The sequence below is a fragment of the Siccibacter turicensis LMG 23730 genome (assembly GCF_000463155.2).
In the GTDB taxonomy this organism is placed as follows: domain Bacteria; phylum Pseudomonadota; class Gammaproteobacteria; order Enterobacterales; family Enterobacteriaceae; genus Siccibacter; species Siccibacter turicensis.
In genome coordinates this window covers 1-56841 of record NZ_AWFZ01000006.1, presented here as the reverse complement: position 1 = coordinate 56841, position 56841 = coordinate 1, and the positions used below count along the sequence as shown (strand labels likewise).

Genomic DNA, 56841 nt, shown 5'->3' with positions numbered 1-56841 from the left:
CCCGCGCCAGATGAAAGCGTTGAACCGGGTGTTCGGATCGCTGTTTATGCTGGTCGGCGCGCTGCTGGCGACCGCACGTTCTCACTGATTACGGGTCGATTTTCTGAGCAACTCTCTATAGAGTGTCGGCTTCGCCACTGCGTGCTAAACCGGAGGAGCCATGCGGGAAAAACTACGAACCCCTGAAGGGAAGAAATTCCTTATCTGCCTGCTGATTGTTTTTATTATTGCGGCGAGCGTTATCTCTAAGGTGACGTTTGGCGGGGTGGAGGATCAGTACAATCTGCCGATGGCGTCATGGCCGCTGTCGCTGTTTATCATGCAGGGCGCCTGGACCTTCATCTACACCATCATGTTTACCATTCTCGGGGCGCTGCCGTTCGGCTTCTATTTCCTTGCCCCGAAAGATGGCCGCGGCTAGCCAATACAACAGCGCCCGCAGCATTGTGCGGGCGCGAACGGTTCTGGGGGCGAAACGCGCTTAGCGCGAGACAATAAGATGAATGCCGAATCCGGCAAACAGCACGCCCGCTACGCCATCAATCCACTTCGCAAGACGCTGATAGCCGCGACGCATTTTCGGCAGCGCAAACAGGCTCGCCACCAGGCTAAACCAGGCTAGCGTTTCCAGCGCGATCAGCACGAAAATACCCCAGCGCTCGGCGCTACCAACGTTATCGCCGACGAAAAGTGAAAACACGCTTCCAAAATAGATAATGGCTTTTGGGTTCGCCAGGTTGGTCAGCAGCCCTTTAATAAAGCTGCGGCCGCCGTGGGCCAGCTCAACCGCTGGGGTAGCGGTAGTCGGTTCGCCCTTTTTCAGCGCGCCACGCAGCATCTGGTAGCCCATCCAGCACAGGTATAACCCGCCGCCGACCATAATAATGGTGTGCAGCCACGCCATTTTCTCCAGAATCAGATGCAGGCCCAGCAGCGCCACGCCCGCCCAGATCATCACCCCGCCGGTAATGCCCAGCACGCCCATCATCGCCTCTTTACGCGAACGGCTCACCGCGGTCTGCGAGACGAAAAAGAAATCAGGGCCGGGGCTCAGCAGCGCCACGAGGTGCACCATCGCGACCGTCAGAAAAAGCATCAACATAACCGTTACTCACGCATAAAGGATTCAGGGGAGATTATCCTGCCACGTTGCGGCAGGGGTAGCGACTACTCGTCTTCGCCGTCGGCATGGCTGCGGATGCAGGCCAGGAACTCGCGTCCGAAGCGCTCCAGCTTGCGGGTACCCACGCCGTTGATGCCCAGCATTTCACCCGGCGAGAGCGGCATCTGTTCGGCCATCTCGATCAGGGTCGCGTCGTTAAACACCACGTACGGCGGAATATTCTCTTCATCGGCAATGGCTTTACGCAGCTTGCGCAGCCTGGCGAACAGCTTGCGGTCGTAGTTGCCGCCGTACGATTTCTGCGCCACGCGCGGCTTAAGCGCCACGACGCGCGGTACCGCCAGCATCAGCGGCGCTTCACCGCGCAGGAACGGACGTGCGGCTTCGGTAAGCTGCAGGGCAGAGTGCGCCGCGATGTTTTGGGTGACGACACCGAGATGAATCAGTTGGCGGATCACGCTCACCCAGTGTTCGGTGGTCTGATCGCGCCCGACGCCGTAGATGTTGAGCTTGTCGTGGCCCAGATCGCGGATGCGCTGATTGTTAGCGCCGCGCAGCACTTCCACCACATAGCCCATGCCGAACCGCTGCCCGACACGATAGATGCAGGAGAGCGCTTTTTGCGCATCCACCAGCCCGTCGTAGCGGCGCGGGGGATCGAGGCAGACGTCGCAGTTGCCGCACGGGGCCTGACGCCCTTCGCCAAAGTAGTTGAGCAGCACCAGACGACGGCAGGTTTGCGCTTCGGCAAACGCGCCCATCGCATTGAGCTTATGACGCTCAATATCCTGAAGCGGGCCGGGCTGCTTCTCTTCCAGGCATTTACGCAACCAGGCCATATCCGCCGGATCGTAAAACAGCATGGCTTCCGCCGGCAGGCCGTCGCGCCCGGCGCGTCCGGTTTCCTGATAGTAGGATTCAATATTACGCGGGATATCAAAGTGCGCGACAAACCGCACGTTAGGCTTGTTGATGCCCATCCCAAATGCCACGGTGGCGACCACGATTTGCAGATCGTCGCGCTGGAATTTTTCCTGCACCTCGGCACGCACCTGATGCTCCAGCCCGGCATGATACGCACCGGCGCTAATGCCTTTGCTTTGCAGGCGGGCGGCGGTGTCTTCCACCTTCGCGCGGCTGTTGCAGTAGATGATTCCCGACTTGCCGCGCTGCTCCTGGACGTAGCGCATCAGCTGATCGAGCGGCTTGAACTTCTCCATCAGCATGTAGCGAATGTTCGGACGATCAAAGCTGCTTATCTGAATCAGCGGGTCGTGCAGACCCAGCAGACGCACGATATCAAGCCGCGTGGTGTCGTCGGCGGTCGCGGTCAGGGCGATAAACGGGACGTTCGGCAGACGCTGGCGCAGCTGGCCAAGCGCGGCATACTCCGGGCGGAAATCGTGGCCCCACTGGGAAATACAGTGCGCTTCATCCACGGCAACCATCGCCAGCGGCCAGTGGCTGAGCTGGTCGATGAAGTTGTCCATCATTAACCGCTCAGGGGCGATATAGAGCAAGCGCACCTGGCCGGTACGGCAGCCGGTCAGCACTTCAAGCTGCTGGTCGCGGCTTTGGGTGGAGTTGAGGCAGGCCGCCGCCACGCCGTTGGCGAGCAGCTGATCCACCTGGTCTTTCATCAGCGAGATAAGCGGCGAAACGACAACCGTCAGACCCTCTTTGACCAGCGCCGGAATTTGATAGCACAGCGACTTGCCGCCGCCGGTGGGCATCACCACCAGACAGTCGCGCCCGTCGAGCACCGTATTGATGATGGTTTCCTGGCCTGGGCGAAACTGCTGGTAGCCGAAGGTTTCCTGCAAAACCTGTCGAGCCAGCGATTCCTGATTCATAACTTCCGCCTGCGCCACGCGTACCCCATTTACCTTAAAAATAAAACAGGCGCTATTTTCAGCGCCTGCGTCAGAAACTGCAATGCTTTAGAACAGATCGTTAAGCATAACGCCGACACCGACCCGTGTCTGGTTAAAGTTGTAATCGATTAACGATTCACCATAACCGCTGTAAACCTGGCCGTACAGACGCATGTGACGCGTGACCGGATAGCTCAGCCCCACTTCCGCACCGCCGTAGCCGGTGTTCCAGTTGTACTGGCCTTTGGCGCTGAGGATGGCCTCGCCGATCTGATAGCCCACTTTCAGCTGGTAGTAACCCATATATTTCGTGATGTCCGGGTTATCGTCAGTGCTGCCCACCACGTACCACGGCTTCACTTCCACCAGCCAGTTGCCGTTCTGCGCCATCAGACGCGTATAGAGACGGTTCCAGCTGCGGGAGGTCGGGTCTGAACGACCGTTGGAGTCGTGGTTGTAACCAAACTCCACGTCGCGCAGCGTCCAGCCGGCAAGGCGGTAATCGGTGGCAAAACCGAGGAACAGCTGCGGTTCATAGTTGGTTTCGCGGAACGGGGAGGACTCGCCGCTGTTGGAGAGCTGCCACCAGGATTTCTGGGTATAAGACGCGCCCAGCACCGAGTTTGGTCCCATGATGCCGCGCCAGAAAGGGAACGCCAGGCTCAGCTGGAATTTCACTTCATCCTTACGGGCGTTATCAGACCAGTCATAAGAGCCGATGGCTTCTTTATTCAGATCGTCGGTGACGGTATAGAGCAGGTAGTTGCTTTCATACGGATAAAGCGTGAAAGGGTTATCGTGCTCCTGTAATAAGTTAGCGATGATACTGCCGCGTACTGCGGGCGCATCGTGCACTTCTTTAACGGTGGCTTCCTGCGCCAGTGCAGCACAAGGCAACAGCAACGCTGCCATTACAAAACCCAGAAACGAGCGCATCTGAATGTTCTCCCGAACGATTGAGTGACGTGGTGATTATTGATTGCGAGCTATTCTACATTTTTCCGGCATATCTGCCCGGTTATCGTTTCTTAAAGTGGAAAGCAACAAATCATAATCATAAAATCCACATCACATTAACTAATTCCGTTTGTTGGTTTAAGGAAGCACCATGTCTACCCTCCTCACCGCCGATCAGGCTTTACAGCTGGTTGGTGAAATCTTCGTCTATCACATGCCGTTTAACCGGGCGCTTGGCCTGGAGCTGGAGCGCTACGAGCCGACCTTCGCGCAGCTTGCCTTCAGCAACCAGCCGATGATGGTCGGTAACTGGGCGCAGAGCATTCTCCACGGAGGCGTTATCGCTTCCGCGCTGGATGTGGCGGCCGGGCTGGTCTGCGTCGGCAGCACACTGACGCGGCACGACAGCATTACCGAAGAGGAGCTGCGCCAGCGTCTGTCGAAGATGGGAACCATCGATCTGCGCGTCGATTATCTGCGCCCCGGACGCGGCACGCGTTTTATCGCCTCCAGCACCCTGCTGCGCGCCGGCAATAAAGTCTCCGTAGCACGCGTGGAGCTGCACAACGAGGAAGAGCGCCATATCGCCAGTGCCACCGCAACCTACATGGTGGGGTAGGTAGGGTAACGCGCCGGGGAGTGATAAGATGCTGACACTTTTTTACAACGAGTCGTTTTCATGGATCCTAAGCAGACGCGGCAGGGTGTGTTACTCGCCCTTGCCGCTTATTTTATTTGGGGCATCGCGCCAGCCTACTTCAAGCTGATTCACTACGTTCCGGCAGATGAAATCCTGACCCACCGCGTGATCTGGTCCTTCTTCTTTATGGTGGCGCTGATCGCTATCACTCGCCAGTGGGGGCAGATCAAACGCCTGTGTCAGACGCCGAAGAAGATTTTTGCGCTGGCGCTGAGCGCGGTGCTGGTTGGCGGTAACTGGCTGCTGTTTATCTGGTCGGTGAACAACCACCATATGCTGGAGGCCAGCCTCGGCTATTTCATTAATCCGCTGGTGAATATCCTGCTGGGGATGCTCTTCCTTGGCGAACGCTTCCGCCGTATGCAGTGGGTGGCCGTTGTACTCGCCGCCACCGGCGTGCTGGTACAGCTCTGGACCTTTGGCTCGCTGCCGGTTATCGCGCTGGGACTGGCGTTCAGCTTTGCGTTTTACGGCCTGGTGCGTAAGAAAATCGCGGTTGAAGCACAGGTGGGCATGCTGTTCGAAACGCTGTGGCTGCTGCCGGTGGCGGCGTTTTATCTGTTCTTCTACGCCGACAGCCCGACCAGCCATATGGGGCAGAACCCGATGTCGCTGAATCTGCTGCTGATCGCCGCCGGGGTCGTGACCACCATTCCGCTGCTGTGCTTTACCGGCGCCGCAACGCGGCTGCGTCTCTCCACGCTGGGGTTCTTCCAGTATATCGGCCCGACCCTGATGTTCCTGCTGGCGGTGCTGTTCTACGATGAAATTCCGGGCGCGGACAAAATGGTCACCTTCGCCTTTATCTGGGTGGCGCTGGCGGTATTCGTCATGGATGCACTCTACACGCAGCGCAGAACGCGTATCAGATAAGCGTCGAATCCGGGCGGGAGCCTATCTCTCGCCTTTTCTTTCACCCTGCCTCCCTGTATTGACCTGTACAAAATAACGCCTAAAATGTAACTACAGAAATGTAGTTACAAGGACGTTTCGTGGACTATCACTACTGGATTGATGGCAGCGAGTTTGAATGGGATGAGGACAAAGCAGAGGTCAATTTACGCAAGCATGGTGTCTCGTTTGAACTGGCCTGCGAAGTATTCTTTGATCGAAACGCACTCTCCATCGCGGATAACAGCCAGGCCTATGCTGAGGACAGATTTCTTACGCTGGGAATGGCGGGCGGGTGCGTTGTACTACTCGTAGTCAGTACCGATCGTGACCGCAGGATCAGGCTAATTTCCGCCCGTAAAGCGACGAACCGCGAAACCCAAAGGTATTTTCGAAGATGAGTAAAAAAGCGCAGATAACAACGCTTCTTGCGATGAAAGAAGACGACATTGATAAGAGCGATATTCCCGAGCTTCCTGACGACGCCTGGAACGATGCCGCGCGTGGCGCGTTTTACCGCCCGCGTAAGCTACAGAAAACCGTGCGTCTTGATGCAGACGTGGTGCAGTGGCTCGAAAAAGACGGGCCGGGATATCAAACCCGTCTGAATAACATTTTGCGTGAAGCCATGAACCGGGCGCTTAAGCGCCGATAAAAAAGGGAGCATTCGCTCCCTTTTTTCATAGCCAGTTGCGGCGCTTAAAGTAGAGATACGGCGCAAGCCCGGCGAGGATCATAAAGATAATCGCGCCAGGGTAGCCGAAGCTCCACTTTAGCTCAGGCATAAACTCGAAGTTCATCCCGTAGCTGGATGCCACAAGCGTTGGCGGCAGGAACACCACCGACACCACCGAGAAGATCTTGATAATGCGGTTCTGCTCAATGTTGATAAAGCCCATCGCCGCCTGCATCAGGAAGTTCACCTTCTGGAACAGCGATTCGTTGTGCGGCAGCAGGGACTCGATATCGCGCAGGATCTCGCGCGCCTGCTCAAGCTGCCCGCCCGGAATACGCGCTTTACGCACCAGGAAATTCAGGGCGCGCTGGGTATCCATCAGACACAGACGCACTTTCCAGCCCACGTCCTCCAGTTCGGCAAGGGTGGAGAGCGCTTCGTCGTACTCGTCGCCCTGATGCCCTTCCATGATGACGCGGCTCAGCTTTTCCAGATCGCTGTAGATATTTTCGATCTCATCCGCCAGCTGTTCGATTTTGGTTTCGAACAGGTCAAGCAGCAGCTCATAGGCGTTGCCGTCCATCATCTCCTGACTGCGGGCACGCATACGGTACAGGCGAAACGCCGGCAGTTCGCGCTCGCGCAGGGTGTAGAGACGCCCTTCACGAATGGTAAAGGCCACGGTTGAGTTACCGGAGTGCCCCTCCGCATCTTCGAAGAAGAAGAAGGAGTGAATATGCAAACCGTCTTCGTCTTCAAAGAAACGCGCCGAGGCTTCGATGTCTTCCAGTTCCGGACGGGTCGCGAGGTTCTGGCCCAGCTCGGTTTGAACGTAGTGACGCTCGCTGTCGTCCGGCTCGACCAGATCGACCCATACCGAGGCGGCGAGAAGCTGTTTCTCATCAGACTCAAGGCGAGAAAGACGTTTGTTTTCCAGTTGATATGCGCTCAGCATGACCGGGACTCCCAATGCAAAAAAATTATCGGACAGTTCGGTGGGCACACAGAAACGAAAGGTTTCAGACCATTGACAGTCTGACTCAGCGCGACGAGAGGGGAATACAGGTCGCTGACAACCACTAAGGCCATCAGCGCGAGGAGATAGCCTTAGGAGTTGTTCCTGGATGACAGGTTGAGCCAGTATCTACTGGGTGTGTCCAAGGCGAATGTCCTCTTAGCGTAATCGTGCGCGCATGTTACGCCAGCGAAAAACCAGCGTCAACACGCAACGGGGGCGCCAAAGAATAATAAATGCCCGTGATAGATACAGGGTAGCAGACGGGCAGGAAATTATGTGAATTTACGATGACTTACACGGTTTCGAGCTTCGCATAAGCGGCTACCAGCCACTTAATTCCCTGCCCCTGGAAGGCCACCTGCAACCGGCTGTGTTCGCCGCTGCCCTCGAGGTTCACCACCGTGCCTTCCCCGAATTTAGGATGGCGAACGCGCTGCCCGAGCTTGTAGCCGGAGTCGTTCTGGGCGATGGGTGCACCCATCTGCTTATGGCTCACCGGACGGCTGATGCTGGCGCGTAAACGCACCTCTTCCACGCAGTTTTCCGGCAGTTCACCGATAAAGCGCGACGGGCGATGATAGGCCTCTTTGCCGTACAGCCGACGGGTTTCCGCATAGGTCAGCGTCAGCTTCTGCATGGCGCGGGTGACGCCGACATACGCGAGGCGACGCTCCTCCTCAAGACGGCCGCCCTCATCGAGCGCCATCTGGCTCGGGAACATCCCCTCTTCCATACCGACGATGAATACCTGCGGGAACTCCAGCCCCTTCGCCGAGTGCATAGTCATCAGCTGTACCGCATCCTGCCAGGTATCTGCCTGCCCTTCCCCTGCTTCCAGCGCGGCATGCGAGAGAAACGCCTGCAGCGGCATCAGATCTTCGTCTTCGTCGTTGTAGCTGAACTGGCGCGTCGCCGTCACCAGCTCCTCTAAGTTTTCGATACGGGTCTGGCCCTTCTCGCCCTTCTCCTGCTCGTACATCTGGCGCAGGCCGGAATCTTTGATCACCCGGTCGGTCTGGACGTGCAGCGGCATATCGGCGGTTTCATGGGCCAGCGCGTCGATAAGCTCAAGGAAACGCTGAAGCGCGCTGGCGGCGCGTCCGGCGAGGGCTTTCTCCTGTAACAGCTCGCGGCAGGCCTGCCACAGAGTGAGCTGCCGATCGCGGGCGGTCTGGCGCACCACGTCCAGCGTCCGGTCGCCGATGCCGCGCGTCGGGGTATTCACCACGCGCTCAAACGCCGCATCGTCGTTGCGGTTCGCAATCAGACGCAGATACGAGAGCGCATCTTTAATTTCCTGACGTTCGAAGAAGCGCATCCCGCCGTAAATGCGGTACGGCATGCTGGCCTGCAGCAACGCTTCTTCCAGCACACGTGACTGGGCGTTACTGCGGTAGAGAATGGCGCACTGGCTCAGGGCACCGCCGTTTTCCTGCCAGCTTTTTATGCGGTTCACCACGAAGCGCGCTTCGTCGAGCTCGTTGAAGGCGCAGTAGAGCGAAATCGGTTCGCCGTCGCTGCCGTCGGTCCACAGCTCTTTCCCCAGACGCCCGGTGTTGTTGGCGATCAGGGCGTTAGCCGCGTTAAGGATGTTGTTGGTCGAGCGATAGTTCTGCTCAAGACGGATGGTTTCCGCCCCCGGAAAATCGTTCAGGAAGCGCTGGATGTTTTCCACCTGCGCGCCGCGCCAGCCGTAGATCGACTGGTCATCGTCACCGACGATCATCACCTTACCGGTATCCCCCGCCAGCAGGCGGATCCACGCGTACTGAATGCTGTTGGTGTCCTGAAACTCATCCACCAGAATATTGGTAAAGCGCTCACGGTAGTGGTTCAGGATATGCGGCTTGTTGAGCCACAGTTCGTGGGCGCGCAGCAGCAGCTCGGCAAAATCCACCAGCCCGGCGCGATCGCAGGCCTCCTGGTAAGCCTGATAAACTTTCTGCCAGGTCTGCTCCACCGGGTTGCCGTAGCTCTGGATATGGTGCGGGCGCAGGCCCTCATCTTTCTTACCGTTGATAAACCACATCGCCTGACGCGGCGGCCACTGCTTCTCGTCAAGGTTCAGGGCTTTAATCAGGCGCTTGAGCAGGCGCAGCTGGTCTTCGCTGTCGAGGATCTGGAAATCCTGCGGCAGCCCGGCGTCCATATGGTGTGCGCGCAGCAGCCGGTGCGCCAGGCCGTGGAAGGTACCGACCCACATGCCGCCCTGGGTGGTGCCCATCAGCTGGCCGATACGGTGGCGCATTTCCGCCGCCGCTTTGTTGGTAAAGGTCACGGCCATGATGGAGTAAGGCGAGCAGTTCTCAACGCTCATCAGCCAGGCGATGCGGTGCACCAGCACACGCGTCTTACCGCTGCCCGCGCCGGCCAGCACCAGCATATTGGTGCGCGCCGCCGCTACGGCTTCTCGCTGTTTATCGTTAAGGCTGTCGAGCAGGTAAGAAACGTCCATTGGCACCGCCGCTGATGAATACTGGTATTTTATACAGAACTGCTGGTGATTATATCAGCGTCGTGAGGGATGCCAACCGCGTAATTTCCAGATGCGGCAGTAAACGGCTGTCCCTGACGTGCATCAGGTCGTCGTCGCGCAGGTTAATCCAGCAGGCCTGAAGGCCATGACGCACTGCGCCAGCCACATCGGTGGTCAGGTCGTCGCCGACGTGCAGGATCTCCCCAGGTGCGACGCCGAGCTTTTGCGCGGCCAGGTCATACATGTCGCCGAAGGGCTTCGCACGCCCGTGCGGGCCGGCGCGCAGCACAAACGTAAAGTAGTCGCCGAGGCCAAAGAGATGCGGGTCGGCGTTTCCGTTGGTGATGGCCACCAGCGGCCACTTCTCGGCAAGCGCGGCGAGGGTGTCGTGGGTTTCCTGCGGGACATCAATCATGCTGCGCCACTTCGCGAAGTGTTCCATCGCGGCCTGCGCGCCGGCGGCGGCGGCCTCCGGGCTTAAGCCGACGTTCAGCATGGCGCGCTCAACGGCGCGGCGTCGCCACTCGGTCACATCGTGATAGATCTCCGGCTCCGCCTCGCGCAGCGCCTGACGCAAGCGGTGATACTCCGCGGCTTCAAACTGGCTCAGATCCGGATGGTAGCTGCGCATAAACGCCAGCGACTCCTGCTCGGTGCGCAAAATCACCGGGCGGTTGTCATAGAGCGTGTCGTCGAGATCGAACGTGATGGCTGAAATGGGCCCTAACGGGCGATAAAAACGCATTACTTTTTCCCCCGTTTTGCGCGTGGATGCGCCGCGTCGTACACCGTAGCAAGGTGTTGAAAGTCGAGATGGGTATAGATTTGGGTGGTTGAGAGATTGGCATGCCCCAGCAGCTCCTGCACCGCGCGCAGATCGCCGCTGGATTCAAGCATATGGGTGGCAAAGGAGTGGCGCAGCTTGTGGGGATGCACATGGCTGTTCAGCCCCTGCCTGATGCCCCACTCCGCAAAGCGCTTCTGCACGTTGCGGGTCGAGATCCGCTTGCCCTGATTCGAGAGAAACAGCGCGTCGTCATCCGGGCCAAACAGCTCGCGCAGATCGAGCCAGTGCTCCACCCACTCCACCGCGCTACGGCCAATCGGCAGACGCCGCTCTTTGCTGCCTTTCCCCATTACCCAGGCTTCGCCGCTGGCGAGATCGAGGTGCCCGCAGTCCAGATTGACCAGCTCGGAGAGACGCAGCCCGGCGCCGTACATCACTTCCATCATCGCCCGGTCGCGCACCGCCAGCGGATCGTTCAGGTCGATCCCCAGCAGACGGTTCATATCATCGACATCAATATTTTTCGGCAGATGCCGCCCCGCTTTCGGGGTCGGAATGCCCTTCGCCGGATTGGCGTTCAGCTCGCCCTGAGCAACCAGCCAGTCGAAGAAGCTGCGCAGGGCCGACATCCGCAGCGCCAGACTGGCGGCGCCAAGCCCGGCACGACGGCTGCGCACGGCCAGACTGCGTACCGCGGCGGCATCGCACTGTTCCCAGCGCACCAGCTTCATTTCGGTAAGGAGGGTGATGATGACATCCAGCTGACGCCGGTAGTTGAGCAGGGTTAAGGGGCTAAGCTGGCGCTCGACCTTCAGGTAACGCAGAAAGCGCGCGACGGCCTCATGCAGCGGTGCGTCGCTCATACCCGCTCGACCCAACGCTCCAGCAGCCCCGGCAACAGCATCGCCACTTCCTGAAGCAGCTGGGTGCCCTGGTCCGGGTAGTAGTGCTGCGGATCGCGGCTGGTAAAGATGATGAGGCCCAGCGACTCATCGCCGCCCAGTACCGACATGGCCACCGATCCGATGGCTTTCGCCTGCGGGAGCACCAGCAGCAGCTCGGGGCCGTTTAACGTACCGAGGTAGTGCTGCGCGTCGCCCATGCGCTGAATCCGCAGCGGTTCAAACGCCGTGCGGTTGAGCGCCAGATCGGTAAACCCGGACGGCGCACCAATGCGCCATTTATCGCTGAACAGGCGCACGCTGGCTCCGGCCAGCCCCATATCGCGCGCCCAGCGGTGCAGGCGGTTGAGCATATCGTGTAGGCTGGAGGCGGCGGCAAGCTGGCCTTGCAGCGTCAGCACCAGCGAGAACAGATTCTCGTTGGCCTGGGCTTGTTCCATCAGCAGAGACATGTTTTCGCGTAGCCGATCGATATGGTTGCGCGAGCGCGCCATATGCCACTCCACCAGCGACACGCTGCCGCGTACCGGATGGGGAACGCGCATCTGTTCAACCAGCGCGGCGTTGCGGATAAAGAAGTCGGGGTGACGCATCAGATACTCCACCACGTCCCGATCGTCGAGCTCCGTAACGTGCTGCTGCTGTTCCCCGGTATTCTTCATAGGTGTATAAATCCGTCATAAACGTGGGTGGCTGGCCCGGTCATAAACAGCGGCTCTCCGGGCCCTTTCCAGGCAATATTGAGACGTCCGCCGGGCAAATCGACCCGCACCTGCTCCGCCAGTAACCCCTGCTGGATCCCGACGGCAACCGCGGCGCAGGCACCGCTGCCGCATGCCTGCGTCTCACCGGCCCCGCGTTCGAATACGCGCAGCCGGATATGTTCTTTGTTCACTACCTGCATAAAGCCGATGTTCGCGCGCTCGGGAAAGCGCTCGTGGCTTTCGAGCACCGGGCCGAGGGTTTCCACCGCCGCGGTGTCTACGTTATCGACCTGCAAAACGCAGTGCGGGTTCCCCATGGACACCACGCCGCACAGTATGGTGTGCTCGGCGGCGCGCATGATGTAGGTTTTTTCCGCTTTGTTAGCGCGAAACGGCACCTTCAGCGGATCGAACACCGGTTCGCCCATGTTGACGCGCACCAGCTCGTCTTCGCTGACGCTCAACACCATGCGCCCGTTGGCGGTGCTGACGCGGATATCGCGCTTGTTGGTCAGGCCTTTTAAGCGCACGAAGCGGGCAAAACAGCGCGCGCCGTTGCCGCACTGCGCCACTTCGCTGCCGTCGGCGTTGAAGATGCGGTAATGGAAGTCGAGATCGGGATCGTAGGGCGGTTCCACCACCAGCAGCTGATCGAACCCGACGCCCAGATGGCGGTCGGCGAGACGGCGAATGAGTTCAGGTGAAAAGAAGATATTCTGCGTTACCGCGTCCACGACCATAAAGTCGTTACCCAGGCCATGCATTTTAGCGAATTGCATCATGTGCTCCGTACCGCGGCATTAACAACGTTGAACTCAGTAAATCACCTGCGTGGGCTTGTCGCCCTGACCGCGATCGTTGCGTACCGGGGTCGTATCCTGGGTATTACCTGCGGCGGGACGTGCGTCCGGCGCGGCGTTCTTATCAGCGGGCGGGAAATAGAGCGGGCCTTTCAGACCGCAGCCAGCAAGTGTGAATAACGCCAGCACAACCGCCAGCGGACGGAAAAGTTGTTTCATTATGGGATGCCTGTAGTCCATGCGTTCTGCTTTCTATCATCGCAGGTGAACCCTGAAAAGCAAGAGTTTGCCTTTCGCGTCGTCGCTTAACAACCGGTTCGTTGCCGCTGGGCGTGGTTTCTATTCGTTTTTAGACCTTTTATACTTGCCGCCATCACCTATAACAGGAAGCAGACATGAACGACAGTGAATTTCACCGCCTCGCCGACAGCCTGTGGCTGACCATCGAAGAACAGCTGGACGACTGGGACGGCGATAGCGATATCGACTGCGAAATCAACGGCGGCGTGCTGACGCTGAGCTTCGAAAACGGCACCAAAATCATCATTAACCGTCAGGAACCGCTGCACCAGGTGTGGCTGGCGGCAAAGCACGGTGGCTACCACTTCTCGCTGAAGGGCGACGACTGGGTATGCGATCGCAGCGGTGAAAACTTCTGGGATGTGCTGGAGAATGCCGCCAGCCAGCAGGCTGGCGAACCGGTCAGCTTCCGCTGATTACGACTGATACTGCTCAAGCAGCGGTGCAGCGTCGTCGTCCTGACCGACCGGCGCTGCCATACTCAGGCTCTGATTGCGGAACGGGATCACCTGCTGACGCCCGTCGACGTTCACAATCTGATAGAACTGCGGCAGGTTGAAGTTGATAAAGCTTGAGCCGTAGGTAAAGCGGTCGTGCGAGGAGGAGTAGAACCGGCTGACGTCGCGCACCAGCTCCTCTTTGCTGCCTTCGCAATGATGGTAGGCTTCCGCACGGTTGCTCTCATCCAGAATGTAGATGTTAAAGCCCCGCTCGTCTTTCGTCGGTTCGAAGAAGAACTGAATGATCCCTTCGCTGGCATACCCGTCCACCACCGACGGCAGCTGCACGTGGTTGGTTTCCACCTGCACCGACAGGCCATGCAGCTTGTTATGCGAAATCGCACCGTAGAACTCAATGGCGTTTTCCAGCTTCTGCACCGAGACGTTAAGACGCTCGAAGAACAGACCCCAGGTTTGCCCCGCCACGCGCAGCGCTTTGAAACGGCCCGGCTCCAGTCGCGTGCTGGAGAGACGCAGCTCGATACACTCGGAGACCAGCTGCTGCACGCGGGTACGGATCAGTCCGCGCAGATGCTGGCTGTAGCAAAAGACTTCGACGTTGTCCGGCGGTGCGGCATCCTGATGCATTTTCCCGAGAATGGTTTTCAGCGCTTCGATCATCGCCTGCTCGCCGTTGAAGTGCAGGGTACGCACTTCATTCCACGAGTTGCGGTAGAGCAGATCGATGCTGCCCACCAGGCAGGTGTGCTCTTCGCCAAAGCTGAATACGTCCAGCTTACGGAAATCAAAGTGTACGACCTGATTGCGGAACGCCGCGGTCGGGTCGTACTCCAGGTTAACGATAATGGCCAGGTGGCGAATTTCGCACGGGCTATAGAGTGCCTTCGGCGTAGGAGCCGGCAGACGCAGCGGGAAGTGGTGCGACACGTCGGCTACCATCTCCTGCAGCTTCGGCAGGTCGACGATGCCGTTACCCTTGATAAACAGGTGGGTGCGGGACGTCAGCAGGCCGTTAAACCAGGCCCAGGCCACCAGCTTATTCAGGTAACGGTTATATTCCAGCGGTTGATGGCTGATGATCGAGTCCATGCTCGGCGCACGGTTATAGACGTACCAGCCGCTACGGTTGGCACGACCCGGCGGAACGTGGATAAACGTCAGGTTTGGCTCGGAGAGATCCGGCGAGATCTGCGGGTTAACCAGCGTCACTTTCCCCGGCAGCGCTTCAAACGCGGCATAGAGTTTACGGGTCAGCACGCCAATATCCTGCGGACTGGCGGAGACGCTCAGATTATTACGGCGCGCAAAGCGGATCAGGTTGCGATAGCTCTGCATCATCGCATCCAGCAGTTCGTTATGCGCTTCGCGCACCCGATCGATTTTCCAGTTCGCCCGGTTGTCCAGCATCGCCAGACGCTCGTCGTCCCAGTTCCACTCTTTCACCAGGCTGCTTAAAATTTCACGACGCCAGCCGACGCAGGCGCGTTCGCGGCTCAGCTTCTCGCACACTTTTAAATAGAAGCAACGACGCACCAGATCCAGACGCGTCATGTCATCTATCTGCGTCAGGTAGTGGGTGACGCGCTCCAGCATCATGCAGTAGGGGTCGAGACCGAAGCAAACGATCTCGCCGTTGTGCAGGCGCTGCTTAATATCTTTCGCCAGCAGGCGGGTGTTGGGGTATTCCCAGGAGTAGGCTTCCAGCAGCAGCGTTTTGAGCACCGCTTTATACGGCGAGTCGATGCTTTTATAGAGCTGCCACAGGCTGGCGCCGAAGTACTCTTCGGCGGAGAGCGAGCTCAGGCCACCGAGATCCAGCCACTCGTTCGGGGTGAGCACGCCCTGGGCGTAGAGCGACATAACGTAGTCGTCGTAGTGGTCTTCTTCTTCGTCCGGCACCATATTCCACAGAATACGCTTCCCGGCCAGACGCACCGCGGTGCGGTAAAACTCATCCAGCAGCAGTATGTGCTGGGTCGAGCCGCAGTCTTCGCCGCCGAGGCTGCCGCTTTCATTATGGCGGAAACGGTTTTCGTCAATCAGGAAGAAGCTGACTTCCACGCCGAGGGAGGCCGCCCAGCTCTCAAGCAGGCTGCATTTACGCTGTAACAGCAGGCGTTCGTCGTTATCGAGCCACGACTGGTGGCAGACCCAGATATCGAGATCCGAAGAGCAGCTCTGGCCTACGGACGAGGTGCTGCCCATGGTGTAGACACCGGTAATCGGCAGCTCGCCTTTCGGCGATATCTGCGTGGGAATGCCGTCGCGGATCTCGAGTTCGTTGAGGTAGTGCTGTTGGTTTTCATCAGGCGTGTAGAGGCAGATGCCAGCGGGAACGTCACCTTCAAGGTAACCCGGCATCAGAGGGTGGTGATAGTGCAATAATGTCGGCAGCAGACTGTAGACCTGTTGAAACGCAGGCCCCATGGCAGCAAGCGCGCGATCCACGCGCAGTTGATTTATGGCATCCAGTCTCTGCTTCAGTGTCTCAATATAGAGGTACAAGACGTATCGCCTGATGGTTAAGCCCCGTTGTGCGGCGGGCGGTGTGCAACCCGCGTCACGCTGGAGTTTTACTATTCGGTAAAAGACCGCCTCTCAGCTTGTCGCTTGGATAATTATAGTATGGCAGGCTGACATTTGGCTCAAAACGTGATCAATTTAACACCTTGCTGGTTGACCGTAAAGAAAGATGCGCTAGCTCACGGTCTGTTCAACGCGCCTGCAGAAGGTAAGCGTTGATCTGCTCAGGTATTTACCCGCTCCGGCGTGAAAACTGACAGGGTTTCACTAACAATGTTAGGATGGTCAGTGGACGATAACGACGGTAACAAGCATGTTAGACAAAGTAATTCGAATTGCCACCCGACAAAGCCCGCTGGCACTCTGGCAGGCGCATTATGTCAAGCAACGCCTGATGGACAGCCATCCAGGGCTTAACGTCGAGTTGGTTCCCATGGTGACAAAAGGTGATGTCATTCTCGACACACCGCTTGCTAAGGTAGGCGGCAAGGGTTTGTTTGTCAAAGAGCTGGAAATGGCCCTGCTTGAAGACCGCGCCGACATCGCTGTTCACTCCATGAAAGACGTGCCGGTCGAATTTCCCGACGGGCTCGGCCTCGTGACCATTTGCGAGCGCGAAGATCCACGTGATGCCTTTGTATCCAACCGCTATGACAGCCTGGATGCGCTGCCGCCGGGTAGCGTGGTGGGCACCTCCAGCCTGCGTCGCCAGTGCCAGATAGCCGCCCGCCGTCCCGACCTGGTCATCCGCTCGCTGCGCGGTAACGTCGGCACCCGTCTGAGTAAGCTCGATAACGGCGATTATGACGCCATCATCCTCGCGGTAGCCGGTCTGAAACGACTCGGACTGGAGGCGCGTATCCGCATGGCGCTGCCGGCAGAGATCTCGCTGCCCGCCGTGGGCCAGGGTGCGGTCGGCATTGAGTGCCGCCTTAATGATGAACGGACGCGCGCCCTGCTCGCACCGCTGAACGACCTGGAAACGGCGATACGCGTGCGCGCTGAGCGAGCCATGAATACCCGTCTTGAAGGCGGATGCCAGGTGCCGATCGGCAGCTATGCCGAACTGGTGAATGGCGAGCTGTGGCTGCGGGCGCTGGTTGGCGCACCGGACGGGTCAGAAATCATTCGCGGTGAGCGCCGTGGTAAGCCCGAAGCCGCCGAGGCACTCGGGGTATCGCTGGCGGAAGAGCTGCTCGAAAACGGCGCGCGGGAGATTCTCGCCGACGTCTATAACGGAGAAGGCCCGGCATGAGCATCCTGGTCACCCGTCCCTCCCCCGATGGCGAAGCGTTAGTCAGCCGTCTGCGCACGCAGGGCAAGGTGGCCTGGAGCTTTCCGCTGATCGAATTCGCGCCGGGTAACGACCTGCCGCAGCTTCCTGCCTTATTCGATACCCTGCAACCGGACGACATGGTGTTTATGGTCTCGCGCCATGCCGTGCAGTATGCCCATGCCGCGCTACAGCGTGCGGGCCGCGACTGGCCTGCCTCGCTGCGCTATTTCGCGATTGGCCGCTCGACCGCGCTGGCGCTGCATCAGGTCAGTGGCAGGCAGGTAAGTTATCCGCACGGGCGGGAAATCAGCGAAGTCTTGCTACAATTACCTGAATTACAAAATATTATTGGCACCAGGGCGTTGATACTGCGCGGCAACGGCGGGCGCGAACTGATCGGGGAAACCCTGACCGCGCGCGGTGCCAGCGTGACGTTTTGTGAATGTTATCAACGCTGTGAAAAAGTTTATGATGGCGCTCAGGAAGCCCATCGCTGGCAGGCACGCGGAGTGGATACTCTGGTGATGACCAGCGGTGAGATGCTGCACCAGCTTTTCAATCTGGTGCCTGAGTGGTATCGCACTCGCTGGCTATTACACTGCAAAGTGATAGTTGTCAGCGAGCGGCTGGCAGACCTCGCCCGGGAGTTGGGCTGGCAAGATATTCAGGTCGCCGATAACGCCGACAACGACGCGCTGCTGCGCGCGCTACTCTAAATCTCATAACGGGAAGCCATAATGACGGAACAACAGAATATCTCCGCCGTGGATGAAGAAACCAGGGACACCGCCGACACCCCGCGTGCTCCTGAGCCTCAGCCGGCAAAAACCGGTCGAACCGGTCTGGTACTGAGCGTCATCGCCATTGCGATTGCGCTGGCGGCGGGTGCGGGATTGTATACCTGGGGTAAGCAACAGGCCTCCACACAGCGCGCGACCAATGACGAACTAGTAAATCAGCTGACCGCCCTGCAAAAAGAGCAGGCGTCGCAGAAAGCGGACTTTGAGAAGCTGCTCAGCCAGCAGGCGAGCCAGCTTGAAGAAGCAAACCGCCAACAGACCGCGATGACGCGTCAGCTTGATGAAGTGCAGCAGAAAGTGGCTACCATCTCCGGTAGCGATGCGAAAGCGTGGCTGCTGGCCCAGGCCGATTTCCTGGTCAAACTGGCCGGCCGCAAGCTGTGGAGCGATCAGGATGTCACCACCGCGGCCGCGCTGCTGAAAAGCGCCGATGCGAGCCTGGCTGACATGAACGATCCCAGCCTTATTACCGCCCGCCGCGCGATTACCGAGGATATCGCCAGCCTCTCTACCGTGGCGCAGGTGGACTATGACGGCATCATTCTGAAAGTGAATCAGCTCTCCAACCAGATTGATAACCTGCGTCTGGCGGACAACAACAGCGACAGCTCACCGATGGACGCCGACAGCAGCGAGCTCTCCAGCTCTCTGAGCGAGTGGCGCGTCAACCTGGTTAAAAGCTGGCATAACTTTATGGACAGCTTCATTACTATCCGCCGTCGCGACGATACCGACGTGCCGCTGCTGGCACCGAATCAGGACGTCTACCTGCGGGAAAACATCCGTTCCCGTCTGCTGGTTGCCGCGCAGGCGGTGCCGCGTCATCAGGAAGAAACCTACAAACAGGCGCTGGATAACGTCTCTACGTGGGTACGCGCCTATTACGATACCGACGACGCCTCCACCAAAGCCTTCCTTGAGGAGCTGGACAACCTGAGTCAGCAAAATATCCGCATGGATGTGCCGGATGAACTGCAGAGCCAGCCGATCCTCGACAAGCTGATGCAGAATCGCGTGCGCAACCTGCTGGCGCAGCCGTCAACCCAGGCCGAAGCGCCGGCCGCTGAAAAAGCGGAAACGCCCGCCGCACCGGCGCAGGGAGAATAACGATGCTTAAAGTCTTATTGCTCTTCCTGCTGCTGATTGCCGGTATTGTGCTTGGCCCAATGATGGCCGGGCATCAGGGCTATGTCCTGATCCAGACCGATAACTACAACATCGAAACCAGCGTCACCGCGCTGGTCATCATCCTGCTGCTCTCGCTGGTGGTGCTGTTCGCGGTGGAATGGCTGCTACGCCGCCTGTTCCGTACCGGCGCGCATACCCGCGGCTGGTTCGTGGGCCGTAAACGCCGCCGCGCGCATAAGCAGACCAACCAGGCGCTGCTGAAGCTAGCAGAAGGCGATTATCAGCAGGTCGAGAAGCTGATGTCGCGCAACGCCGACCACGCCGAACAGCCTGTTGTGAACTACCTGCTTGCCGCCGAAGCGGCCCAGCAACGAGGGGATGAAATTCGCGCCAATCAGCATCTTGAGCGCGCCGCCGAGCTGGCTGAGAACGATCCCATCCCGGTGGAGATCACCCGCGTTCGTCTCCAGCTGGCCCGCAAGGAGTTTCATGCAGCGCGCCACGGCGTGGACCGTCTGCTGGAGATCTCACCGCGTCATCCGGAGGTGCTGCGTCTTGCCGAGCAGGCCTACATTCATACCGGTGCCTGGGGCTCGCTGCTGGACATCATTCCTTCTATGGAAAAAGCGCAGGTTGGCGATGAAGAGCATCGTATCGCCCTCCAGCGTCAGGCATGGATTGGCATGATGGATCAGGCGCGTGCCGATGGCGGCAGCGAAGGGCTGAATGCCTGGTGGAAAAACCAGAGCCGCAAAACGCGACACGAGCCGGCCCTGCAGGTGGCGATGGCTGAGCACCTGATCGAGTGCAACGACCATGATACCGCTCAGCAGATTATCCTCGACGGGCTGAAACGCCAGTATGACGAGCGGCTGGTGCTGTTGATGCCGCGTCTGCAGTCCAGCGAACCTGAGCTGCTGGAAAAATCGCTGCGCCAGCAGATCCGCACCCTGGGCGACCGTCCGCTGCTGTGGAGCACCCTGGGCCAACTGCGTATGAAGCGTGGCGAATGGCAGGAAGCGGCGCTCGCCTTCCGTGCGGCCCTTAAACAGCGTCCGGACGCCTTCGATTACGCCTGGCTGGCAGACACGCTTGACCGCCTGCATCAGCCGGAAGAGGCGGCCACCATGCGGCGAGACGGACTACTGCTGACGTTGCAAAACAACACCCCGCAATAACATCACAACCCCTCTTCGGAGGGGTTTTTTATTTCTGTGCGCTTACTTTTTTGACGCTTACATCGGTAAGTGACCGGGGTGAGTGAGCGGAGCCAACACAGCTAGCGCGTGAAAGATCGTCCACTCGTCTGCGCGTTAGATTTCGCGTGCTGGCAAGGCGGCAAGTAAGCGAATCCCCGGGAGCTTACATCGGTAAGTGACCGGGGTGAGTGAGCGCAGCCAACACAGCCAGCGCGTGAAAGATAACGTGCAGAAAAAAAGGCCTGCCCGGAGGGCAGACCTTAAACAGATCTAAGACAACTTTTGTGGTGCTTCACTCAACGTTATGTCCATGGTGTTTGATGAGACTGCTATTGCAGCGACATCTGTCGGTGGACGATAAGCACCGTAAACGGCTCTGCGTCATTCCTGGGTTTATGAAGCCTTGCGGCGAGCATAAGAAGTGGAATGAGCATCTACACGTTAATTATTGCACGGATCGTGCCAGTTTTGTAGATCACTAAATCAGGCAGGGTATTTGTTTTCATTTTCAGGGCGTTAGCTGCCGACATTTCGGCGTGTGCCGCTGCGTAAAAGCGGTGCGGCCGCTTCGCCTGGCTGTCGCCTGGTGACGACACTTAAACGACTCTGTAATTTTATGCTTTTAAATCATCAATTTATATGTCTCTTTATTGAGACAAATGAAACGGCAGCTGTCGTTGATGTGTGACAATGGTGATTTTCAGGGCGAACGCCCTAAGAAAAGTGCTGCTGAAAGAGTGAGTTACAAAACGCAGGAATGCAGAAAACAAAAAACCCCGCCGAAGCGGGGTTCAAAATTGGTCGGCGAGAGAGGATTCGAACCTCCGACCCACTGGTCCCAAACCAGTTGCGCTACCAAGCTGCGCTACTCGCCGATGTACTGCTTTTTGAATTTTTAGTTCAATTCAAGTTGTGGTGCGAAGAGAGGGACTTGAACCCTCACGTCCGTTAAGACACTAACACCTGAAGCTAGCGCGTCTACCAATTCCGCCACCTTCGCCTTCCACGAAACTCTTTAAATAATGGGGTGGCTAATGGGATTCGAACCCACGACAACTGGAATCACAATCCAGGGCTCTACCAACTGAGCTATAGCCACCACTGTATTCTTTCACGCGGTACTACGTAATTCTGTACCACCGCAGCTCAAGCGCCTGTCAAAATGGCGCGCCCGACAGGATTCGAACCTGAGACCTCTGCCTCCGGAGGGCAGCGCTCTATCCAGCTGAGCTACGGGCGCGTAGCGCCGTTGCGGAGGGGGATACTACGGGCTTCGTGCTCTGCTGTCTAGTGCTTTTTTGAAGAAAATGCGCGGTTGGTTATGCTTTGCGCATTTTGCTTCTTATCCATCCACTTTTGACGTAATTACATGGCGATGTAAACCAAATACCTTATACGCCATGCTGACGCCAGCCATAAAGATGACACCGACAATCAGCGACATACGCGTATCCTCGTTAAAGCCCATACCCACTAAAACGCAGACCAGGAAGGCCATCGTTAGCCAGTTGGCCCACGGGAACAAAATCGAGCGGAACGGATGCGACGCGATGGCCTCGCGATGCGCTTTGCGAAAACGCAGCTGGCTAATCAGGATCACAAACCACGGCACCATCCCGGGCAGCACGCTGGCGCTGTAGACGTAGACGAACACGCGCTGCGGATTTGGAATGATGTAGTTGAGGCAGGAGCCCACAAGCAGAATGACGATCGACAGCATCACGCCCGCGACCGGAATACCGTTGCGCGACACTTTCGCCATCACGGCAGGCAATTGGCGGTTTTTCGCCAGCGCGTAAAGCATGCGCCCGCAGCTGTACATGCCGCTGTTACAGCCCGAGAGCGCGGCGGTCAGTACCACAAAGTTGATGATCCCCGCCGCCGCCACGATACCGATTTTGGCAAAGGTCAGTACGAACGGGCTGCCGGTGGTGCCAATCTGGTTCCACGGGAACAGGGTCACGATGACAAAGATTGCGCCGACGTAGAAAATCAGGATGCGCCACAGCACCTTGCTGACCGCGCTGCGCAGCGTCACCTGCGGGTTCTTCGCTTCGCCGGCGGTTATGCCGATAAGCTCCACGCCCTGATAGGAGGCTACTACGATACAGAGCGCCGTCAGGAACCCTTTCCAGCCTCCGGCAAAGAAGCCGCCGTGCTCGGTCAAATTCCCCAGGCCGGTTGGCTGACCGCCAATCCCAAGACCGAAGAAGATAACCCCCAGCCCGATGATGATCATCACAATGATGGTGGTGACTTTGATCATCGCGAACCAGAACTCAATCTCGCCGTAAAGGCGTACCGCGGCCAGATTCGCCAGGGCTACCAGCCCGACGGCAAAAATTGCGGGTATCCACTGCGGCAGTTCGGGGAACCAGTACTGGGCGTAGACCCCAATGGCGGTGATCTCCGAGATGCCCACCGCCATCCACATAAACCAGTATGACCAGGCGGTGAGATAGCCGAAAAAGGGGTTCATGTAACGGTGCGCGTAAACGGCAAAGGATCCGGCGACCGGCTCAAGGAACAGCATTTCGCCCATCGAGCGCATGATAAAGAAGACAAACAGGCCGGCGATAATGTAAGCCAGCAGCACGGATGGCCCTGCCCACTTCAGGGTGCTCGCCGCCCCCATAAATAATCCCACACCGATGGTGCCGCCCAGCGCGATAAGTTCAATGTGACGCGCTTCCAGCCCACGCTGTAGCTCTGCTTTTTGTTCCGCCATAAATCCTCTGTTGTGTTTGCTGCTTGCTCCGGCTTGACCGGTTATTGTGATGATCGTTGCCCTGGTTGACTCGCAGCGCAGGCCGCGGCGTTGAGTAAACGCGCGTATTTCGCACAGCGCTACATTGAGTGTGCCGAATGGTTTCGCAAAACGAGGTAAATGGCAAATAAAGCATGATAAAAACAGGCTGGCGGTGCAAAAAAGCAGCAGATAGCAGGATAAGCAGCGCGGTGGGCGCGCGCTGCATAGGGTTTTGCGCTGATTACAGGCGCCCGGTGTAGTGCCAGGCAAGGTAGCGCAGCAGTTTCATCTGGCGCTTGATACGGCTCGGTTGAGACAGCAGGCGGTAAAGCCACTCCAGACCCAGGTTCTGCCACACTTTCGGAGCGCGCTTCACGTGGCCAGTGAAGACGTCGTAGGTTCCGCCCACGCCCATATAGAGCGCATTAGGGTGGACGTGTCTACAGTCGCGCATCAGGATCTCCTGTCGCGGCGATCCCATTGCGACCGTGACAATCTGCGCCCCGCTGTCGCGGATACGCGTAAACAGCGCCTCGCGCGCGTCTGCCTGGAAATACCCATCCTGGGTGCCGACAACGTTGACGTTCCACTGCCGACGCAGCTTGTCGACGGTTTCTGCCAGCACGTCAGGCTTGCCGCCGACCAGAAACACCGGCGTGCCCTCTTTTCCGGCCCGCGCCATCAGCGCCTCCCACAGATCGGCCCCCGCCACGCGCGACACCTGCGCCTCAGGGTTTTTCTTACGGATAGAGCGCACCACGCTGATGCCATCGGCGTATCTGAACTCCGCGGCTTCAATCAGGGCGCGCACCTGCGCATCGTTTTCCACCGCGAGCATTTTTTCCGCGTTGATAGCAATCAGCGTCCCGCTTCTGAGCGTCCCGCCAGAGTAGAGGTAATCAAGCGCATGCTGCATATTGCGCCAGCCGAGTAGATCAAGGCCGCGCAGCGCGTACACCGGCGCAGTAACCTCGTGTGTCATGATTGTCCCTTCAGGCATTTTGCGTTTGAGAAAGTCGTCCGGCGGCCTTTGCGCGCCGTAAATGTATCAGCCCGGCCGTATCCAGCAGCCAGTACAGCAGCTTCGCCAGCATCAGACAGGCACCGAAGACCAGCATAAAGAACACGACCCTGGAGACGAAGGAGTCGAGCCCTTCGCGCGCCAGCACGATCATGTTGAAAATGGCGCCAAAGCAGAAGCTGTGCAGGATCGCGGCCTTATAGCGGTTTTCTTCGGTGATGCCGCGCACGTAGAGCCAGTCGAACCATTTAATGATAAGCCCGACCGCCACCGCGCCCAGCGGAATAAACCATACGCCGCCCATCACCACCAGCGAGCCGATAAGCGTCGGCGAAATTGCCAGTCCGGAGTGGTTATTCAGCACTTCCCAGGTGAAGTAGTTTGCCGTGTTTAGCACCAGGTTCGGCCGGTCAGGCCACACCCAGCTTGGGATAAACACGTAAAAATCGCGCGCAATGGGCGCCAGCCCCTGGAAATCAATTTTGTCGTAGTTATTGAGCAGCAGGGCGAGGTTTTCCCACGGGGAGAAGGTGTCACGCGTCAGGTAGAGGAAGGTGTAGAACGCCTCATCGCCCTGCACGTCCAGTCCGTAGCGCTTCAGCGCCAGCCAGAACATCCCGACAATACCAAATACCCCGGCAGCCACCAGCATCCAGAGCGAAATCCAGCCGCGGATAATCCCGATGAACAGGAAAATAGCGAACGCGATGATAATGTTGGCGCGCGTACCGCCGACGATCATATAGGTCAACAGGCCAAACGCTACGGTACTGACGAGGAAGAATATCCAGCTGCGCGAGTCCTGCTTCAGGAAGTAGATCACCAGCATCGCGGGAATAAAGAAATAGAAGAAGCGCTTAAGCGCCACGCCCGAGACGTCGCTGGAGAAAATCTGGCTGTAGGAGTGCAGGCGGAACAGCAGGAAGCCGTTATGCATGAAGAAGATACCGACGCTCACCAGCGCCACCGTCGCCAGCATCACCCACGTCAGATGGGTCTCTACCCGGTTCATGGTGAAGATCGGTTTGCGCGGTTCGCCGGTCGCCCTGGCCCGCAGCCGGGTCTTGTAGGTGACGTAGTAGATACCGTAAAAACAGGTCGCCGCCAGCAGCGCCTGCATCAGCACCTCCGCAGGCACCACCGCCACATCAAAGCGGAACACCAGAATGCTGGTTAACGGGAAGCCGAAGAAAAACGTCAGTAAAAACAGCAGCGAGAAGAAGACGTTAAAGTTAAAGCGCACGCGGCGGAACTCAAACCACGTTAGCGTGCCGATGAACAGCGACGCCAGCAGCCATATCAGAAATAGTCCACTAAATTGCAACAGGCTCATGCGTGCTCTCCCGCCGCGATACGCAGCGCCGCATCCCATCCGGTCAGATAGTTGGGTTTGAAGAAGGCGATCTGGCTGAGGTCAACCTCACGCAGCTGGCGCTGTGCTTCCCGGACAACGGCTTCCGTCAGCGTATCGCCGGTAAACAGCACCGGAATATGCTGTTCGACCATATCCTGCCAGAACGGGTTTTCCCGGCTTAACACACAGGGCACGCCCGCCTGAATCAGCAGACACAGCGTGCCAATCCCCTGCTGGCGGGCAAAAATGAAGTAGCCCAGATCGCAGCGGCGAAGCAGCGCCAGGTAGGCGGTAAACTCCAGCTTTTCGCGCAGAATTTGCAGACGGCCATCGCTGAACAGCGCCTGTCCGGCCTGCTCAACCTCGTTGATATACGCCTCATTACCGCTGGGATACCCCATCGGCACCACCACGTTTACGCGGTCGCCAAACTGCTGGTGTACCGCACGCAGCGCGGCGATGTGCTCATTACTGCGATCGCCGGAGTTCCCTACCAGCACCGTCAGCGGCCCTTCCGGCTGGCGCGTTTGCGCGACGCCGTTTAGCGTCGTGTCCATGCGGGTCGGGAAATAGAGCAGCGACCCCGGCACCTGCGGATGGCGCCGGGCAAACCAGGCAAGATCGCCGCGCGTGGCAAACACATGTCCTACGCGCCCCTGCGCCAGACGGCGCAGATGATAAAAGAGGCGGAATTTCAGGCTGCGCGACACCTCGTAGAGATCGGCGCCCCAGATATGCCAGCTCATCTGCGACCGCTTAAGCCCGCCGGTCAGCAACGCTATCCACAGCGTGGTATTGAACTGACCGTGGAAAAAGAAACGCTGCGCACGGTCGGCGCGTGCCAGCGCGATAACCGCCTGGGCCAGCGCTTTTTTGGTGGGATAGCGGCGCACGTCAAGGGCCGGATAAGTGCTATCCAGCGACGAATCGGTCGTTACCACCATAAAGGTACGCGCGTGAGCACCGCTGGCTGCCAGTTCATCGTTGAAGAACCGGAGCACGGTCTGGTTATGGTGTGGGATATCCGATCCCAGGATGTGAATCAGTGCAGTCATGCCCGTCTACGCCAGAGTAAAAACACGCCACAGCAAAGGGCGAAATAGATAATATAGGTTGCCATGTAGGCCTGCGCCGCACCCTGCGCGCCGTGTAGCGGGATCAGGTAGTACGCAAACCCGGAAAGCAGTGCAAACTGGGTCACCTCAGCGAGCACGTAAAACCGCAGCGACGCTTTGGCAATCACCAGATAGCCGAAGACATAGGCGCCGACTTTCAGCACGTCCCCCACCAGCTGCCAGGCAAACAGATCGCGCATCGCGGTGAATTTTTCGGAAAACAGCAGCCAGATAGCCACATCGCGCAGCAGCCAGACGGCAAAGCTTGCTGCCGCCACCGCCGGTAGCACAAACCTGAGCGACTTTATCAGCTCGCGGCTGATGTCTGCTTTTTCCTTGAGTCGTGACAGCGTCGGCAGCAGATACACGGTAAATGAGGCGGTGATGAACTGCAGATAGGCATCCGAGATGCTGCTTACGCCCTGCCAGATCCCCACGTCATCCCAGCTATAGTGCGCCGCCAGCTGGTTTCGCATCATCACGTACGCGACCGGCATGGTCACGGCCGTGATCAACGCCATGACGGTAAACTTACCGAGGTGCCCCGCCAGCTCGCCGTTCCAGGAGGGCTTCAGGAAGCCCAGCGGCACGCGTCCGCGCTTCATCAGCACCGCCATTGCCGGGATCACCACCAGCGCCGGCACCAGCGCCAGGCCAAGCAGTGCGCCTTCATAGCCGCCGACGCGATAACACAGATAGTACGCCGCCACGCCGATAATGCTGCCGCTAATCAGGGCAAACGCGTTGCCGGAAGCATCCCGGAAGCCTTTTACAATCGCCAGCGCCAGGTTGGCCCAAGCGATGCCCATCTGCACCAGCGCGACCAGCCGTACCAGCCCCTGATAATCATCATGACCGAACAGCGCCACGCTGATGGGCTGGGCTGCCAGCAGGAAAATCACCGCCAGCAGCGTGGAAAAACCAAGCACCATCGCGCTTGCCGTGCCAAGCACCCGACGCAGCGCGTCGGGCGAGGCGTGATGCTCTGCCACAAGCTTAGTGACGCCGTTGAATATCCCGGCGCCTGCCAGCACGCCGAGTACCGTCACCAGCTGCCTGAAGTTACCGGCCTGGCCGACGCCTGATGGCCCAAAGGATACCGCCAGCAGCTTAACGACCAGTAAACCAGCCGCAATTTTTACCAGCGTGGACGCGGCGGTCCACACCGATGCCTTCGCCAGCGACATATCAGGCGAAGAAATTGAGGATGGTATTGATCACGGTCCGCTGGTTCACCGACGCCAGGTTGTAGAACAGCGGCAGGCGCACCAGACGCTCGCTCTCACGGGTGGTAAAGCGATCGTCGCCGTGGAACGTACCGAATTTTTCACCGGCCGGGCAGCTGTGCAGCGGGATGTAATGGAACACCGCCATGATCTCCGCCTCTTTCAGCCAGGCGATAAAGTTTGAACGGTCTTCCACATCGCGCAGCTTGATGTAAAACATGTGCGCGTTCTGCTGACAGTCGTCCGGCACCGACGGCAGCTCAATGCGGCCCGCTTTCGCCAGCGGCGTCAGCGCATCGTAATAGGTCTGCCACAGCGACAGGCGCTGGGCATTGATGCGCTCGGCGGCTTCAAGCTGCGCCCACAGGTATGCCGCCTGCAGATCGGACATCAAATAGCTCGAGCCAATATCACGCCAGGTGTATTTATCCACCTGGCCGCGGAAGAACTGGCTGCGGTTGGTGCCTTTCTCACGCACGATTTCGGCACGTTCGATCAGCGCGCGGTCGTTGATCAGGGTCGCGCCCCCTTCCCCACCCGCGGTGTAGTTCTTGGTTTCGTGGAAGCTAAAGCAGCCAATATGGCCGATGGAGCCCAGCGCGCGGCCTTTGTAGGTCGACATCACGCCCTGCGCGGCATCTTCTACCACGAACAGATCGTGTTTTTTGGCAATCGCCATGATGGTGTCCATTTCGCAGGCAACGCCGGCGTAATGGACCGGCACGATGGCGCGGGTTTTATCGGTAATAGCCGCTTCGATGCGCGTTTCGTCAATGTTCATGGTATCCGGACGGATGTCGACAAAGACGATTTTTGCACCGCGCAGCACAAAGGCGTTGGCCGTCGACACAAAGGTGTAGCTCGGCATGATCACTTCATCGCCCGGCTGGATATTCAGCAGGATGGCGGCCATTTCCAGCGATGCGGTGCAGGACGGGGTAAGCAGCACTTTTGCACTGCCGAACCGCTGCTCCATCCACTGCTGGCAGCGGCGGGTAAAACCACCGTCGCCGCACAGCTTGCCGCTACCCATTGCGGAGTGCATATAGTCAAGTTCGGTACCGACAACCGGCGGCGCGTTAAATGGGATCATGTTTTCACCTGTATAACCAGTAAGCGGTGCTCTCTATCGTGGCACCACTTTGAATATAACGACGCAACGCGGCGGTATTACCCACCTGGGTCGCAACCCGAAGCGTGCCGATGGCGCGTTTTTCACACCACAGGCGTGCGGCAAGCATCAGCGAGGCGCCGATGCCGCGCCCGGCCAGCAGGCCTATACGCGCTTCCTGTTCGTTCAACTGCCGCAGCGAGACAAAGCCGCTGATACCACCATCCGGAGCGCGTGCGACCAGACACTCATGGTCGTACCGACCGCGCACCGCGTTTTCAATCCACTGCGCATAAAACTTTCCGCTGGCATCAGGCGGATACCAGGGCGCGCGAAAGCGGCTCTGGGCAAAGACCGTCGCCGCCTGCTGGCGTAGCGCCGGAATATCGCTCTCCTGCGCCACGGCAAGGCCGGGATCGTCACTGGCATCAGCGCCATTCACCGGCAGCACCAGATCGACATCCCCTTCCACCAGTTGAAAACCGAGCTGCTGTAAGCCATCGAGCAGATCGCTCCGGGCAGCCGGCACTTTAGCCTGTACGCGCTCGAACGCGGCTAATTGCGCCACGCTTAACGCCGCGGCGGAATCAGAGAAACGGACAATACCGCTGCGGAGGCCGAAAAAGTCGCTTTCCCAGGCGAGGGGTTCAATACTGGCGAGGACGGGCACGCAGTAGCTCCTTAAGATAGGTGCCATAGCTGGTTTTGCTGAGCGCCTCGGCGGCCTGCATGACCTCTTCATCCGTCATCCAGCCGTTACGCCAGCCGATCTCTTCCAGACAGGCAATCTTAAAGCCCTGACGCTTTTCCACCGTCTGCACGAACTGGCTCGCTTCGATCAGGCTATCGTGGGTGCCGGTGTCCAGCCAGGCGAAACCGCGCCCGAGCAGCTCAACGGTCAGCTTGCCGTCGTCGAGGTACATCTGATTAATGGCCGTGATCTCAAGTTCGCCGCGGGCGGAGGGCTTAACGCGCTTCGCGTATTCCACGACCTTGCTGTCATAGAAATAGAGGCCGGTCACCGCCCAGTTAGATTTAGGCTGGGTTGGTTTTTCTTCCAGCGAAATGGCCTGGAAAGCGTCGTTAAACTCCACCACGCCAAAACGTTCAGGGTCCATAACCTGATAACCGAATACCGTGGCACCCTCCTGACGCGCTGCAACATGGCGCAGCTTCGGGCTGAATGATTGCCCGAAGAAGATGTTATCGCCCAGCACCAGACAGGACGGCTCCCCTGCCAGAAAGCTTTCACCGATGATAAACGCCTGCGCCAGTCCGTCCGGGCTGGGCTGCTCGGCATAGTGCAGTTCAATACCAAACGCGGAGCCGTCGCCGAGCAGGCGCTGATAGGCAGCCTTATCTTCCGGCGTGGTGATAATCAGGATTTCGCGAATGCCAGCGAGCATCAGCACCGACAGCGGATAGTAGATCATCGGCTTGTCGTAGATGGGCAGAAGCTGTTTTGACACCCCACGGGTAATGGGGTGTAAACGGGTACCAGACCCGCCGGCCAGGATAATACCTTTCATACGCATCTCCTTCGGGCGTCAGCCCTTCAGACCAAGGCGTTCGCCCTGATAGCTGCCATCCAGCACCTGCTTCCACCAGGCCTCGTTATCGAGATACCACTGCACGGTTTTACGCAGCCCGCTTTCAAAGGTTTCTGCCGGACGCCAGCCCAGTTCGCGTTCGATTTTGGAGGCATCAATGGCGTAACGCAGATCGTGACCGGGGCGGTCGGTAACAAAGGTCACCAGGTCTTTATAGTGGGCCACGCCATCAGGCTTCTGCGGCACCAGCTCTTCGAGCAGGTCACACAGCGTCATGACCACGTCGAGGTTTTTCTGCTCGTTATGGCCGCCGATGTTATAGGTTTCGCCGCACTGGCCTTCGGTTGCCACCAGATAGAGCGCCCGGGCGTGATCTTCCACGTATAACCAGTCGCGGATCTGCTGGCCGTTGCCATACACCGGCAGCGGTTTACCGGCCAGCGCGTTGAGGATCATCAGCGGAATGAGTTTTTCCGGGAAATGATAGGGCCCGTAGTTGTTGGAGCAGTTGGTGACCAGCGTCGGTAAGCCGTAGGTGCGCAGCCAGGCGCGAACCAGATGATCGCTGCCCGCTTTCGACGCGGAATAGGGGCTGCTCGGGGCGTAGGGGGTGGTTTCCGTAAAGAAATCGTCCGTACCGTGCAGATCGCCAAACACTTCGTCGGTGGAGATATGGTGGAACCGGAAAGCCGCCTTTTCTTCAGCAGCCAGCGCATTCCAGTAGTGACGCGCCGCTTCCAGCAGGGTGTACGTACCCACGATGTTGGTTTCAATAAACGCGGCCGGCCCGTCAATGGAGCGGTCTACGTGGCTTTCTGCCGCGAGGTGCATAACCACGTCCGGCTGATAGCGGGCGAACACGTCATCCAGCGCTGCGCGGTCGCAAATATCAACCTGCTCGAAGGCAAAACGGTCGCTGTCAGAGACCGGCGTCAATGAATTCAGGTTTCCGGCGTAGGTCAGTTTATCGACCACCACCGCGCGGTCGGCGGTATTACGGATGATGTGCCTGACAACGGCCGAACCGATAAAGCCCGCGCCGCCGGTGACAAGTATCGTTCTCAACGCCAGACTCCTTTGGTGTCAACGATCCATTGCTGCTCAACCTGCGCGCCATCGATCGCCCGGAACTGACTGTGATCCACTAGCATAACCAGCACATCCGCCTGAGCGAGAGCCTCATCCAGCGAGACCAGCGTGCTGCTGTCTGCAAGTTTGGCAGGCAGCGCGTGAATATTGGGCTCTACGACCAGCGTTTCGCCGCTGTGCCACTGCGCCACGCTCGCCGCTATCTCCATCGCCGGGCTTTCACGCAGGTCATCGATATTGGGTTTAAACGCCAGGCCAAAGCAGGCGATTTTGACATCGCTGGCCCGTTTTCCGCTGGCGGTCAGACAATCAGCGACCATCGCTTTCACCTGGTTGAGTACCCAGTGTGGTTTGTGATCGTTAACTTCACGCGCGGTACGGATCAGGCGAGCCTGCTGCGGGTTTTGCGCCACGATGAACCAGGGGTCGACGGCGATGCAGTGGCCGCCCACACCAGGCCCCGGCTGCAGGATATTCACGCGAGGATGACGATTCGCCAGACGAATCAGTTCCCAGACGTTAATTCCCTGATCGGCACAGATCAGCGACAGTTCGTTAGCAAAGGCGATATTGACGTCGCGGAAGCTGTTTTCCGTCAGCTTGCACATTTCGGCAGTGCGCGCGTTCGTTACCACGCACTCACCTTCGAGGAAAATGTTGTAGAGCTCGCTGGCGCGCGCCGAGCAGACCGGGGTCATGCCGCCAATCACGCGATCGTTTTTAATCAGTTCAACCATCACCTGGCCTGGCAGGACACGTTCCGGGCAGTAGGCCACGTTGATGTCCGCCGCGTCGCCGGCCTGCTGCGGGAAGCTGAGATCGGTACGCAGCGCGGCAAGCCACTCTGCCATCTGCTCGGTGGCGCCGACCGGCGAGGTAGACTCCAGAATTACCAGCGCGCCTTTTTTCAGCACCGGTGCGATGGATTCCGCCGCCGCTTTCACGTAGGCCATATCGGGTTCGTGATCGCCCTTAAACGGCGTTGGCACAGCAATCAGGTAAGCGTCAGCCTCAACCGGACGGGTGCTGGCCGTCAGGAATCCTCCTTCGACCGCCGCTCTGACCACCTTATCCAGATCCGGCTCGACGATATGGATGTCGCCGCGGTTGATGGTGTCGATGGCGTGCTGGTTAATATCAATACCCACCACGTTTTTCTGGCGCGACGCGAACGCCGCAGCGGTCGGCAGGCCGATGTAGCCCAGGCCAATCACAGAGATGGTCGAAAAACTCATAGCATTACCCGATTGTTTTTAAGTGCGTACAAAATGCGTTCACAAGCCTGCCCATCGCCATACGGGTTGTGGGCATGGCTCATCGCCTGATATTCCTGCTCGTCATTCAGCAGCCGGTTTACTTCCGCGACAATGCGCGCACTGTCGGTGCCTACCAGGCGCACCGTACCGGCTTTTACCGCTTCCGGGCGCTCTGTGGTTTCACGCATCACCAGAACCGGTTTACCAAGCGACGGCGCCTCCTCCTGGATACCACCGGAGTCGGTAAGAATGAGCCAGGCATGGTTCATCAGCCAGACGAACGGCAGGTAATCCTGAGGTTCGATCAGCGTTACGTTATCCACATGACCGAGGATGCGATTCACCGGCTCACTGACGTTCGGATTGAGGTGTACCGGGTAAACAATCTGAACATTGCTGTTATTACCCGCGATCTCCGCCAGTGCGTGGCAAATTTGCTCGAAACCACGACCAAAGCTTTCGCGGCGATGCCCGGTCACCAGAATCAGTTTCTTGTCGTTCGATAAGAACGGGTATCGCTCACTCAACTGCGTGCGCAGCGCGTCGTCTGCCAGTACCCGGTTACGGACCGTAATCAGGGCATCGATAACGGTGTTCCCGGTAACGAAGATGCGCTTTTCCGCCACGTTTTCTTTGATTAAGTTCTGGCGAGAGTTTTCCGTCGGCGCAAAGTGATACATCGCCAGATGACCGGTCAGCGTGCGGTTAGCTTCTTCAGGCCACGGCGAGTAGAGATCCCCTGTACGCAGCCCCGCTTCTACGTGGCCGACCGGAATACGCTGGTAAAACGCGGCCAGGCTGGTGGCGATAGTTGTGGTGGTATCACCATGAACCAGCACCACATCGGGTTTGAACGACTCGAGGATCGGTTTTAATCCTTCCAGGATGCGACAGGTAATCTCTGTCAGCCCCTGCCCAGGTTTCATGATATTGAGATCGTAATCAGGCACGATAGAAAAAAGATGCAGCACCTGGTCGAGCATCTCGCGATGCTGCGCCGTGACGCAGACTCTGGCCTCAAAGAATGAGTCCTGGGCCAGGGCATGAACCAGCGGAGCCATTTTGATGGCTTCAGGACGCGTGCCAAAAACGGTAAGTACTTTCACAACGTTTCTCTTTAGTTAGATGACGAGGACACGTCATGTTGCCCTCGTCTTAAGACAGCGTTGTTACGCAGGACGCCGGCGGCTGAGTGCCACACCAGCACCTATCAGCGCCCCAACCGTTCCCCACATAATCATCAGGAACGCGCGACGGGGACTGTCGCGTTTAACCGGTTCTTCCGGTGTACGCAGATAGCGGTAGGTCTGAAAACGCGGATCGAGCGTTGGTCCAACGTTTAACGTCGACAGCATCGCGCGATTCTGATCGTAATCGATATCAAAGGAGGGTCCGACGGCCTGGAGGTTTTCCAGACGCGCCTGCAGCAGCGGGCGACCCAGCATGAAGAGCTCAGAATCCGGGAGCTCCTCCGCGGGAGTATCCGTCTCGCTGCGGGAGATGTTCTGCTGCTCGGCGATCTTCAGCCCCTGCTGGATGCTGTTCACCTTACGATCGTAGATCGCTTTCGCTACCGCTTCCTGACGTTTCACCTGCGCTTTCATCTGAATCGTACGGGCAGCCCAGGCGCCTTTTAACTCATCGTTGAGATGGCTTGCCGCGCGTTCGCTGGCGAACGCCACATACTGACGCAGCAGGTTGTTGGCGTCCGGTGCGGTTTCCGCAATCAGCCTGACGTTATCGTTCAGATTGCGTGTCGCATCGCCTACCGTAAACTGGATGTTGTCGATTAACTCATCCAGCAGAGCAGCGTCAGCTTTGTTATTGCCCACTTTACGCTGCTTGTAGTAGTCAGTTTGCAGCCAGAAATCCCGGCGGGTGTCCCATGCCGAGAGCTGCATAATGAACTCTTTATAGGCATCGTCCATAACCGAAGGCTGATCCACCGGCGCGAGCTCGGCCTTAACATCAAGATTGCGCAAAAACTGCTGCTGCGAATAGTACCCGCCGAGCATGTTCACCGTGGGGCGATCGGTGATCGCGGTTGAACTCCATTCCTGCTTTGCCAGGAAAGTGTAAACCAGTGCGATGAGGGCAAACAGCACCGCAATGCCGACAATCCAGAACTTGCCTGCCCACAAAGTACGAAACAGACCTCGAATATCCAGTTCGTTATCTACTACAGCCGGTTGTGCTCCTGGCAATTGTTGTTTCATCACTTCCCCAGGTGTTATTTGGTTAAGGGTGGATTATTTTTACTGTTACGGCGCATACGGCGTTTCACGCGCTTGATGAAGCGAGCCACTTTCCATGCGCGCTTGATGCACCAGCCATAGAGAAGAAAAGCAAGCAAGAATAGTGCCAACATTACCCATTCTGGCACAACTCCTGAATATTCTGCCGCTACGCCTATCCCTGCCAGAATAGCCGCTGCCAGCGTAATTAGCACAAATGCCTGACGAGACGTGAAGCCGGCTCGCATAATCAAATGGTGAATGTGCTGTCTGTCGGGGGAGAAGGGGCTCATGCCCTTACGCAGGCGTCGATACATGATGGCAATCATATCCATCAGCGGTATGGCGATAAGCCAGAGCGCGGTGACCGGGCTGATAGGGTGGGTTTTGCCCTGCGTGGTTTCGAGCAGGATCCAGATAACGGTAAAGCCGATAAGCGTACTGCCGGCGTCGCCCATAAAGACTTTATAGCGTCGCCCCAGCGCACCCAGATTCAGAAGAATATAAGGAAGGATGGCGGCAATCATGGCGAAACTCCACAGTGCCAGGCTCTGCTGCCCGTCAAACCACAGAATCATGCCCATCGCACCGAAGGTCACGCAGGAGAGACCGCCTAACAGGCCATCTATACCATCCACCATATTAAAGGCGTTGATCGCAGCCCAGACGGCGAACAGTGTAAGGAAATAGCCGAAAGGCCCTAACACCATTTCCCACGGACCGAGGATGTAGCCGAGGCTTTTCAGATAAAGCCCACCCACCGCCATCATAACGATCCCGATGCCTGCCTGAATGGTGGCACGGATTTTTACGCTGATATCGTAGCGGTCGTCCAGCGCACCAATGAACACCAGGACGCCAGCACACATCAGATAAAGTGAAGCGTGGGGAATATAGTAGTCAGCAATGGCAAAGGTGAAGCAAATACCGGCAAAGACGGAAATCCCGCCCACCAGCGGTATTAACCCCTGATGACGTTTTCGGAAGTTAGGCTTATCAACTAAACCAATTTTTTTAGCCACTTTACGGGCGAAAAAAAGAAATAGGGTTGTGAACAGAAAGATACCAATCAGCTCAGTACCAGCGGTGAGTAAATTCACAATGCGCGCTCTCTGGAAAAGGTATGTCCCGGTGAAGTATAACTGTGACGCCCTTACTCCAGAAGGGTCGCCACCTCTCATCCATGAACAGTTTGTTTATAATTCAACCAATTATGGGTAATACAACAGGTCGTTACCCGGCAGTCCGTCGCCATGTTGCCGTAATGATGCGGCTACAGATCTATAGCGTATATTCTAAAACGAAAAACGCCACGTCAAAGCGTGGCGTTCCCCGAGTTTCTTTATATTACGAGCGTTTCATCATGTCAAAAAACTCGTCGTTGGTCTTGGTCATGGCCAACTTATTAATAAGGAATTCCATCGCGTCGATTTCACCCATCGGGTGAATGATTTTACGCAGGATCCACATTTTCTGCAGCTCTTCCTGGGTGGTCAGCAGCTCTTCTTTACGGGTACCGGAACGGTTGTAGTCGATAGCCGGGAAGACGCGTTTTTCAGCGATCTTACGAGAGAGATGCAGCTCCATGTTACCGGTGCCTTTGAACTCTTCGTAGATAACTTCATCCATTTTAGAGCCGGTATCGATAAGCGCGGTCGCGATGATGGTCAGGCTGCCGCCCTCTTCAACGTTACGTGCCGCACCGAAGAAGCGCTTCGGACGATGCAGGGCGTTCGCATCCACACCACCGGTCAGTACTTTACCTGACGCAGGAACCACGGTGTTGTAGGCACGAGCCAGACGGGTGATGGAGTCGAGCAGAATGATAACGTCTTTCTTGTGCTCAACCAGGCGCTTGGCCTTCTCGATCACCATCTCGGCAACCTGGACGTGGCGGGAAGCCGGTTCGTCAAAGGTTGAGGCCACAACTTCGCCTTTTACCAGACGCTGCATCTCGGTCACTTCTTCCGGACGTTCGTCGATCAGCAGAACCATCAGGACGCAGTCCGGGTGGTTATAGGCGATGCTCTGGGCGATGTTCTGCAGCAGCATGGTTTTACCGGCTTTCGGCGGTGCCACGATGAGGCCACGCTGACCACGTCCGATTGGCGATGCCAGATCCAGCACGCGTGCGGTCAGGTCTTCGGTCGATCCGTTGCCGCGCTCCATACGCAGACGTGAGTTTGCGTGCAGCGGCGTCAGGTTTTCAAACAGGATCTTGTTACGCGCGTTCTCAGGTTTGTCGTAGTTAACTTCATTAACTTTCAGCAGCGCAAAATAACGTTCGCCTTCTTTCGGCGGGCGAATCTTACCGGAGATAGTATCCCCTGTGCGGAGGTTGAAGCGGCGGATTTGGCTGGGAGAAACGTAGATATCATCGGGACCGGCGAGGTAGGAGCTGTCTGCGGAGCGGAGGAAACCAAATCCATCCTGCAGTATCTCCAGCACACCGTCGCCAAAGATATCTTCGCCACTCTTAGCGTGCTGCTTCAGGATGGCAAAAATGATGTCCTGTTTGCGCATACGGGCCAGGTTTTCCAGCCCCATATTTTCGCCGAGAGTGATCAGCTCAGAAACCGGCGTATTCTTCAATTCGGTAAGATTCATAATGGTGGGTTCTTAAACTCGGGGTAAATCTCGAACTAATTCGTGTGAATGGTATGGCAGGGTCATCCATGCCTGTTTAACGGTCATCTGCTCATGCTTTGCGCTGCCTGGTCATTGGAAAAACGCAGAACTGAAACGACAAAACGGATTGAGTGATGAGCCAGGAATCTCACTTCTGCCTTATCAGCAGTGGTGCTGACAGTATGACGGTAGAAGTCTGGGCTAAAACAAGATTCAAACTACAAGATATGTTTACAACGAAGTCAAAGTTAAGTTAGCACGACTGGCGCCGGGCGTCCAGCGGTCCCCTGAATTTAGGAACGCTGCACGCACCGGCAAGAGAATTTCTTACGCCAGGTTGGCGTCGAGGAACTCTTTCAGCTGGCCTTTAGACAGCGCACCGACTTTGGTCGCCGCGACTTCACCATTTTTGAACAGCAGCAGAGTCGGGATGCCGCGGATGCCGTATTTCGGCGCGGTGCCCGGGTTCTGGTCAATGTTCAGTTTGGCAACAGTCAGTTTGCCCTGATATTCATCAGCGATTTCATCCAGAATCGGGGCGATCATTTTGCATGGACCGCACCACTCTGCCCAGAAATCAACGAGAATCAACCCATCAGCTTTTAGCACGTCCGTGTCGAAACTGTCGTCAGTCAGGTGAATAATTTTATCGCTCATATATAACTCCACAGGAATAAGCCTGGCTTGTTGGTAAAGAAGAGGCTGGTAACCCGTGTACCACACTCGTTACGCCGGCGTTCTGGTTAAAACAGCATCGCGAAACATCATAATATGGCACAGTCTAACCAACAAAAGGTTGACTTTATTTCAACGGATAAGCTTTCGTAAAGCAATAGTTAGCTGATATTCTACCGCACTATGAGCAAAACACACTTGACTGAACAGAAGTTTGCCGACTTCGCCCTGCACGCAAAAGTAATTGAAGCCCTTGAAAAGAAAGGCTTCCATAACTGCACGCCCATTCAAGCATTGGCGCTTCCGCTGACCCTGGCAGGACGTGACGTTGCGGGGCAGGCGCAAACCGGTACCGGCAAAACGATGGCGTTTTTGACGTCAACGTTTCACTACTTACTCTCTCACCCGGCTGATGAAAACCGTCAGGTGAATCAACCGCGCGCCCTGATCATGGCGCCAACCCGTGAACTGGCCGTACAAATTCACGCCGACGCTGAACCGCTGGCGGAAGCGACCGGTCTGAAAATCGGGCTTGCTTACGGTGGCGATGGCTACGATAAGCAGCTGAAAGTGCTGGAAAGCGGCGTCGATATTCTGATCGGCACCACGGGCCGTCTCATCGATTACACCAAGCAGAACCACGTTAACCTCGGCGCTATCCAGGTTGTGGTGCTGGACGAAGCGGATCGCATGTACGATCTCGGCTTTATCAAAGACATTCGCTGGTTGTTCCGTCGTATGCCGCCGGTAACGCAGCGTCTGAACATGCTGTTCTCGGCCACGCTCTCCTGGCGCGTACGTGAACTGGCGTTCGAACAGATGAACAATGCCGAATACGTGGAAGTCGAGCCGGAGCAGAAAACCGGTCACCGTATTCAGGAAGAGCTGTTCTACCCGTCCAACGAAGAAAAAATGCGCCTGTTGCAGACCCTCATCGAAGAAGAGTGGCCGGACCGCGCGATTATTTTCGCTAACACCAAGCACCGCTGCGAAGACATCTGGGGCCACCTGGCCGCTGACGGCCATCGCGTTGGTCTGCTGACCGGTGACGTTGCCCAGAAAAAACGCCTGCGTATTCTGGATGAGTTCACCCGTGGCGATATCGATATCCTCGTGGCAACGGACGTCGCCGCACGTGGCCTGCATATCCCGGCCGTGACGCACGTCTTTAACTACGACCTGCCGGATGACTGCGAAGACTACGTTCACCGCATTGGCCGTACCGGTCGTGCTGGCGCAAGCGGTCACTCCATCAGCCTGGCCTGTGAAGAGTACGCGCTCAACCTGCCGGCTATCGAGACCTATATTGGCCACTCTATTCCGGTGAGCAAATACAATCCGGAAGCGCTACTGAGCGAGCTGCCGCCGCCAAAACGTCTGGCACGTCCGCCGCGCTCCGGTAATGGCCCCCGTCGTTCAGGACCGCCACGCAACCGTCGCCGCACAGGTTAAGAAACACTATGCACAGCTCCGCCTCGTTGTACGCCGCTATTGATCTGGGTTCGAATAGTTTTCATATGCTGGTGGTACGCGAGGTGGCTGGCAGCATCCAGACACTGACCCGCATTAAACGCAAAGTGCGTCTGGCCGCCGGGCTGGACCACGAAAATCATCTTTCTCAGGAAGCGATGGAGCGTGGCTGGCAGTGTCTGCGCCTTTTCGCAGAACGTCTGCAGGATCTCCCCCCCGCCCATATTCGCGTTGTCGCGACCGCCACGCTGCGTCTGGCCGTGAATGCCGGGCAATTCCTTGAGCAGGCCCACGCTATTCTTGGCTGTCCGGTGCAGGTCATCAGCGGCGAAGAGGAAGCGAGCCTGATCTATCAGGGCGTGGCGCATACCACCGGCGGTTCTGACAAACGCCTGGTGGTGGATATCGGCGGGGCAAGCACCGAGCTGGTTACCGGCAATGGGGCGCAAACCACCGCGCTGTTCAGTCTCTCGATGGGCTGCGTCACCTGGCTTGAGCGCTTCTTCACCGACCGTAATCTCGAACAGGCCAGTTTTGACGCAGCGGAGCAGGCGGCGCGCGAGGTCATTCGTCCGGTCGTCGGTGCGCTGCGACAACAGGGCTGGGAAGCCTGCGTTGGCGCGTCCGGTACCGTGCAGGCGCTCCAGGAAATTATGATGGCGCAGGGAATGGATGAACGCATTACCCTCGCCAAGCTCCAGCAGTTAAAGCAGCGCGCCATTCAGTGCGGTCGCCTGGAAGAGCTGGAAATCGAAGGTTTAACCCTGGAGCGCGCGCTGGTTTTCCCAAGCGGCCTGGCGATCCTGATTGCCATCTTTACCGAGCTGGATATCGCCTGTATGACGCTGGCCGGTGGGGCGCTGCGCGAAGGGCTGCTCTACGGCATGCTGCATCTGCCGGTGGATCTGAATATTCGTGCCCGTACGCTGCACAACGTTCAGCACCGCTTCATGATCGACACGCGCCAGGCGAGCCGGGTTGCCCAGCTTGCGGTGCGTTTTGCCGATGACGTGACGCAGTCCTGGGATCTTGACGCGTTTTGCCGGGAAATGCTGAAAAATGCCTGTGAACTTCACGAGATGGGACTCAGCGTTGATTTCAAACAGGCGCCGCTTCACGCCGCCTGGCTGGTCCGCAATCTCGATCTGCCTGGCTTTACGCCGGCGCAGAAAAAGCTGCTGGCCACGCTGCTGCTCAACCAGACCAATACCATCGATATCGCCTCCCTGCATCAGCAAAACGCGGTGCCGCCGCGCATTGCCGAACGGCTTTGTCGCCTGCTGCGCCTCGCGATTCTGTTCTCCAACCGTCGCCGCGACGACGCCCTGCCAGCGGTAACGCTCACGGCGGAAGGCGAGACGCTGCACGTTACGCTCCCGACGAACTGGCTGGCGGAGCATCCGCTTGGTAAAGAGCTCCTGACCCAGGAAACGCTGTGGCAGAGCTACGTCCACTGGCCGCTGGACGTTAACTAAAAAAAACGGCACGCCTCAGGCATGCCGTTTCTCACCGTTCTCACACCCGTCAGGCGCTTTTATCGCGCGCTTTTGCCAGCATCGCCCGGATGTTCGCCACGTTTGCCTGCCCTTTATGCATTCGCTCCTCGGCGGAAACCACCTTACGCTCGGTTTCCCACTCCAGATCGTCCTGCGGCAGCTCAAGCAGGAAACGGCTGGGCTCCGGACGCACCAGCTCGCCGTACTGACGACGCTCTTTGCACAGGGTGAAAAACAGCTCTTTCTGCGCGCGCGTGATGCCAACATAGGCCAGACGGCGCTCTTCTTCGATGTTGTCCTCGTCGATACTGCTCTGGTGCGGGAGCAGCCCCTCTTCCATACCGACTAAAAACACGTACGGGAATTCAAGACCCTTCGAGGCGTGCAGCGTCATCAGCTGAACCTGATCCAGCTCTTCGTCGCTCTCGCCGCGCTCCATCATATCGCGCAGCGTGAAGCGGGTGACAACCTGGGTCAGGGTCATCGGCTCATCAAGATCGGTGCCTTCCAGCATTTCGGTCATCCAGCTGAACAGCTGATTGACGTTCTTCATGCGCATTTCAGCCGCCTTCGGGCTGGGCGAGGTTTCGTAGAGCCAGGATTCGTAGTCGACGCCGCGGATGAGATCCCGCACCGCGGCCACCGGCTCGCGCTCCGCCAGCTGCGCGATCTCGCCCAGCCAGTGGGTGAAGCGGGTCAGCGACTCATAGCCGCGCCCGGTGAGCGTCTGACTCAGCCCCATATCGAAACTCGCGGCAAACAGTCCTTTATTACGCTGCATCGCCCACTCGCCGAGTTTCTGTAGCGTCGCCGGGCCAATCTCCCGTTTTGGCGTATTAACAATACGCAGAAAAGCGCTGTCGTCGTCCGGATTGGTCAGCACGCGCAGATAGGCGAGCAGATCTTTGATTTCCGGACGCGAGAAGAACGACGTGCCGCCGGAGATACGGTACGGGATGCGGTTCTGCATCAGGAACTTCTCAAATACCCGCGACTGGTGGTTTCCGCGATACAGGATGGCGTAATCCTTATACTGCGTCTTATTAATGAAGTGATGCGCGATAAGCTCCCCGGTCACGCGTTCCGCCTCATGCTCTTCATGATTTGCGGTCAGCACTTTCAGCACCGAACCGTAGCCCAGCTCCGAAAACAGGCGTTTTTCGAACACGTGCGGGTTGTTCGCGATGAGGATGTTCGCCGCTTTCAGAATACGGCCCGAGGAGCGGTAGTTCTGCTCAAGCTTAATCACCTGCAGGGCCGGAAAATCCTGGTTAAGCAGCACCAGGTTCTGCGGACGCGCACCACGCCACGAGTAGATCGACTGGTCGTCGTCCCCCACCACCGTAAAGCGCGCCCGGTTGCCCACCAGCAGCTTCACCATTTCGTACTGGCTGGTGTTGGTGTCCTGATACTCATCCACCAGCAGATAGCGAATGCGGTTCTGCCAGCGTTCGCGCACCTCTTCGTTGCGCTGCAACAGCAGCGTCGGCAGGGCGATGAGATCGTCGAAATCCAGCACGTTACAGGCTTTCAGGTGCGCATCATATAGGCCGAAGCAGTGCGCGAAAATGCGGTCGCGTTCGCCTTTTGCCTGGGCGGCCGCCTGCGCGGGCGTCAGCAGATCGTTCTTCCAGTTGGAGATGGTGGAAAGCAGCTGCTGTAAAACGGCCTTATCGTTTTCGATAATGTTTTCGGTGAGCTCTTTAATAAGCGCCATCTGGTCGGTGTCATCGAACAACGAAAAGTTCGATTTCATCCCCAGCGCGGCAAACTCACGCTTGATGATTTCAAGGCCCAGGGTATGGAACGTCGAGATCATCAGCCCGCGCGCCTCTTTGCGCCCCAGCGTCTGCCCCACGCGCTCTTTCATCTCGCGTGCCGCCTTGTTGGTAAAGGTGACCGCCGCGATATGGCGCGCCTGATAGCCGCAGCCGCGGATCAAATGGGCAATTTTATTGGTGATAACGCGGGTTTTGCCCGAGCCAGCGCCCGCCAGGACCAGGCAGGGTCCGGTAACAAATTCGACGGCTTGTTGTTGGCCAGGATTTAAACGCATAAGGTCGCTCGATGAAGGTCAGAAAAAAGGCGTGTCCCCCTCAGGCGGTACTGAAGTACGACGGGGAAAAAGAGCGTGGTAGTATAGCCAGCGTAATCCATCCCACTCAAGGCACGATCATGGCAAAAACCGCGGCAGCAATGCATATCCTTGTTAAAGAAGAAAAATTGGCGCACGACCTGCTGGAGCAAATCCGCAACGGCGGCGACTTCGAGAAGCTGGCTAAAAAGCACTCTACCTGCCCGTCAGGCAAAAAGGGCGGTCACCTTGGTGAATTCCGTCAGGGTCAGATGGTACCCGCTTTCGATAAAGTGGTGTTCTCGTGCCCGGTGCTGGAGCCAACCGGCCCGCTGCATACCCAGTTCGGCTATCACATCATCAAGGTGCTGTACCGTAACTAATAAAAAGGCCTTCTCTGAGAGAAGGCCTTTTTGCTTCTGTGCGGCTGGCGTTTGCGACTGGGGTGTATGAACGCCGCCAACGCCGCTACGGGTCAAAAGAGGACGGGCTCAACTATTCCCCTAAGTATTTTGGCCTGCAGCAAGGCGGCAAGAGAGTACATCCCCAGGAGCATAGAAAACTATGTGACTGGGGTGTATGAGCGCCGCCAACGCCGCTGCGGGTCAAAAGACGACGGGGAATCAGCCAGCAACCGCGATACGTTTCATATCGGTCATATAACCGCGCAGCTTCTGGCCCACTTTCTCGATTTCATGGCGACGGATCGCATCGTTCACGTCGCGCAGCTGGGCATTATCGACCGCACCGGCGTCAATGGCTTTGCCGAGATCGCCCGGTTGCAGCGTGGTCATGAACTCTTTCAGCAGCGGTACAGCGGCGTTAGCGAACAGATAGTTGCCATATTCTGCGGTATCCGAGATCACCACGTTCATCTCATACAGGCGCTTACGGGCAATGGTATTGGCGATCAGCGGCAGTTCGTGCAGCGATTCATAGTAGGCAGACTCTTCGATAATGCCTGCATCCACCATGGTTTCGAACGCCAGCTCAACCCCTGCTTTCACCATCGCGATCATCAGAACGCCTTTGTCGAAGTACTCCTGCTCGCTGATTTTGCCTTCGTACTGCGCGGCATTTTCAAACGCGGTCTGGCCGGTCTCTTCGCGCCAGGTCAGCAGTTTCTTATCGTCGTTAGCCCAGTCGGCCATCATGCCGGAGGAGAACTCACCGGAGATGATGTCATCCATATGCTTCTGGAACAGCGGGGCCATGATGGTTTTCAGCTGTTCGGACAGCGCATACGCGCGCAGTTTCGCCGGGTTGGAGAGGCGATCCATCATCAGGGTGATGCCACCCTGCTTCAGCGCTTCGGTGATGGTTTCCCACCCGAACTGAATCAGTTTTTCGGCGTAGGCCGGGTCAGTGCCCTCTTCCACCAGCTTGTCGAAGCACAGCAGCGAGCCGGCCTGCAGCATACCGCACAGGATAGTCTGCTCACCCATCAGGTCAGATTTTACTTCCGCCACGAAGGACGACTCCAGCACGCCCGCGCGGTGACCGCCGGTGGCTGCCGCCCAGGCTTTAGCAATCGCCATGCCTTCGCCCTTCGGATCGTTTTCCGGGTGGACCGCGATAAGGGTCGGTACACCAAAGCCGCGTTTGTACTCTTCACGCACTTCGGTACCCGGACACTTCGGTGCCACCATCACTACGGTGATGTCTTTACGGATCTGCTCGCCCACTTCAACGATGTTAAAGCCGTGGGAGTAACCCAGCGCCGCACCGTCTTTCATCATCGGCTGAACGGCACGTACTACGTCGGAGTGCTGCTTGTCCGGCGTCAGGTTGACAACCAGATCCGCCTGCGGGATCAGCTCTTCATAGGTGCCGACCTTGAAACCGTTATCGATCGCTTTACGCCATGACGGACGTTTCTCAGCGATGGCTTCTGCACGCAGCGCATAAGACACGTCAAGGCCGGAGTCACGCATGTTGAGGCCCTGGTTCAGACCCTGGGCGCCACAACCGACGATGACCACTTTTTTTCCTTTGAGGTAGCTTGCGCCGTCCGCGAATTCATCGCGGCCCATGAAGCGGCATTTACCCAGTTGCGCCAACTGCTGGCGCAAGTTCAGTGTATTAAAGTAGTTAGCCATCGCGTTACTCCGGGTGTTGTGTTGTCTTTATTGTTTGGGTCGTAAGCCCTGTCTGTGCTTACGAGAATGACCCCATCATAAGACAGGAATCTTGTTGCTGAAATTGATATATTAACAACGTAACGTTGCAAAAAATGCAACACAGACTCTGGAGGCTAGCCCGTGGACTTACGCGACCTGAAAACCTTTCTTCACCTGGCAGAGAGCCGCCACTTTGGGCGCAGCGCGCGGGCGATGCACGTCAGTCCGTCCACCCTGTCGCGTCAGATCCAACGGCTGGAAGAGGATCTGGGCCAGACGCTGTTTGTTCGCGATAACCGCACCGTTACGCTGACCGACGCCGGCGAGCAGCTGCGCCAGTTCGCCCAGCATACCCTGCTCCAGTATCAGCAGATGCGTCATACCCTGGGCCAGCAAGGCCCTTCGCTGACCGGTGAGCTGCGCCTGTTCTGTTCAGTAACCGCGGCCTACAGCCACCTGCCGCCGATCCTCGATCGCTTTCGCGCCGAACACCCCTCGGTAGAGATCAAGCTGATTACCGGTGATGCCGCCGACGCGGTGGAAAAAGTCGATTCCGGTGAGGCCGACCTGGCCATCGCCGGTAAGCCGGAGAGCCTGCCGCCGGGCATCGCCTTCGCCATGCTGGAAAACCTTGCGGTGGTGCTCATTGCCCCCGCACTGCCCTGCCCGGTGCGTCATCAGGTCACCTCAGCGTCCCCCGACTGGGCCAAAGTGCCGTTTATCCTGCCGGATCAGGGGCCGGTCAGACGGCGCATTGAGCTGTGGTTCCGTCGCCAGAAGCTCAGCCACCCGTCCATTTACGCCACGGTGGGCGGCCATGAGGCGATGGTGTCGATGGTGGCGCTGGGCTGCGGCGTGGCGCTGATCCCGGAGGTGGTGCTGGAAAACAGCCCGGAGCCGGTACGTAATCGCGTGATGATTCTGGAACGTAGCGATGAGAAAACGCCGTTTGAACTGGGCGTCTGCGTGCAGAAAAAGCAGCTGCACGAGCCTATCGTCAGCGCCTTCTGGAAAATTGTGCAGGAGCGGAAAGAGAGCGCATAAAAAAGGGCCGCAGCCCTTTTTCTCTATGCCAGGAAGAAACGAAACGCCGGGTTATGGGTTTCGTCGTGACACTCATACCCGAGCTCGTTGAGGCGCGTTTCGAAATCCGGCTCGTGTTCGCCGAGTTCGAAGGCAGCCAGCACGCGGCCATAGTCGGTGCCGTGGCTACGGTAGTGAAACAGCGTGATATTCCAGTGCGTACCCAGTGTATGCAGAAACTTCAGCAGCGCCCCCGGTGACTCCGGAAATTCGAAGCTGTAGAGCCGCTCGCGCAGCGGGCGCGACGGCCTACCGCCGACCATATAGCGCACGTGCAGCTTCGCCATCTCATCATCCGAGAGATCCACTACGCTATAGCCCCCGTCATGAAGCAGCGCCAGAATCTCTTTGCGCTCCTCAAGACCACGGCTCAGACGCACGCCGACAAAAATGCAGGCGTCGTTTGCATCGGCGAAACGGTAGTTGAACTCCGTTACCGCCCGGCCGCCCAGCAGCTGGCAAAACTTCAGAAAGCTGCCCTGCTCTTCGGGGATCGTTACGGCCAGCAGCGCTTCGCGCTGTTCCCCGAGTTCGCAGCGCTCAGAGACGTAACGCAGCCCGTGGAAGTTTACGTTCGCCCCGGAAAGGACGTGCGCCAGACGCTCACCGCGAATATTGTGCTGTGCGATGTACTTTTTCATGCCCGCCAGCGCCAGTGCGCCGGAAGGCTCTGCCACCGCGCGCACGTCTTCAAACAGGTCTTTCATCGCCGCACAGATGGCATCGCTGTCGACGGTGATGATGTCGTCGATGTACTCCTGGCACACGCGGAACGTTTCATCCCCGATACGCTTGACCGCCACCCCTTCGGCGAACAACCCGACCCGCGGCAGCTCAACCGGCTGGCCCGCCTCCAGCGCCGCTTTCAGGCAGGCTGACTCTTCCGCCTCTACCGCAATCACTTTGATTTGCGGCATCAGCTGCTTAATCAACACCGCCACGCCCGCCGCCAGACCGCCGCCGCCAACCGGAACAAACACCCGGTCGAGATGGGCATCCTGTTGCAGTAGTTCCAGCGCCAGCGTACCTTGCCCGGCGATCACCGCCGGGTGATCGAACGGCGGAACCCATGTCATGCCCTGCTGCTGAGAGAGCTCAACGGCTCGGGCCTTGGCTTCGTCAAAGTTGGCGCCGTGGAGTAGCACTTCACCGCCAAAGCTACGTACCGCATCGACTTTGATATCTGCCGTGGCAACAGGCATTACAATCAGCGCTTTAATGCCAAGGCGCGCCGAGGAGAACGCCACGCCCTGAGCATGGTTGCCTGCCGACGCGGTGATCACGCCGCGCGCTTTTTGCTCGTCGGTTAGCCCGGCAATCATGGCGTAGGCGCCGCGCAGCTTAAAGCTGTGCACCGGCTGGCGGTCTTCACGCTTCACCAGGATAACGTTCTCCAGACGTGAGGAGAGCTTTTCCATGTGCTGAAGCGGAGTGACCTGCACCACTTCGTACACCGGCGCGCGCAGAACGGCGCGCAGGTATTCGGCCCCACAGGGCGCGTCGGACAGGGGTTGCGGCTCAGCCATCCTTAGCCTCCCAGCTTCGATTTGTCGCGCACGGCGCCTTTATCTGCGCTGGTTGCCAGGCTGGCGTAGGCGCGAAGCGCGAAGGAGACTTCACGTTCACGGGCCTTCGGCGTCCAGGCCTGCGCACCGCGTGCATCCTGCGCTTCGCGACGCGCGGCCAGCTCCTGATCGCTCACCTCAAGCTGAATGCCACGGTTCGGAATATCGATAGCAATGATGTCGCCATCTTCGATCAGAGCGATATTGCCGCCGCTGGCGGCTTCCGGAGAGACGTGGCCGATGGAGAGACCCGAGGTCCCACCCGAGAAGCGACCGTCTGTAATAAGGGCGCAGCTTTTGCCCAGCCCCATGGATTTCAGGAAGGTGGTCGGATAGAGCATCTCCTGCATCCCCGGCCCGCCTTTCGGCCCTTCGTAACGGATCACCACCACATCGCCGGCTATCACTTTCCCGCCGAGAATGGCCTCTACCGCATCGTCCTGGCTCTCATACACCTTAGCCGGGCCGGTGAATTTCAGAATGCTGTCATCCACCCCGGCGGTTTTCACGATGCAGCCGTTTTCTGCAAAGTTGCCATACAGCACGGCAAGCCCACCGTCCTGGCTATAGGCGTGCTCCAGCGAACGGATGCAGCCTTCAGCACGGTCAGTATCCAGTGAGTCCCAGCGGCACGACTGCGAGAAAGCCTGGGTAGTACGGATGCCCGCCGGGCCAGCGGAGAACATGCTTTTTACCGCGTCATCCTGGGTGAGCATTACATCGTAGCGCGCCAGCGTTTCCGGCAGCGTCAGGCCGAGCACGGTTTTCACTTCGCGGTTCAGCAACCCGGCGCGATCCAGCTCGCCGAGGATACCGATAACGCCACCGGCACGGTGCACGTCTTCCATATGGTATTTCTGGGTGCTTGGCGCGACTTTACACAGCTGCGGAACCTTACGGGACAGCCGGTCGATATCGCTCATGGTGAAGTCGATTTCCGCTTCCTGGGCTGCCGCCAGCAGGTGCAGGACGGTATTGGTGGAGCCGCCCATGGCGATATCCAGCGTCATGGCGTTTTCGAACGCCGCCTTGTTGGCGATGTTGCGCGGCAGGGCCGAGGCGTCGTCCTGCTCGTAATAGCGTTTGGTCAGCGCAACGATGCGTTCACCGGCGCTCAGGAACAGCGCTTTACGGTCGGCGTGGGTGGCCAGCAGCGAGCCGTTGCCCGGCTGCGACAGACCCAGCGCTTCGGTCAGGCAGTTCATTGAGTTGGCGGTAAACATCCCGGAACAGGAGCCGCAGGTCGGGCACGCGGAGCGCTCAATCTGATCGCTCTGCTCGTCGCTGACGTTCGGGTTTGCGCCCTGAATCATCGCATCCACCAGATCCAGTTTGATGATCTGGTCGGAGAGTTTGGTTTTCCCGGCTTCCATCGGGCCGCCGGAAACGAAAATAACCGGAATGTTAAGGCGCAGCGAGGCCATCAGCATACCGGGGGTGATTTTATCGCAGTTGGAGATACAGACCATCGCATCGGCGCAGTGGGCGTTCACCATGTACTCCACGGAGTCAGCGATAAGCTCGCGCGACGGCAGCGAGTACAGCATCCCGCCGTGACCCATGGCGATCCCGTCATCCACCGCAATGGTGTTGAACTCTTTGGCAACGCCGCCTGAGGCTTCGATCTGCTCTGCCACCAGCTTGCCCAAATCACGCAGGTGCACGTGGCCCGGCACGAACTGGGTAAAGGAGTTTACGACGGCGATAATTGGCTTACCGAAATCGTCGTCGGTCATCCCGGTGGCGCGCCACAGCGCACGTGCTCCTGCCATGTTGCGGCCGTGAGTCGTCGTAGCGGAACGGTATTTAGGCATTTCTTAACTCCCAGTGTGTCGTTGTGCCGGGCGGTACTTTGCCGCCCTGTTTTCTCGTTACGTCATCCCCGGCGGGGATGACGTCGGAAAAGCGTGCTAATTACGGGTTAACCTGATCCAGCCAGCCCCATTTATCTTCGGTTTCGCCGGTGAACAGGCCAAAGAACGCCTGCTGAATGCGTTTGGTTACCGGGCCACAACGGCCTTCGCCAACCTGGATTCCGTCGACGCTGCGAACCGGTGTGATTTCAGCGGCGGTGCCGGACATGAAGACTTCATCGGCCAGGTAGAGCGATTCGCGGGACAGCACCTGCTCACGCACTTCGATACCGAGATCTTTCGCCAGCTTGATGATGGCATCGCGGGTAATACCCGGCAGCGCAGAGGAGGTAAACGGCGGGGTAAACAGAATGCCGTCTTTCACTTCGAACAGGTTTTCACCCGCGCCTTCAGAGATGTAGCCGTTAACGTCCAGCGCGATGCCTTCCTGATAGCCATGACGGCGCGCTTCGCTGCCCACCAGTAGGGAGGAGAGATAGTTACCGCCGGCTTTGGCTGCGGTCGGGATGGTGTTCGGCGCAACGCGGTTCCAGGAGGAGACCATGGCGTCAATGCCCTGCTCCAGCGCTTCAGCACCGAGGTAGGCGCCCCACGGGAACGCGGCGATAATCACGTCGGTGGTGTAGCCTTCCGGCGGGTTCACGCCCATGCCAACGTCGCCGACGAAGACCAGCGGACGGATATAGGCGCTGGTCAGGTTGTTTTTACGGATGACCTGACGACAGGCTTCCATCAGTTCGTCAACGCTCTGGGTGACCGGGAAGCGATAGATTTTGGCTGAATCACGCAGGCGCTGCATGTGCTCGCGATGACGGAAGACCACTGGCCCTTTGTGAGACTCATAGCAGCGGATACCTTCAAACACGGATGTGCCGTAGTGCAGGGCGTGCGACATTACGTGCACCTTCGCTTCGCCCCACGGAATCATCTCGCCATTGAACCAAATGTAATCCGCTTTTTTCGTCGTCATTTTTACTCCTGCTGCGCTCAGGCGCTTATTTGTTGTGATGATGATGTTTGATGCTGGATCGCCACGTGACCCACGTCGACCAGTTTTTGTAATTGGTTAAACAGTAATTCGACTGGGCGAGGGCTGGCAACGGTCAATTCGATATTTATATTTCCGGAACTCGAGGCGGATTCCATATTCATCGCACAGATCTCGAACCCGCGATGACGCACGACACGCAGCACGCGCTCCAGAGTTTCGGGACGAAAGCGGGCCTGAACGGCTATCTGATGTTGCGTCATGATAATTTCTCCAGCATTTGAGAGTTACTGGCGCCGGGCGGAACCAGCGGCCACACATTTTCGAGTTCATCGATGGAAACATGGAGCAGGTAAGGGCCTTCGCTGTTCAGCAGCGTGTCGATAGCCGCCTCAACCTGGTCTTTGCGGGTGATATGCTGGCCAGGAATGCCGAATGCGCTGGCCAGGGTCAGGAAGTCCGGGTTATCGGTCAGAGTGGTTTCGCTGTAGCGCTCCTGGAAAAAGAGCTGCTGCCACTGGCGAACCATCCCCAAACGCTGGTTATCCAGCAGCACGATTTTCAGCGGCAGCTGTTTGCGTTTTACGGTGCCCAGCTCCTGAACGTTCATCATAAAGGAGCCGTCCCCGGAGATGCAGATGACCGTGTCATCCGGTCGCGCAACCTGCGCGCCAACGGCGGCGGGCAGACCAAATCCCATCGTGCCAAGACCGCTTGAGGTGATGAAATTTTCCGGGCGGGTAAAGGACATGTGCTGTGCTGCCCACATCTGATGCTGGCCCACGTCGGTGGTCACCACGGCGCTTTCAGGTTTGCGATCCGAGAGCTGCTTGAGCAGCAGCGGGGCGTAGATTGCCTCGCCCGGATGATCGTAACGCCAGCCGTGCTCGGCGCGCAGTGCAGCCGTCTCGTTACGCCAGGCATCTATGGACAGCGGCTGTTGCAGTGCCGCTAACATGACGTTGAGATCGCCCGGCAGCGCAACGTGCGCCTGGCGCAGTTTGTTCATTTCCGCCGGGTCGATGTCCATATGAATGACCCTGGCATGCGGGGCGAAGGTATTGAGCTTGCCGGTTACCCGATCGTCAAAACGCGCACCGACCGCAATCAGCAGGTCGCAGGCCTGAACGGCAAGGTTCGCCGCTCGCGTACCGTGCATGCCCAGCATCCCCATATAGAACGGATAATCTGGCGCAACCGCGCCCAGACCTTTCAGGGTCGCGGTCGCCGGGATCCCGGTGGCGGTGATAAATTCGCGCAGCGCCGGAACCGCCTGTGCCATGCCGACGCCGCCGCCCACGTACAGCATCGGCTTGCTGGCCTGCGCCAGCATCTGACGCGCCAGCTCGATCTCTTCCAGCGGTGGCGAGAAGGTATCTTCGACAGTGGATAGCCACGGCTCCAGTTCACCCACGGCGACCTGGATATCCTTAGGAATATCAACCAGGACCGGACCCGGACGACCACTGTTAGCGATAGTAAAGGCTTCAGCGATAACCTGAGGCAGTTCGTCGAGGGTCTGTACCAGGAAACTGTGCTTGGTGCAGGCCAGTGACATGCCCAGCACGTCAATTTCCTGAAACGCATCGGTGCCGATAAGCGGAGAAGCGACCTGCCCGGTGATAGCAACAACCGGAACCGAATCCAGTAAGGCATCGGCCAGGCCGGTGATGAGATTGGTGGCTCCCGGACCGGACGTTGCGATACATACGCCGGTTTTTCCCGTCGCCCGGGCATAGCCGATAGCTGCCATGGCAGCACCCTGCTCATGCCGGCACAACAGGTGTTCCACGCCGCCGTCGTATAGCGCATCATAGACCGGCATTATTGCACCGCCAGGATAACCGAATACGGTCTCAACCCCCTGCGCCCGCAAAGCATGTACTACCCATTGTGCCCCATTCATATTCAGTTCCCCGCGCTACAACGGGAGAAACAGTGTTTTATGCTACTGCTCATATTCTGCTCCTCGCTTTCGTTTTAAGGCCAAAAAAAACCCCCGGACCTTTCGGTGCGGGGGTTCTCGATGATTCAGGCTTGATTTTTAAGCCTTTCTTCTTCCAGGTGCAGCCCCGCACGGTGGGATAATAATCACCACCACGCTTAGTACGACCAGGCTAATCACTCGTAGAAGGGCTGTCATTTTATGTTCGTTCACATGTTTTGTTCGAAGGAATGCTTAAAGAGTTATCACAGTGCCCGTCGGCCTTACAAGCATTATTTTTAAGAATGGATTCAACGCACATCCGTAATCGCTAAAAAAGTCATTATTTATCAATCAGTAGCGACAGATTAAAAAACTGCGTATGCCGCTACGCTGCCAGATACGCATTTTCAACAGAATATTATGCGGCTTTTATTATTTTACGGGGAGGATTCCAAATAGCGGCGCAATGCAAAACCTTGCCCTTAATTTTATGGAAACGACCTTCAACTTCCTGCATAACGCACTATCTTCTCGCTGCTACCGGGTAGACAGTGGTGCCACAAGGAGGTGGATATGTCTCTCGCTATCATTTTTACCAGAGCAGCGTTAGGGGTGAGTGCCCCGCTGGTGACCGTAGAAGTACATTTGAGTCCGGGCCTGCCGGGACTGACTATCGTAGGGTTACCCGAGACCACTGTGAAGGAAGCGCGAGACCGCGTGCGTAGCGCCATCATCAACAGCGGGTACACCTTCCCGGCCCGTAAAATCACCATTAACCTGGCGCCCGCCGATTTGCCCAAGGAGGGTGGGCGCTACGATTTACCCATCGCGATTGCCCTGCTGGCCGCCTCGGAGCAGCTCAGCACCACCCGGCTCAGCCAGACAGAGTTTGTCGGTGAGCTTGCGCTGACGGGCGCGCTGCGGGGTGTTCCGGGTGCGATCTCCTGTGCGCTTGAGGCCTTAAAGCAGGGCCGGCAGATTGTCGTTGCGCAGGAGAATGCGTCCGAGGTGGGATTGATCGACAAGCCTGGGTGCATGACAGCCTCGCATTTGCTGGAGGTCTGCGCCTGGCTCGAAGGAAAGGGCTCGCTCCCCCGGCCCGTGACACCGCCGCCAGACAGCAATTGCCGTTCAGGCGATATCAACGAGGTTGTGGGTCAGCAACAGGGTAAGCGAGCGCTGGAGATCACCGCAGCTGGTGGCCACAACCTGCTGTTCATTGGCCCGCCGGGTACGGGTAAAACCATGCTGGCAAGCCGGCTCAATGGATTACTCCCCCCGCTGAGTGACGAGGAGGCGCTGGAGAGCGCTGCTATCATGAGTCTGGTGAATCCGATAAGGCTTTATCAGCAATGGCGTCAGCGGCCATTCAGGGCGCCTCATCATAGTGCCTCACTCTCTGCCCTGGTTGGTGGAGGATCGATCCCGGTGCCCGGCGAAATCTCGTTAGCGCATAACGGTGTGCTGTTTCTTGATGAGCTCCCGGAGTTTGAGCGTCGGACGCTAGATGCTCTGAGAGAGCCTATCGAATCAGGGCAAATTCACATCTCACGTACACGGGCAAAGATCAGCTACCCGGCGCGTTTTCAACTCATTGCTGCCATGAATCCCAGTCCGACCGGACACTATCAGGGAAACCATAATCGCTGCAGCCCGGAACAGACGTTACGCTACCTGGGTCGACTTTCGGGCCCGTTTCTGGACCGGTTCGATCTGTCGCTGGAGATCCCTTTGCCACCACCGGGTTTGCTGAGCCAGCCATCGGTGAAAGGTGAAAGCAGCGCTGAAATCAGAGAGCGGGTCATCGAGGTTCGCAATCGCCAGCTCAGCCGTCAGCAATGCGTGAATGCTCTGCTGGATAACGCAGGGATCGCGCGATTTTGTCCGCTGGAAAAGCAAGACGCCGAATGGCTTGAGGAAACACTCATCAGACTGGGACTATCGGTGCGGGCATGGCAACGGCTGCTGAAGGTAGCGCGGACGATTGCCGACTTACAGGGGGAGAGCCACATTCGCAGGGAGCATTTGCAGGAGGCACTTGGCTATCGCGCGATAGACAGAATGCTTATCCATCTACAGAAGATGCTGATGTAAAAAAGGGCCTTTCGGCCCTTTTCGTCAATCGTCGCTTTCAGTGTAGTCTTCCACACCTTCCATCTGCGGCTTACCGCCGGAGAGGGTATGGAAACGCTTAGGACGCTTAATGCGCGTCATGTACTTGCTCCACACTCTTTCAGCTTCAGTTACTGGCTCACGCTCACCGCGGCATACGGCGACGAACAACTCTTCTTCTTCGGTTGCCGGTTCGCGTTTACCCAGATCCAGTTCGTTGAAAGCATAACCATGACGCTCCAGCAGCTGCGCCTCTTTAATGGTGAAATCACCATGTCGAGAGAACCCGCGTGGATAATGTCTGTTGTCGAAAAATCGATTAGTCGTCGTAAAGCTTTCCGCCATCCTGCACGCTCCTAATTCTCTTGGCCGGGCTATTTATGGCGCGGAGTATTAGTTACGCTTGACAGAGTGTAAAACAAAACATTTAAATCATAACGACAAATAATTTTGCGGAGAGAGTTGTGGATACGGAATTGCTGAAAACGTTCCTCGAAGTAAGCAGAACACGCCATTTCGGACGCGCTGCTGAAGCCCTTTACCTGACACAATCCGCTGTGAGCTTTCGCATTCGTCAGCTGGAAAACCAACTGGGAGTGAATCTTTTTACTCGCCATCGTAACAACATTCGCCTGACACCGGCAGGAGAACGCCTTCTGCCCTATGCCGAGACGCTAATGAGCACCTGGCAGGCGGCACGAAAAGAGGTGGCGCATACCTCACGACATAACGAACTTTCTATCGGTGCGAGCGCATCGCTTTGGGAATGTATGCTGTCGCAGTGGCTGACGAGGCTTTATCAGGCGCATAGTGGCATGCAGTTTGAAGCGCGTATCGCTCAGCGCCAGTCGCTGGTGAAGCAGCTACACGAACGGCAGTTGGATCTGCTTATCACCTCCGAAGCACCGAAAATGGATGAGTTCAACAGCCAACTGCTCGGGCATTTCACGCTGGCGCTCTATAGCGCGGCACCGGCGCGCAGTAAGGCTGAACTTAACTATCTACGCCTGGAGTGGGGGCCGGACTTTCAGCAGCATGAAACGGCCCTTCTGCCAGGGGATGACATTCCGATGTTAACCACCAGTTCGGCTGAGATCGCACGTAAATTCCTGAGCGAATTGAATGGTTGCACCTGGTTGCCTACCGCGTGGGCAAAAGAGCGTAGCGATCTGCGCAGCGTGAGCGACAGCACGACGCTTTCACGCCCTCTTTATGCCATCTGGTTGCAAAACAGCGATAAACAGGTGCAGATCAAAGAGCTGCTTAAAACGTCGATTCTGGATTGACAGGTATTGCTGGAGGGGAGATGCATAACCCGAAGGCAAATTGCAGACAAAAAAAATCCTTAGCCGTTAAGCTAAGGATGATTTCTGGCAGGGGCGGAGGGACTCGAACCCCCAACACCCGGTTTTGGAGACCGGTGCTCTACCAATTGAACTACGCCCCTAAATAAGGGTGGCGGAACGGACGGGGCTCGAACCCGCGACCCCCTGCGTGACAGGCAGGTATTCTAACCAACTGAACTACCG

At 57.7% G+C, this 56841-nt stretch carries 53 protein-coding genes and 5 tRNA genes (1 of these 58 only partly in view); 17 read left to right on the top strand and 41 right to left on the bottom strand.

Annotated elements, in window-relative coordinates; translation table 11 throughout:
• Window positions 1-88, top strand: the 3' portion of a protein-coding gene (gene rhtB, locus DW58_RS01055; RefSeq protein ID WP_024551061.1) for a homoserine/homoserine lactone efflux protein. It extends 533 nt beyond the left edge of the window; the window shows 88 of its 621 coding nt (coding positions 534-621); its start codon lies beyond the left edge, outside the window; the stop codon is at window positions 86-88.
• Between the two features lie 72 nt (window positions 89-160).
• Window positions 161-421 carry a DUF2534 family protein gene (locus tag DW58_RS01050; protein ID WP_024551062.1) on the top strand — a complete coding sequence of 87 codons (261 nt, stop codon included), beginning with the start codon at window positions 161-163 and terminating at the stop codon, window positions 419-421.
• A gap of 60 nt (window positions 422-481) precedes the next feature.
• Here the strand turns inward: DW58_RS01050 and rhtC are convergent, their stop codons facing one another.
• From rhtC to pldA, 3 genes are all read right to left on the bottom strand, one after another.
• Window positions 482-1102 (bottom strand): threonine export protein RhtC, encoded by a 621-nt coding sequence (gene rhtC / locus DW58_RS01045; RefSeq protein WP_024551063.1) that lies wholly within the window; start codon window positions 1100-1102, stop codon window positions 482-484.
• Between the two features lie 65 nt (window positions 1103-1167).
• Entirely contained in the window at window positions 1168-2994 is a 1827-nt protein-coding gene (recQ, locus tag DW58_RS01040) for an ATP-dependent DNA helicase RecQ (protein WP_024551064.1), read from the bottom strand.
• A 69-nt stretch (window positions 2995-3063) separates the two neighbouring features.
• Window positions 3064-3933 (bottom strand): phospholipase A, encoded by an 870-nt coding sequence (gene pldA, locus DW58_RS01035; RefSeq protein WP_024551065.1) that lies wholly within the window; start codon window positions 3931-3933, stop codon window positions 3064-3066.
• A gap of 172 nt (window positions 3934-4105) precedes the next feature.
• Here pldA and DW58_RS01030 point away from each other — a divergent pair, with 172 nt between their 5' ends.
• The 4 genes from DW58_RS01030 (at window position 4106) to DW58_RS01015 (ending at window position 6200) form a co-directional block, all read left to right on the top strand.
• Window positions 4106-4573 carry a thioesterase family protein gene (locus tag DW58_RS01030; protein ID WP_024551066.1) on the top strand — a complete coding sequence of 156 codons (468 nt, stop codon included), beginning with the start codon at window positions 4106-4108 and terminating at the stop codon, window positions 4571-4573.
• A 60-nt stretch (window positions 4574-4633) separates the two neighbouring features.
• A complete protein-coding gene (gene rarD, locus DW58_RS01025) occupies window positions 4634-5527 on the top strand; it encodes an EamA family transporter RarD (protein ID WP_024562636.1) in 894 nt (297 codons plus the stop codon).
• A gap of 119 nt (window positions 5528-5646) precedes the next feature.
• Window positions 5647-5946 (top strand): BrnT family toxin, encoded by a 300-nt coding sequence (locus DW58_RS01020; protein ID WP_235047744.1) that lies wholly within the window; start codon window positions 5647-5649, stop codon window positions 5944-5946.
• The gene (locus DW58_RS01015) at window positions 5943-6200 is read left to right on the top strand and encodes a BrnA antitoxin family protein (RefSeq protein WP_024548475.1); all 258 of its coding nucleotides are present in this window, start codon (window positions 5943-5945) and stop codon (window positions 6198-6200) included. Before DW58_RS01020 ends, DW58_RS01015 begins: the two co-directional genes overlap by 4 nt.
• A gap of 25 nt (window positions 6201-6225) precedes the next feature.
• Here the strand turns inward: DW58_RS01015 and corA are convergent, their stop codons facing one another.
• The 8 genes from corA to lptM all read right to left on the bottom strand — a co-directional run bounded on the left by corA (window position 6226) and on the right by lptM (window position 13127).
• A complete protein-coding gene (corA, locus tag DW58_RS01010; RefSeq protein WP_024548474.1) occupies window positions 6226-7176 on the bottom strand; it encodes a magnesium/cobalt transporter CorA in 951 nt (316 codons plus the stop codon).
• A 152-nt stretch (window positions 7177-7328) separates the two neighbouring features.
• Window positions 7329-7382, bottom strand: coding sequence for a YsgD/CorL family protein (gene ysgD / locus DW58_RS21265; protein WP_219927035.1), 54 nt, complete (start codon window positions 7380-7382; stop codon window positions 7329-7331).
• Window positions 7383-7531: 149 nt separating this feature from the next.
• A complete protein-coding gene (gene uvrD / locus DW58_RS01005) occupies window positions 7532-9694 on the bottom strand; it encodes a DNA helicase II (protein WP_024548473.1) in 2163 nt (720 codons plus the stop codon).
• A gap of 49 nt (window positions 9695-9743) precedes the next feature.
• A complete protein-coding gene (yigB, locus tag DW58_RS01000; protein WP_024548472.1) occupies window positions 9744-10460 on the bottom strand; it encodes a 5-amino-6-(5-phospho-D-ribitylamino)uracil phosphatase YigB in 717 nt (238 codons plus the stop codon).
• Window positions 10460-11365, bottom strand: a complete 906-nt coding sequence (gene xerC, locus DW58_RS00995) for a tyrosine recombinase XerC (protein ID WP_024548471.1) — start codon at window positions 11363-11365, stop codon at window positions 10460-10462. Before xerC ends, yigB begins: the two co-directional genes overlap by 1 nt.
• Window positions 11362-12066, bottom strand: a complete 705-nt coding sequence (locus DW58_RS00990; protein WP_024548470.1) for a DUF484 domain-containing protein — start codon at window positions 12064-12066, stop codon at window positions 11362-11364. Before DW58_RS00990 ends, xerC begins: the two co-directional genes overlap by 4 nt.
• Complete coding sequence (gene dapF / locus DW58_RS00985; RefSeq protein ID WP_024548469.1) at window positions 12063-12887, bottom strand: diaminopimelate epimerase; 825 nt, start codon at window positions 12885-12887, stop codon at window positions 12063-12065. The genes DW58_RS00990 and dapF overlap by 4 nt, the downstream gene beginning before the upstream one ends.
• A 36-nt stretch (window positions 12888-12923) precedes the next feature.
• Window positions 12924-13127: an LPS translocon maturation chaperone LptM gene (gene lptM, locus DW58_RS00980; RefSeq protein WP_024548468.1), complete on the bottom strand. Its 204-nt coding sequence runs from the start codon at window positions 13125-13127 to the stop codon at window positions 12924-12926.
• Between the two features lie 176 nt (window positions 13128-13303).
• Between lptM and cyaY the strand changes: the two genes are divergently transcribed.
• Complete coding sequence (gene cyaY / locus DW58_RS00975; RefSeq protein ID WP_024548467.1) at window positions 13304-13624, top strand: iron donor protein CyaY; 321 nt, start codon at window positions 13304-13306, stop codon at window positions 13622-13624.
• Here cyaY and cyaA read toward each other — a convergent pair whose 3' ends face one another.
• A complete protein-coding gene (cyaA, locus tag DW58_RS00970; protein ID WP_024548466.1) occupies window positions 13625-16174 on the bottom strand; it encodes a class I adenylate cyclase in 2550 nt (849 codons plus the stop codon).
• 331 nt (window positions 16175-16505) lie between these two features.
• Between cyaA and hemC the strand changes: the two genes are divergently transcribed.
• From hemC to hemY, 4 genes are read left to right on the top strand one after another with little or no spacing between them, the layout of a single operon-like run.
• Window positions 16506-17447 (top strand): hydroxymethylbilane synthase, encoded by a 942-nt coding sequence (gene hemC, locus DW58_RS00965; protein WP_029696348.1) that lies wholly within the window; start codon window positions 16506-16508, stop codon window positions 17445-17447.
• Window positions 17444-18184 (top strand): uroporphyrinogen-III synthase, encoded by a 741-nt coding sequence (hemD, locus tag DW58_RS00960; RefSeq protein WP_024548464.1) that lies wholly within the window; start codon window positions 17444-17446, stop codon window positions 18182-18184. Before hemC ends, hemD begins: the two co-directional genes overlap by 4 nt.
• Before the next feature lie 21 nt (window positions 18185-18205).
• Complete coding sequence (hemX, locus tag DW58_RS00955) at window positions 18206-19375, top strand: uroporphyrinogen-III C-methyltransferase (protein WP_024548463.1); 1170 nt, start codon at window positions 18206-18208, stop codon at window positions 19373-19375.
• A gap of 2 nt (window positions 19376-19377) precedes the next feature.
• A complete protein-coding gene (gene hemY / locus DW58_RS00950) occupies window positions 19378-20574 on the top strand; it encodes a protoheme IX biogenesis protein HemY (RefSeq protein WP_024548462.1) in 1197 nt (398 codons plus the stop codon).
• Between the two features lie 819 nt (window positions 20575-21393).
• On the opposite strand, the gene DW58_RS00945 is transcribed toward hemY, so the two are convergent.
• From DW58_RS00945 to trxA, 19 genes are all read right to left on the bottom strand, one after another.
• A tRNA-Pro gene (locus DW58_RS00945) sits at window positions 21394-21470 on the bottom strand.
• A 38-nt stretch (window positions 21471-21508) separates the two neighbouring features.
• Window positions 21509-21595 (bottom strand) — tRNA-Leu (locus DW58_RS00940).
• 23 nt (window positions 21596-21618) lie between these two features.
• Window positions 21619-21694, bottom strand: a tRNA-His gene (locus DW58_RS00935).
• Between the two features lie 64 nt (window positions 21695-21758).
• A tRNA-Arg gene (locus DW58_RS00930) sits at window positions 21759-21835 on the bottom strand.
• Between the two features lie 102 nt (window positions 21836-21937).
• Window positions 21938-23323, bottom strand: coding sequence for a bifunctional threonine/serine APC transporter ThrP (gene thrP, locus DW58_RS00925; RefSeq protein ID WP_024549449.1), 1386 nt, complete (start codon window positions 23321-23323; stop codon window positions 21938-21940).
• A 262-nt stretch (window positions 23324-23585) separates the two neighbouring features.
• Window positions 23586-24326, bottom strand: a complete 741-nt coding sequence (gene wecG, locus DW58_RS00920; protein WP_024549448.1) for a lipopolysaccharide N-acetylmannosaminouronosyltransferase — start codon at window positions 24324-24326, stop codon at window positions 23586-23588.
• 10 nt (window positions 24327-24336) lie between these two features.
• On the bottom strand, window positions 24337-25698 hold the full coding sequence (gene wzyE, locus DW58_RS00915) for an ECA oligosaccharide polymerase (RefSeq protein WP_024549447.1): 1362 nt from the start codon (window positions 25696-25698) through the stop codon (window positions 24337-24339).
• The gene (locus tag DW58_RS00910) at window positions 25695-26774 is read right to left on the bottom strand and encodes a TDP-N-acetylfucosamine:lipid II N-acetylfucosaminyltransferase (protein WP_024549446.1); all 1080 of its coding nucleotides are present in this window, start codon (window positions 26772-26774) and stop codon (window positions 25695-25697) included. The genes wzyE and DW58_RS00910 overlap by 4 nt, the downstream gene beginning before the upstream one ends.
• Window positions 26771-28021, bottom strand: a complete 1251-nt coding sequence (wzxE, locus tag DW58_RS00905) for a lipid III flippase WzxE (protein ID WP_024549445.1) — start codon at window positions 28019-28021, stop codon at window positions 26771-26773. Before wzxE ends, DW58_RS00910 begins: the two co-directional genes overlap by 4 nt.
• 1 nt (window position 28022) lies before the next feature.
• Window positions 28023-29153, bottom strand: coding sequence for a dTDP-4-amino-4,6-dideoxygalactose transaminase (rffA, locus tag DW58_RS00900; RefSeq protein WP_024549444.1), 1131 nt, complete (start codon window positions 29151-29153; stop codon window positions 28023-28025).
• Window positions 29154-29157: 4 nt separating this feature from the next.
• A complete protein-coding gene (gene rffC, locus DW58_RS00895) occupies window positions 29158-29841 on the bottom strand; it encodes a dTDP-4-amino-4,6-dideoxy-D-galactose acyltransferase (protein ID WP_024549443.1) in 684 nt (227 codons plus the stop codon).
• Window positions 29819-30700 carry a glucose-1-phosphate thymidylyltransferase RfbA gene (gene rfbA / locus DW58_RS00890; RefSeq protein WP_024549442.1) on the bottom strand — a complete coding sequence of 294 codons (882 nt, stop codon included), beginning with the start codon at window positions 30698-30700 and terminating at the stop codon, window positions 29819-29821. Before rfbA ends, rffC begins: the two co-directional genes overlap by 23 nt.
• Before the next feature lie 18 nt (window positions 30701-30718).
• Window positions 30719-31786: a dTDP-glucose 4,6-dehydratase gene (rffG, locus tag DW58_RS00885; protein WP_024549441.1), complete on the bottom strand. Its 1068-nt coding sequence runs from the start codon at window positions 31784-31786 to the stop codon at window positions 30719-30721.
• Complete coding sequence (gene wecC, locus DW58_RS00880) at window positions 31783-33045, bottom strand: UDP-N-acetyl-D-mannosamine dehydrogenase (protein ID WP_024549440.1); 1263 nt, start codon at window positions 33043-33045, stop codon at window positions 31783-31785. Before wecC ends, rffG begins: the two co-directional genes overlap by 4 nt.
• Entirely contained in the window at window positions 33042-34172 is a 1131-nt protein-coding gene (wecB, locus tag DW58_RS00875) for a non-hydrolyzing UDP-N-acetylglucosamine 2-epimerase (RefSeq protein ID WP_024549439.1), read from the bottom strand. Before wecB ends, wecC begins: the two co-directional genes overlap by 4 nt.
• Before the next feature lie 63 nt (window positions 34173-34235).
• The gene (gene wzzE / locus DW58_RS00870) at window positions 34236-35282 is read right to left on the bottom strand and encodes an ECA polysaccharide chain length modulation protein (RefSeq protein WP_024549438.1); all 1047 of its coding nucleotides are present in this window, start codon (window positions 35280-35282) and stop codon (window positions 34236-34238) included.
• A 14-nt stretch (window positions 35283-35296) separates the two neighbouring features.
• Window positions 35297-36400, bottom strand: a complete 1104-nt coding sequence (gene wecA / locus DW58_RS00865; RefSeq protein WP_024549437.1) for a UDP-N-acetylglucosamine--undecaprenyl-phosphate N-acetylglucosaminephosphotransferase — start codon at window positions 36398-36400, stop codon at window positions 35297-35299.
• Window positions 36401-36647: 247 nt separating this feature from the next.
• Window positions 36648-37907, bottom strand: coding sequence for a transcription termination factor Rho (rho, locus tag DW58_RS00860; protein ID WP_023479599.1), 1260 nt, complete (start codon window positions 37905-37907; stop codon window positions 36648-36650).
• Between the two features lie 348 nt (window positions 37908-38255).
• Entirely contained in the window at window positions 38256-38585 is a 330-nt protein-coding gene (trxA, locus tag DW58_RS00855) for a thioredoxin TrxA (protein ID WP_006179218.1), read from the bottom strand.
• Window positions 38586-38786: 201 nt separating this feature from the next.
• Here trxA and rhlB point away from each other — a divergent pair, with 201 nt between their 5' ends.
• Window positions 38787-40055 (top strand): ATP-dependent RNA helicase RhlB, encoded by a 1269-nt coding sequence (gene rhlB, locus DW58_RS00850; protein ID WP_024549436.1) that lies wholly within the window; start codon window positions 38787-38789, stop codon window positions 40053-40055.
• Between the two features lie 8 nt (window positions 40056-40063).
• A complete protein-coding gene (gppA, locus tag DW58_RS00845; RefSeq protein ID WP_024549435.1) occupies window positions 40064-41548 on the top strand; it encodes a guanosine-5'-triphosphate,3'-diphosphate diphosphatase in 1485 nt (494 codons plus the stop codon).
• Between the two features lie 49 nt (window positions 41549-41597).
• Here gppA and rep read toward each other — a convergent pair whose 3' ends face one another.
• Window positions 41598-43625 (bottom strand): DNA helicase Rep, encoded by a 2028-nt coding sequence (gene rep, locus DW58_RS00840; protein WP_024549434.1) that lies wholly within the window; start codon window positions 43623-43625, stop codon window positions 41598-41600.
• Window positions 43626-43744: 119 nt separating this feature from the next.
• On the opposite strand from rep, the gene ppiC reads away from it, so the two are divergent.
• Window positions 43745-44026 (top strand): peptidylprolyl isomerase PpiC, encoded by a 282-nt coding sequence (ppiC, locus tag DW58_RS00835; RefSeq protein ID WP_024549433.1) that lies wholly within the window; start codon window positions 43745-43747, stop codon window positions 44024-44026.
• 240 nt (window positions 44027-44266) lie between these two features.
• Here ppiC and ilvC read toward each other — a convergent pair whose 3' ends face one another.
• A complete protein-coding gene (gene ilvC, locus DW58_RS00830; RefSeq protein WP_024549432.1) occupies window positions 44267-45742 on the bottom strand; it encodes a ketol-acid reductoisomerase in 1476 nt (491 codons plus the stop codon).
• 162 nt (window positions 45743-45904) lie between these two features.
• Between ilvC and ilvY the strand changes: the two genes are divergently transcribed.
• Window positions 45905-46807, top strand: a complete 903-nt coding sequence (gene ilvY, locus DW58_RS00825; protein WP_024549431.1) for an HTH-type transcriptional activator IlvY — start codon at window positions 45905-45907, stop codon at window positions 46805-46807.
• A 23-nt stretch (window positions 46808-46830) separates the two neighbouring features.
• Here the strand turns inward: ilvY and ilvA are convergent, their stop codons facing one another.
• The 6 genes from ilvA to ilvL all read right to left on the bottom strand — a co-directional run bounded on the left by ilvA (window position 46831) and on the right by ilvL (window position 53416).
• Window positions 46831-48372, bottom strand: coding sequence for a threonine ammonia-lyase, biosynthetic (gene ilvA / locus DW58_RS00820; protein ID WP_024549430.1), 1542 nt, complete (start codon window positions 48370-48372; stop codon window positions 46831-46833).
• 2 nt (window positions 48373-48374) lie between these two features.
• A complete protein-coding gene (gene ilvD, locus DW58_RS00815) occupies window positions 48375-50225 on the bottom strand; it encodes a dihydroxy-acid dehydratase (protein ID WP_024562386.1) in 1851 nt (616 codons plus the stop codon).
• 100 nt (window positions 50226-50325) lie between these two features.
• Window positions 50326-51255: a branched-chain amino acid transaminase gene (locus tag DW58_RS00810; protein ID WP_024549115.1), complete on the bottom strand. Its 930-nt coding sequence runs from the start codon at window positions 51253-51255 to the stop codon at window positions 50326-50328.
• A gap of 17 nt (window positions 51256-51272) precedes the next feature.
• Complete coding sequence (ilvM, locus tag DW58_RS00805; protein ID WP_024549116.1) at window positions 51273-51536, bottom strand: acetolactate synthase 2 small subunit; 264 nt, start codon at window positions 51534-51536, stop codon at window positions 51273-51275.
• Complete coding sequence (ilvG, locus tag DW58_RS00800; protein WP_024549117.1) at window positions 51533-53179, bottom strand: acetolactate synthase 2 catalytic subunit; 1647 nt, start codon at window positions 53177-53179, stop codon at window positions 51533-51535. Before ilvG ends, ilvM begins: the two co-directional genes overlap by 4 nt.
• Before the next feature lie 138 nt (window positions 53180-53317).
• The gene (gene ilvL / locus DW58_RS19750; RefSeq protein ID WP_071789257.1) at window positions 53318-53416 is read right to left on the bottom strand and encodes an ilv operon leader peptide; all 99 of its coding nucleotides are present in this window, start codon (window positions 53414-53416) and stop codon (window positions 53318-53320) included.
• A gap of 357 nt (window positions 53417-53773) precedes the next feature.
• On the opposite strand from ilvL, the gene DW58_RS00795 reads away from it, so the two are divergent.
• The gene (locus DW58_RS00795; RefSeq protein WP_024549118.1) at window positions 53774-55294 is read left to right on the top strand and encodes a YifB family Mg chelatase-like AAA ATPase; all 1521 of its coding nucleotides are present in this window, start codon (window positions 53774-53776) and stop codon (window positions 55292-55294) included.
• A 24-nt stretch (window positions 55295-55318) separates the two neighbouring features.
• Here the strand turns inward: DW58_RS00795 and DW58_RS00790 are convergent, their stop codons facing one another.
• Entirely contained in the window at window positions 55319-55657 is a 339-nt protein-coding gene (locus tag DW58_RS00790) for a MaoP family protein (RefSeq protein WP_024549119.1), read from the bottom strand.
• 89 nt (window positions 55658-55746) lie between these two features.
• Between DW58_RS00790 and hdfR the strand changes: the two genes are divergently transcribed.
• Entirely contained in the window at window positions 55747-56598 is an 852-nt protein-coding gene (gene hdfR / locus DW58_RS00785; RefSeq protein WP_409371866.1) for an HTH-type transcriptional regulator HdfR, read from the top strand.
• Between the two features lie 85 nt (window positions 56599-56683).
• Here the strand turns inward: hdfR and DW58_RS00780 are convergent.
• A tRNA-Trp gene (locus DW58_RS00780) sits at window positions 56684-56759 on the bottom strand.
• Window positions 56760-56841: the final 82 nt, after the last annotated feature.

Bases quoted from the DNA above. Each gene is read 5' to 3' on its own strand.
- DW58_RS01050 (WP_024551062.1), top strand. From the start codon at position 161: ATGCGGGAAAAACTACGAACCCCTGAAGGGAAGAAATTCCTTATCTGC.
- rhtC (WP_024551063.1), bottom strand. From the start codon at position 1,102: ATGTTGATGCTTTTTCTGACGGTCGCGATGGTGCACCTCGTGGCGCTG.
- pldA (WP_024551065.1), bottom strand. From the start codon at position 3,933: ATGCGCTCGTTTCTGGGTTTTGTAATGGCAGCGTTGCTGTTGCCTTGT.
- DW58_RS01030 (WP_024551066.1), top strand. From the start codon at position 4,106: ATGTCTACCCTCCTCACCGCCGATCAGGCTTTACAGCTGGTTGGTGAA.
- rarD (WP_024562636.1), top strand. From the start codon at position 4,634: ATGGATCCTAAGCAGACGCGGCAGGGTGTGTTACTCGCCCTTGCCGCT.
- DW58_RS01015 (WP_024548475.1), top strand. From the start codon at position 5,943: ATGAGTAAAAAAGCGCAGATAACAACGCTTCTTGCGATGAAAGAAGAC.
- corA (WP_024548474.1), bottom strand. From the start codon at position 7,176: ATGCTGAGCGCATATCAACTGGAAAACAAACGTCTTTCTCGCCTTGAG.
- uvrD (WP_024548473.1), bottom strand. From the start codon at position 9,694: ATGGACGTTTCTTACCTGCTCGACAGCCTTAACGATAAACAGCGAGAA.
- yigB (WP_024548472.1), bottom strand. From the start codon at position 10,460: ATGCGTTTTTATCGCCCGTTAGGGCCCATTTCAGCCATCACGTTCGAT.
- xerC (WP_024548471.1), bottom strand. From the start codon at position 11,365: ATGAGCGACGCACCGCTGCATGAGGCCGTCGCGCGCTTTCTGCGTTAC.
- DW58_RS00990 (WP_024548470.1), bottom strand. From the start codon at position 12,066: ATGAAGAATACCGGGGAACAGCAGCAGCACGTTACGGAGCTCGACGAT.
- dapF (WP_024548469.1), bottom strand. From the start codon at position 12,887: ATGCAATTCGCTAAAATGCATGGCCTGGGTAACGACTTTATGGTCGTG.
- lptM (WP_024548468.1), bottom strand. From the start codon at position 13,127: ATGAAACAACTTTTCCGTCCGCTGGCGGTTGTGCTGGCGTTATTCACA.
- cyaY (WP_024548467.1), top strand. From the start codon at position 13,304: ATGAACGACAGTGAATTTCACCGCCTCGCCGACAGCCTGTGGCTGACC.
- hemC (WP_029696348.1), top strand. From the start codon at position 16,506: ATGTTAGACAAAGTAATTCGAATTGCCACCCGACAAAGCCCGCTGGCA.
- hemD (WP_024548464.1), top strand. From the start codon at position 17,444: ATGAGCATCCTGGTCACCCGTCCCTCCCCCGATGGCGAAGCGTTAGTC.
- hemX (WP_024548463.1), top strand. From the start codon at position 18,206: ATGACGGAACAACAGAATATCTCCGCCGTGGATGAAGAAACCAGGGAC.
- hemY (WP_024548462.1), top strand. From the start codon at position 19,378: ATGCTTAAAGTCTTATTGCTCTTCCTGCTGCTGATTGCCGGTATTGTG.
- thrP (WP_024549449.1), bottom strand. From the start codon at position 23,323: ATGGCGGAACAAAAAGCAGAGCTACAGCGTGGGCTGGAAGCGCGTCAC.
- wecG (WP_024549448.1), bottom strand. From the start codon at position 24,326: ATGACACACGAGGTTACTGCGCCGGTGTACGCGCTGCGCGGCCTTGAT.
- wzyE (WP_024549447.1), bottom strand. From the start codon at position 25,698: ATGAGCCTGTTGCAATTTAGTGGACTATTTCTGATATGGCTGCTGGCG.
- DW58_RS00910 (WP_024549446.1), bottom strand. From the start codon at position 26,774: ATGACTGCACTGATTCACATCCTGGGATCGGATATCCCACACCATAAC.
- wzxE (WP_024549445.1), bottom strand. From the start codon at position 28,021: ATGTCGCTGGCGAAGGCATCGGTGTGGACCGCCGCGTCCACGCTGGTA.
- rffA (WP_024549444.1), bottom strand. From the start codon at position 29,153: ATGATCCCATTTAACGCGCCGCCGGTTGTCGGTACCGAACTTGACTAT.
- rfbA (WP_024549442.1), bottom strand. From the start codon at position 30,700: ATGAAAGGTATTATCCTGGCCGGCGGGTCTGGTACCCGTTTACACCCC.
- wecC (WP_024549440.1), bottom strand. From the start codon at position 33,045: ATGAGTTTTTCGACCATCTCTGTGATTGGCCTGGGCTACATCGGCCTG.
- wzzE (WP_024549438.1), bottom strand. From the start codon at position 35,282: ATGAAACAACAATTGCCAGGAGCACAACCGGCTGTAGTAGATAACGAA.
- rho (WP_023479599.1), bottom strand. From the start codon at position 37,907: ATGAATCTTACCGAATTGAAGAATACGCCGGTTTCTGAGCTGATCACT.
- trxA (WP_006179218.1), bottom strand. From the start codon at position 38,585: ATGAGCGATAAAATTATTCACCTGACTGACGACAGTTTCGACACGGAC.
- rhlB (WP_024549436.1), top strand. From the start codon at position 38,787: ATGAGCAAAACACACTTGACTGAACAGAAGTTTGCCGACTTCGCCCTG.
- gppA (WP_024549435.1), top strand. From the start codon at position 40,064: ATGCACAGCTCCGCCTCGTTGTACGCCGCTATTGATCTGGGTTCGAAT.
- rep (WP_024549434.1), bottom strand. From the start codon at position 43,625: ATGCGTTTAAATCCTGGCCAACAACAAGCCGTCGAATTTGTTACCGGA.
- ppiC (WP_024549433.1), top strand. From the start codon at position 43,745: ATGGCAAAAACCGCGGCAGCAATGCATATCCTTGTTAAAGAAGAAAAA.
- ilvC (WP_024549432.1), bottom strand. From the start codon at position 45,742: ATGGCTAACTACTTTAATACACTGAACTTGCGCCAGCAGTTGGCGCAA.
- ilvA (WP_024549430.1), bottom strand. From the start codon at position 48,372: ATGGCTGAGCCGCAACCCCTGTCCGACGCGCCCTGTGGGGCCGAATAC.
- ilvD (WP_024562386.1), bottom strand. From the start codon at position 50,225: ATGCCTAAATACCGTTCCGCTACGACGACTCACGGCCGCAACATGGCA.
- DW58_RS00810 (WP_024549115.1), bottom strand. From the start codon at position 51,255: ATGACGACGAAAAAAGCGGATTACATTTGGTTCAATGGCGAGATGATT.
- ilvM (WP_024549116.1), bottom strand. From the start codon at position 51,536: ATGACGCAACATCAGATAGCCGTTCAGGCCCGCTTTCGTCCCGAAACT.
- ilvG (WP_024549117.1), bottom strand. From the start codon at position 53,179: ATGAATGGGGCACAATGGGTAGTACATGCTTTGCGGGCGCAGGGGGTT.
- ilvL (WP_071789257.1), bottom strand. From the start codon at position 53,416: ATGACAGCCCTTCTACGAGTGATTAGCCTGGTCGTACTAAGCGTGGTG.
- DW58_RS00795 (WP_024549118.1), top strand. From the start codon at position 53,774: ATGTCTCTCGCTATCATTTTTACCAGAGCAGCGTTAGGGGTGAGTGCC.
- DW58_RS00790 (WP_024549119.1), bottom strand. From the start codon at position 55,657: ATGGCGGAAAGCTTTACGACGACTAATCGATTTTTCGACAACAGACAT.